This is a genomic window from Pedobacter frigoris (assembly GCF_032678645.1).
Classification (GTDB): domain Bacteria; phylum Bacteroidota; class Bacteroidia; order Sphingobacteriales; family Sphingobacteriaceae; genus Pedobacter; species Pedobacter frigoris_A.
This window is the reverse complement of record NZ_JAVTSP010000001.1, coordinates 922,745-980,415: the sequence shown is the minus strand read 5'-3', so window position 1 is coordinate 980,415 and position 57,671 is coordinate 922,745. Positions and strand designations below refer to the sequence as shown.

The following is a 57,671-nucleotide window of genomic DNA, read 5'->3' as shown; positions in this document are numbered from 1 at the left end:
TATTTACTAAAATGCCAGATTCTTTTTCTGCCGCGCGGATAAAAATCATACTGACTATCCTTATTCTTTCCTATGTAAAACTTGCTGTAGTTATTGCAGATTCTTTAATAAAGCACCATAGTTTTCAGTTGACGAGGGCTATCATAATATTGGTGACCTATACAGGATTGCTGAAATGGCTATTGTACCGTCCTTCCCATATTAGAACTATAGCACATCTTCTTATCATTACCGGACTTTTGATCATATGGGGCAATCCGATCCTGAACCATAAAAATGTGAATGTGGTATTGTTGCAGATGATATTTATGGTGAGTCTCAGTAGCTTTTACCTGCTTGATAAAAAATTTGGTGTCATTTATTCCGTATTGGCCGCACTGCCGATCTTTTTGATAGTTGTTTTAAAGACGAAATTATACGACTATAGCGGAGGATTTAGAGAGGAGATAGGTTCGCCGGGTGTCGAAATACTGATATTCTTCAATTTTGTAACGTTGTTTTACTCACATTATCTATTTTATCAGGCCATTCAGTTGAATATGGAAGAAAAAGCTGAATTAAATAGTAAGCTGAAAGATGCAGTTGAAGAAGCCAACAAGCTTGCCCTTTCCAAATCAGACTTCCTTTCAGTGATGTCTCATGAATTGAGAACGCCATTAAACACCGTTCTTGGCAGTACTTCCATGTTGTTGAACAATGATCCAAAAGAATCTCAAAAAGAGGACCTAAGGGCTTTAAAATTCTCTACAAATAATCTTCTGAACCTTATTAATGACATACTTGAATTCAATAGGACTGAGTCAGATAAAATGGAGCTTGAAATCATTCCGGTTAATCTTTCTGAAACCATGTATGATATTTTTTCAGGATTAAAGTTTGCGGCGAATGAAAAAAAATTGGAACTCATTCTAAATATAGATCCGGAATTATCTCAGCAGGTGGTATTAAGTGATCCAACACGGCTTACCCAGGTTATTTATAATCTGCTCTGGAATGCGATTAAGTTTACAGATAAAGGCAGTGTTACGCTGAGTTTGAGCCAGCTTGAAAATACGGAAAAAGAAGTGAAGGTCAGGTTTTTGATTTCCGATACCGGGATAGGTATAAATGAAGACCGTCAGGAGGCTATCTTTGAACCTTTTACCCAGGCATATTCAAATACAACCAGACACTTTGGGGGGACTGGCTTAGGGTTGGCAATTGTTAAGCGCTTATTGTTGCTTTTTAATAGCAATATTCACTTGAAAAGCTGTCCTGATAAAGGATCTGATTTTTTCTTTGATATTGTTTTTGACCGGACAGAACTTACATTAAATCCAATAACTCCTCAACTTGAATTTGACCTTCAGGGCATGAAGATATTAATCGCAGAGGACAATGAGATGAATACACTGCTCATGAAAAAATTGCTTTCGAAATGGAATACCGAATGTGAGTATGTAGGAAATGGAAGTGTAATCCTTGATTTATTCAATAAAGGTCTTTATTACGACGTGATATTAATGGACTTGAATATGCCGGTAATGGATGGTATAGAAGCTACCAAAGCTATTCGTAAAATGGAAAATCACATGGGTATTCAAATCATTGCACTCACCGCATCTGTATCAGATGAGATCAGAGTTAAGATCCATGAAGCAGGAATGAACGATTATGTTTATAAACCTTTTGAACCAGCTGTACTTTATCAAAAATTACAGCTGATCCAAAGTAATAATGTTAGAGCAGCCCGAAGTATCAATACTGCTATTTCTTAACCTCTGCTTCCGCCTCTGCTTTAGCCTTTTTCTTAAAGAAGCCCCTTAAAAGAAAGTTATGTTGCAAGGCTTCAAGATTCTCATCAAGTTTCTTACTGCTGGTTTCCATGTTCAACATGATCGATTTTACCTGTTCAGCAGTTTTCTGATCATTTAACAATACACCCACAGCATTGTCTGTTTGGGTCAGCTTCGCTGAAGCCTTATTCAGGTTTTCAGACAAGGCAGAAGCTGAACTTGCCGTCTTTTGTAGCTCATTTACCGAAGCCTGTAATTTAGCGAATACGGCCGTATCAGTAAGTAATTTATCGGCTAAGCCTCCTTTAGTATTTAAAGTTTTTGTGAAAGCATCGAGTTCGATGGCCATTTTATTAGCTGAGGCAGTCGTATTTCTTAAGTTAACGACAATAGCTTTAAAATCTGAGGCAATCTGCTGGTCAGTTAATAATGACCCGACTGTTCCTTTTCCTTCAACCAGGCTCCTCGCCAGGATCTTGAAATCAGAAGTTACGTCAACCAGGTTCTTATTATTTACCTGAAATGTTTTCATGATGTCATCAGTAGAAAGGGTACTGTTGACCCTTAAGCGGTCACCATCTTCAACAAAAGGAAACTTTGGAGTACCACCGGTAATTACAATGATCTTATTACCAATTAACCCATCTGAGCTGATGCTCGCAGCAGCATCCTTATGGATGTACTTATGGGCTTCTTCTTCAATGTTTAAAAATACCTGTACCTGTGAGGTTCCGTAAAACTGGATCTTTTTAATGGTACCGATTTTTACACCTGAGAACCAAACGTTATTTCCTGTTTTTAATCCTTGTATGTCGTTAAATACCACATCTACTGTAAAGCTTTTTACAAAAGCTTTTTTCTGGCTCCCTAACGTGAAAACTCCTAAAATAAATATCGCTAAGCCAAGAAGGATAAATCCTCCAACTACTACTTTACGACGATTGTCTGTTGCCTGCATATCTCTATTGAATAAAATTATAATCGTAAAATGGTTTTACGCGTTCATCACTTGTATTAAATACCTCATCGAAACTACCCTGACGTTCAAATTTGCCGTCGAGCAGCATTGCTACCCTGTTTCCAACTGCCTTTGCGCAGGTCAGATCATGTGTGATAATGATTGAACTCGTATGGAAACGTTCTTGTACTTCATTGATCAAACTATTGATCTCAAGGCAGGTGATCGGATCCAGTCCGGCGGTAGGTTCATCATAAAGCATGATTTCCGGTCTGAGAATTAAAGTGCGCGCAATTCCTATCCTTTTTCTTTGTCCGCCAGACAGCTCTGAAGGCATTTGGTTGATCGTCTGTAATAAGCCTACTGCATCCAGCATCTCTTCTACAGCACTGTTTATTTCACCTTTAGTCAGGTTCTTTTGGTTTCTTACCAGTGGAAAAATCAGGTTTTCCTTCACAGTCATACTATCATAAAGTGCGCTGTTCTGGAAAGAGAAACCTACTTTAAGTCTCAAAGCAAGCAGTTCCTTATAAGTAATCTCATCTACCACGTGGTTCAGTACTTTAACTTCGCCCTGATCGGGGGTTAATAAACCAACTATGATTTTAATGAGTACAGATTTACCAGTCCCTGATTTACCAAGCACTACGAGATTTTCTCTTTTGTAAAGATCAAGATCTACACCTCTTAATACATGGTAATTCCCAAAGGATTTGTATAAACCTTTGATCTCAATAACTTTTTCCTGTTCGTTCAGGGGCTTTTTTTGTTCCATAATTTTAAGTCCTGAATAAACCAAAAAACTGTACTGATACGACTTCTTCTATAAAGATCAGAAACATCCCGATAACTACCGCGGAGTTGGCAGCTTTACCTACGCCCTCAGTCCCCTTAGATGAATTATATCCCTGGTAACAGCCAACCATACCAATCGTAAAACCGAATATTATCGCTTTAACTGTCGAAGCTGTAATGTCCAGAAATGTAATTGATTCCAGCGAAGACTGAAAAAATGCTTTGGCACTTGTTCCTTCACTAAGTGATACGTTTAGCAAGGCGCCGAGCATGCCTACCATTGCAGTATAGAAAGTAAGGATCGGAATTGTAATAGTTGCCGCAAGTACTCTTGTCGTCACTAAAAACTTAAAAGGATTAGTGGCCGATACTTCCATTGCATCAATCTGCTCAGTTACTCGCATTGATCCAAGTTCAGCACCTATGCTTGATCCTACCTTTCCCGCAGCGATCAGTGAGGTCAACAGGGGAGCCAGGGTTCTTAAAAGTGCAATACCTACGAGAGAGGGCAGCCATGATGTTGCGCCAAACTCGGCCAGGGAAGGACGGGATTGTTTTGTAAATACAACACCGGTAATAAATCCTGTAAGTGATATCAGTGCGAGAGAGCGATAGCCAATATCATAACACTGTTTCATCAATTCTTTACCTTCGTAAGGAGGTAAAAAGCCTTCTTTAAAAAAGCGGCCCATAAACTGGAAAACATCATATAGTGTCATAAAAGTCTTGGCTATTTTACCCGGACCTTTTACTTCATCATTTAAAATTTTCTCACTTTCAGTCTTGCTCTCCATGTATACGCCTTAATGTCATGTTATTCGATTTTCAATGTTGTTTTCCGTTCAATGTGACTTCTGAGAACACTAACTATCAAACCTTGCGCCAAAATTTTATAATTATGGCTTATTTTCCTCCGGCCGGACAATTTTTCTGTAAAAATTGCGTATACGTTAACGCCAGATGTCTTGAGGTGCCTTCGCCTTCATTGATGCTATGCGTTCTGTTAGGGTAGGCCATCATCTGGAAAACTTTTCCGTTTTTAATAAGCTCATTGATTAGCATTTCTGCATTTTGATAATGCACGTTATCGTCACCTGTACCGTGGATATACAAGAGATTTCCCTGCAGATTTTTGGCATAAGTAATCGGAGATCCTTTGATGTAGGCATCCTTGGTTTTCAAAGGAGAACCCATATAGCGTTCCTGATAAATGTTGTCATAAGTAAGCTGGTTGCCTACTGCAGCAATTGCAATTCCTGTTTTGTAAATTTCCGGATACTGGAACATCAGGTTCAGCGTCGATGAACCACCACCGCTCCATCCCCATACAGCAATTCTGTTTTTATCTACAAAAGGCCATTCCATAATTTTCTTAGCTGCCTGGGCCTGATCACGGATATTTAAAGTTCCTATATTTTGAAAAATACTTTTGCGCCATTCCCTGCCTTTAGGAGCAGGAGCGCCCCTGTTCTCCACAGAGATGTAGATATAGCCATCTTTAGGCATATCACCGGCATAAAGCCAGTTTTGACCGGCACTGTAGGTATCTGTTACCGTTTGAGAAGCAGGTTCACCATATACATAAAATACAACAGGGTATTTTTTCGAAGGATCAAAATTATCAGGTTTCTTCATCCATCCATCCAATTGTATTCCATCTTCTGTAGTCACTTTGAAAAACTCTACCGGATTGCGCTGTGGCTTTATCCTCGACAATTGTGTGGTAATGCTGCCGTTCATAGTGAGAGGATTCAGCGTTGTCAGTTTCATCCACTCCGTAAGCGGTGGTATAGTCGCGCTTTGATAGGTATGTCGTGCAAATATACCATTAGGGGAAATCTCATAACTGTGCGTTCCCGGCAGGATAGAAGGGGTTACCATTTCAGGTTTACCACCACCGGCAAGTTTTGTTTTATATAAATATTTTTGAGTTGCATTTGTAGGGGAAGCTATAAAATATAACCAGCCATTTGGCTCGTCTACAAGTGATTGTTCTATCACATCATAATCTCCTTTGGTGATCAGGGTCTGCTTTTTGCCATCTTTACTGATGCGGTAAGCATGACGCCATCCATCTTTTTCACTTGTCCACAAAAATTCTTTACCATCGTTTATCCATTCCCAACCTTTGCCAGCGTCAATCCAGGCCTTGTCTGTGTCTGTATAAATATTGTTTACCGTTCCGCTGCCAGCATTGATCACGAATAGTTTACTTACATTTTGTTCCCTGTTTAGCTGCTGAAGAATAACGTCATTCGTATTCGGGATCCAGTCCATTCTGGGAATATAATTTTGAACCTGGTCGCCAGGCACTTTTAGCCACTCTGTTTTGGCGGTAGTAATATCTACCACACCAACTTTACATGACGAAGGATCCTGACCGACTTTGGGATATTCAACAGGAATGGTATAAGAGTAGATGGAATCCGTGTTATTGATCATCAAAAAATTCCTGATTTTAGTCGCATTGATCTGCCAGTAAGCGATTGACTTCCCGTCAGGGCTCCATCTGAATCCGTCTCTGCAATCGAATTCTTCCTCATAAACCCAGTCAAACGTACCGTTGATCAGCCTGTCGGTGCCATCTGTAGTCAGTGCTTTGCTGCTCTTATCACCCAGGTCATCAACATAAAGATTATGCTTACTTACATAAGCCACTTTATTTCCGTTAGGAGAAAACTTCGCAAACATCAGTGACGATGCAGGTTTGTCTTTTCCTATTTTTAGGATCTGGTTGGTTTTAAGGTCGGCCACATAGTAATCTCCCCTGGTTTCGTAACGCCATACTTTTTTACTGTTCGTGTAAATCAGTACTTTATTTCCGTCTTCAGAAACCTGAAAATCTTTAATGGCATTGATTCCGCTTCCAGAGGAATAAAATAATTCACGGCCTACCACGACTTTTCTTTCGTTATTAGGAAGGCTGATGGTGACCAATTCGCCATCTATTACCTGATAGTAGCTGTTTCCATCCTTAGTCCATCTGATTTCCTGTGCATACGATTGCTGGCAGAATCCAATTAATAAGATCAAAGCCAGTTTGAAGATGATGTTTCTGAAGTTCATTTTTTAAAGTTCTATAAATTGCTGATACACTTTTTGCAGGTATGACTTGGCATTATTGAGCGTCTTCTCAGTCTGTTTCGCATCCTTATCATTGCTGTTGTACAAAACGGTCTTGCCTACATTGTCAAAAGTAACACATTGTTGGTTATCGATAAAGCCCATTCCATTATCCCAGCTAAAAAAAGCGAAAGAATTGATGTAAGGGTTCAAAAGATTTTTGCTCCAGGCAAAATCTTTTGCATTGATATTTAGCTGTGAAAGGAGTGTAGCGGCCACATCAGACTGGCTACCTGTATTTTCAAATTTCTTTCCCCTGAATTCCTTTCTAATAACTTCACCATAAAAGAGCAGTGGAATATGGTAACGCCCCGGATTAAAGATCTCCTGGCTATTTCGCGGGAGCAGGTGTCCGTGATCTGCAATGAAGACAAACAAGGTGTTTTTATACCAGGCCTGTTTTTTTGCATTGTTCAGGTAGGCATGGATACAGGAATCCGTATAATACGCTGTACTTTTAAACTTAGCAACATTATCAGCTCTGCCAAATTTGTAAGCTCCCGGAAGCCCGTAGGGTTCATGGTTGGTCAGGGTGAGTAAAGTAGAAAAGAAGGGTTGGGGCTCTTTATTGAGTTCTTCAGTTTGTCTTGCGAATACTACTTCATCAAATTGTCCCCAGCTGGTACCGCCAGCATTTTTGAAATCGTTTCTGTCAATCAGTTTCTGATAATTATGGCTCAATATGAAAGCCTTATAGTTGTCAAATTCAGACTCTCCTCCATAAAAGAAGGAAGTATGGTAGCCGTTTTTAAACAGTGCCTGAGATATAGCAGGTAATTTCTGCATTTTTTCTGGCCATTTAACAATACTTCCCGCTGCTAGGGTAGGAAATCCGGCTAAGGTTCCTACAAGTCCTTTATCAGTACGACTGCCTGTAGAATACACATTGCTAAATAAGACCCCCTGTTGAATCAGATTTTCAAAGTTGGGGGTGATACCCGCGTCGCCTCCTAAAGTTTTGATGAGATCGGCCGTAAAACTTTCTATGATCACCAAAACTACATTAGGACGGTTCGTTGTAAGCAGGTTTACCGTGGTGTCTTTCGCCGGTGTATAAAGATCTTTGACTATCGCATCTGCCCGCTGTTTATCCATGTAGAGGTATGGATTTGATTTGGTCATCCTCGAGGCCAGAAGACTGGACATCAGGTTCCATTCTGTATTTACTGCCGCGTTGTTGAGTGTCTGGTCCTTAGAGAAATAGGCCATACTTTGCGTAATGGGAGAGCCTGTAAGGCCACCCCGGATCAGTAAAAAATTAATGAAAAATAACAAAAGCACAGCAATGCTGCGGAGCCATACCGGAGTTTTGGTAAATTCAAGTGTTCTTAATACAACTCTTCGCTGTATTACAAAGCCCAGAATAATCAATAATGCCATTGAAGCTATCGACAAACCAATCGGTGAAGAGGCACTCGAAGCAAGTGCTTCATTTGGCGTGGAGATCGCAAACCCTAATGCTTTTGCATTGATCTTGCTGCCCCATTCACGGTATATGTTGAAATTAGCAACAGACAGTATGCTAAAAAGAACAACCAGCGCTTTATTGTAAATGGATAGCCACTTGAGTTCTACTATTTTTCTACCGCTGAGCAGCCAGTAGACATAACTCAATAGCGGGATAACCACTATGTAGGCTATCATAGAGAGGTCCAAAGGCAAAGCGTGATAAAAAGTTGCTATAATGTCCTGCGTAAAGTTGACAGCAATCTTTTTAAAATTGATGATTAAAAACGTGAGGCGGTCAATGAAGAAAAATAACAGCCAGAATAAAAAGAACCTGACAAAAAAAAGGAGGCTTTTAAACATTTTATAATTTGCTATTGTGCGCCTTGCATTGCTTTTAATTCAGCCATTGTTTTTTCTTCGTACCCTTTAGGTACATCTAAAGTGAAAGGACCAACTTTTTCTTCTTTGAGACTTTTTAAAGTAAGTACCGTTTTTACACCATCCTGTACATTTGTGAATTTAACAGGAGTACCTTTTACGTCTTCAAATCCCGGAGGGGTAGCGCCGGCAGAGAATTTAATGTCCTTGCTCACCCAAACCTCATATGAGCCTCCATTATCGTCTTTGTAATTGTATTTTTCAGCATTATAGCCCGCAATTTTTTGCTGCTCACCCGTTGCTTTAAAGTCTGAAAACTTCCTGTTGCCAGATTGTTTTTCCAGGTCTTCTTTTGACATTTTAGCTGCGTATTGTTTTTGCATGATGGGGATGTCGACAAGGATAAGAGCTTTTTTTTCCATTCCATCTGTAAATACTTTTAGCATAGCTGCTCCCAGGTCTACTTCTACCTTTGAAATATTCCCATTGAACTGGACTTTGCTTTCCGAAGGGAGCATAGAAGCGTCTACCGCGTTTTTCTGTTCATCAGTAAGGATGTATTCAATCCCATAAATGAGCGTACCCTGGTCCATTACTTTCTGGGCTTTTGCAATGATGGCGGTGCTGATTAAGATGATGGCTACAACGCCGGTTTTTATTGATTTAAACATATTTTTATCTGATTGATTACCATTTAATTTTCTCTTTATTGACAAAGGAAGCGACCCCTTTTTTAAAATCTTCACTATCTCTTACCCTTGCGTTGATCTGTACGGCAAGTGACAGACTTTTTTCCAGTAACGGATTAGTGGTTTGCCCGATCAGTTGTTTCGTTACCATTAACGAATTCGATGAAGCTTCAGTACACAAATTTAAAGCAAAATCAGTTACTTTCAGATCAATTTCTTCCTTGTTTGTTACAAAGGTGATCAGTCCATAACCCAATGCTTCCTGCGCAGAAAAGAGACTTCCGGTGAGCAGTATTTTTTTTGCAACAGTTTCACTTGTTTTCCGTAGAAGGAAACAGGAAACAATGGCCGGTACAAAACCAAGTTTAACTTCCGTATAGCCAAAATTAGCTTCAGGAACAGAAAATATAATATCGCAAACAGTGGCCAGTCCACAGCCTCCGGCGATGGCATGTCCTTCTACCTGGGCAATCACTACTTTTGGCAGGTAGTAAATGGTTGTAAAAAGACGTTTTAAATTCTCTGAATCTGCAAGGTTCTCTTCGTAACTGTTTTGCTGCAGCTGTTGAAGATAGGCGAGGTCGGCCCCTGCACTAAAAGTACCTCCATTTGCTTTCAAAACGATTACCTTCACCTCCTCATCTTCAGATGCATTGATAAATGCTGTTGTGAGTTCAGTAACCAAATCCGGGTTTAAAGCATTGCGTTTTTCAGGGCGATTTATGCAAATGGTAGCAATGCGCTGATTTACAGAATATAGAACCAGGGAGCCTGTCATACTTTGTGATTTATACTTAGATGATTGTCAAACTTAGATAAATTATTAGAAGAAATACAACTACAAATCTATTTGTGTATCAAATATATGTTTCACCATGTTGATCTCTTTTTCATACATGGTTTTCTTCCTGGTACCAAAATACAGCGTATTCTCAATAATGACATTGCCCTCCCATACCAGTTTGAGACTTCCTGCCGCTATTTCTTCACGACAAAGAAAATCAGGAATGATGGAGAACCCGGCTCCGCTGCTTAGACACCGTACAATAGAACTGATATTGGGCACAATGTAATTGGGTTTAAAGTCAATGCGCTGTTTGAAATTCGCCTGCCAGAAATTTTTAAGGTGATCCATGTCTGCAGCTGTACTGTACCAAATCTGATGTTTTAACCATTCTTCGGCTTCTTTCATTTTGTCATCTGCCAATAGAAGCTTAAGTGCTGTAAACTCAGTTTTTGCACCGCAAACCATGACAATCCTTTCTTTAGAAAATGGCTGATATTCCAGGCTCTTCTGATCGCCTTTATGTGGGGTTACAATTAAATCCAGCAAGCCCTTATCCAGATCGTGCAGCATCTGATGGTAGTCGCCAAATTTGATGATCACATTAAACGGAAGGGAGGATATGTATTTCTCCAGCGTAAACTGGAAAGTCTCGAAACACATGCCAATGCTGATCGTAGACCGGTCAGACTTGCTGCTTTTATGGAACAGCTGTTCCGCAGTCACCAGTTTATCCAATGGCTCCAGCACAAAGTTGTAAAGCACTTTGCCTCTTTCTGTGGGAACCATCTTTTTAGGAGAACGGTCAAATAATTTGTATCCTGTATAAGCTTCCAAAGAATTTAAATGCAGACTTACACCGGGTTGTGATATATACAAGGCCTGTGCTGCACCAGTTAGCGTGCCATGCTCATAGATTGCTTTAAAAGTCCTGAGCCATTCCAGATTTAATACCATGATGTATAATTTTAATAATGCAAAGGTAAGATTTAAGTTATCATGATGATGTAAAGTATGCCTTTGGTTTACGGTAGATCTAACTCATAAGCCTTTGCGTATCGCGGCCTTCTTTTTTTGAGATCATCTGTTTTCAGGAGGCAATTGTAAAATAAAATTTCATGGCCATTTAATCTGAAATAGCGCATGGCTATATTTTTATCGCCATTGATGATAGTGATTTGCTCAATCTGATGGAGATCCAATGCTGGTTTAACGGAATACCTGAAAGTCTTTTCATCGGCATTCAGGTTTGTTAAAACTATTGCTTTTTCGGCTGAGATAAAAGCTGCCGCATAATTTTTACTCAGTTTGAATACAATAATTTTCTTTTGATGGCTTAGCTGCGCCTTGCTGTAAGCAGATTTTAACTGAAGCAACGGTAGGCAACAGATCGAGGCCATTAACAGCTGTTTATTTCTGGTTTTTAGCACAAATACCATCAGTAAAAGACTTGTACAGATTAAAATCAGTTCTGTTTTATCGAACCATATGCCCGTCATATTTGAAAAAGGAAGCCTGGAAATGTAGTCCAGTCCTTTATTCATAAAATGAATCATCCATTCAAAAACGGAAGCTAAGAAGCTCAGCCTGAAAACCAGGATGATGATGCCCAGATACATGATCAGGGCCGAAGGGATGATGATGAAAAGGTTGCTGATCAGAAAGTACAATGGAAACTGGTGAAAATAATAGACACTCAATGGAAAGGTGGTCATTTGAGCGGAAAAAGACATGGCAACTGCAGACCAGATCCTGGATAGCCATCTGTTCTTAACCGGCCACCAGGACAGGATTGCTGGTTGCAGACAAATCAATCCAAAAACCGCAAGGAAAGAGAGTTCAAAACCAACATCCCAGATCAGGTACGGATCATAAAGCAAAAGACAAAATGCAGCAAACGCGAGTATGTTATAACCATTACTTTCCTTGTTGAGCATTTTTGCCAAGACAAATGCGGAAAGCATGATTGCCGAGCGCAGAACAGAGGGCGACAGGCCTGTAAGTAAAGTATAACACCAAATGACAGTCAGGATTATGATTGTCTTCAATACCTTCATCAGCTTACTTTGCCCTAAAAAAAGCAGTGTCCAGTGAAGCACCAGATAAATCAAACCCACATGCATACCAGAAACAGATAAGGCATGTACCGTTCCTGTTTTTGAATAGACAGCTAATGTATCCTCGCTTAAATCTGCACGGTAGCCCAGTATTAATGTAGAGGCCATAGAAAATGCATCATCATTTTTTAGTATGCTCCTGTAGTATGCCACTTGTTTCGATCTGAGGCTGAGTGCAAAGGAAATCAATGGATTCCCCTTGCGCTCAGCCAATACCACAATTTCATATTGTTTTAAAAATACCTGATTATGAATATCTTTTGCGGCCAGCCATGATCTATAATCAAATTCTCCGGGATTGTAAGGCGGCTCAATTCTGGAAAACCGGAAGGGTATGATCAGTTCATTGCCGTAAGCGGGTAGCCAGGTGCTGTTACTATCCAGGCGGACCATCACCAGTAATTTGCCCTCCGCTCTTAATTTTATATCTCCATTGTTTTTATAGCATTCAGTAATTTCCGCTTTAAAGCGAAGTATACTATTCTTAACCTGAGGTTCATCGATTACGGAGATCTTTAAATAATCAGCATCTTTATTTGCATAGTAATCAGAAGATAACCTGGAGTCATTTAACAGACAAATTAATCCGCCGCAACAAAAACTAAACAGGTAAACTGCGGCACCTGCTATCCATTTGTTTTTGTACAACCGGAGTTTGCGGTAAAAAACAGCAATGGTTGCGATGCTGAGAAAAATCAAACCACATACTATGCTCATTACATTCAATAGCTGCCAGGTTCTAAAATGATAGCATAAAAGTATACCTGCAGCATAGGGCAGGAGCAAATGCACGAAGACAACTTGCGATTTTTCATATTTTAACTTTTCCATAACGGTATCAGAACTGATAGCGAGCCTGCAACTTCACATCTGTTTTTTTATTTCCCATGATCTCATCCAGGCCTGAACCAACTGTTTCTACATTCTTATAAAAAGATGTGGCATACCTGAACCATACATCCAGGGATTTCATCACCTGATACCTCAGGTTTATAAAGCTTCGGAAACCTTTTCCATGATAAATACCAAAAGCAGCGCCATAGAGCACATCATCCTCATAGGCATAAATCCTGCTGTTGTAAGATGGGGTATTGAAGTAGGCCAGTCTTAAGTTGCCGGATAATTTGGTATTTAGTGGTTTGTAATTTATATCCTGGTATACTAAAAAGCCAGTTTCAGCATCAGCAATTCCTTTTTGATAACAGACTGCCTCAGCGCGACTTTGGAAGTTGATCTGTTTATTTCCCCGCCATTTTCCTTCAAGGCGGAAATTCTGTTTTAATACCTGCTGAATGCCCTTATCCAAACTTCCTGCATCCGCATTTTGTGACTTGATCTCTCTTTTATACCTCAGCAATATTTTGGCGGTCTTATTTGGAGTATAGGCCATTTGTCCCAGCAGCTCATAACCTTCAGACGGGGCATCAATGCGGTACTTTAGCCAGGGAAATTTAAAATAATCGGTATACAGAGAAAATGACCAGTATTTATGGGGGGTATAATTCATCCCTCCATAAATTCCTCTTTCATTGTTAGCTTCAGTGCCTTCACCAATGCCACTGCTAAAAAAGCTATGGTAATTCTTTTCATAATTGCGGTATAACAGTACAGCCGAGATGCGGGGAGATAAACTGGCCATCATGCCATTGAGTAAGGCCCAGCCACTCCCGATGCTATGTGCCAGTTCACCATAGAAATACATGTTCTTAAACGTATAGCTGTAATTGAGCCCTGTATTTAGCAGTTCCTTCCCTTCAAAACTGTATTTGTTATAAAGTTGATTCCCGGTTACAAACCTCTGCTGGTAATGGGTTTTATAACCCAGGAATCCGATATTTAGATGATCATGGGCATATTGGAAAGCAGCGCCATAAACTAACTCACCCAAACTCTTTTGGTTTTTTAATTCTGTCGCAGTGCGATGCAATCCGCTGATGTTGATGTTTTCCAGGGTCATGCTGCCGTCGGGACCGTTTTTTAAACTTGCATCCAGTTTCCTTGAAGAAAGAAATGCAGTGAAATCAATATGTTTTGTGATACAGATTGTCGATGCTATTCCCCTTAAGAAGGAAGACTCATTTGAAGAGGAGTATGGCCGAAGTCCGAGATCTTTGCTGGCAACACTCGTGACATCAGGTCCCTTTCCGAATGCGAAACCGGACCACAGGGCAAGTCCCTGTCCAAATTGCATGCTGTAATCACCTAAGACCAGTTTTTTAAACGGACCCAAATTTTGGAAGGCCACATTTCCCGACAAATGATCTGCTCCGCTTTTGCCATGTATAAAATGTTCACCTGCGTCTTTTTCGACCACCAGCGACGCGGACATGAAATCCTTTACTACGTATTTATACCTCAGTAAAAGTTTGTCTGGGCTCCCCAGGTACCTGCTGCCTGGCAAATCACGAAAACCTTTCTGGGTCTGAAGTGTCCGCCCATACCGGATGATCAGGTCGTTATTTACAGACGTTCCTGACTTGCGGCGGGATAAATCAGAAGGAGCAGATATTTTTATAAAGGGCAGGATCCGGCTGATGGTCTGCAGGTCAAAGCCACTAATGCCCTGGAGTTCTAAGACATCGATTAACTTGCCGTTGGTCTTTAAATGTTCGAAGAGGCTGGCGATTTGAAGCGGAGACAAAAAGACCAGTTTCTTTAATTCCTCGGGACTGGTTTTGTTTAAGTCTAAAGGATGCTTTTGATAATGGCTCAAACGCTCTGTAAGTTCATACAGGTCGTAGTCTTCAGCCAGCTGATCTGCAAAACCTTCTATAATTTCTTGTATCAGTACATCTTCCTGTGCCTTGACAGTATAACCCCACGAAATTAGTAACAGGGTTATTAATGCTTTAATTGTATTTGGCATAAATCAGCCAAATGACCTCAAAGATTTTGATGATAACCAAATGCCGAGGTTTTAATTTAAAAATTTCTTTTTGCGATAATATAGACGGGGCTATATTCAGGTTAGGACAGGATGCTAACCAGACCATATTGATGAGATATTCAGCCCATAGTGACCCCACTTTTTTTCAACAAAAAGGTGGGGTCATGGTGGGTTTAAGGTGGGGTCACTATATAACAGGGTGTAACAAAACTGCCGGAAGCAATCCGGTAAGTAAGGTGTTAATTAAAAGTTAATTGGTTTTGAAGCGATTGGACTTAGATTTCCTCGTTTAGTTTCAGTAAGAAATCTTTCAGCTTCTCCAGGGAAGCAATGATCTTTTGATTTTCCTTCACCTCTCCGCTATTGTTTTTCAGGTGTTCTTTGGCCCCTTTTAGCGTAAAACCCTTGTCATCCACGAGGTGAAAAATGATCTTTAAGTTTTCAATATCTTCCGGGGTAAAGAGACGATTGCCCTTTTTGTTTTTCTTAGGCTGTAGTACTTCAAATTCCTTTTCGTAAAACCTGATTTGCGAAGCATTTACACCAAACATTTCGGTTACCTCGCCCATTGTATAATACATTTTGTTGATTTCCCGCTCTTTGTAAGGCATAATTGGTATTGATTATTAGTTGTTTACAGCTTTTATTTGAAGTGTTCAAACTTAGATAAAAGTACTCAAGTATCCATAAACAAAAAAGAATAATTTTATCTAATTTTGTTAACCATTAATAAAGAGAAGGATGACAGCTAAGGAAATCAGACAAGCATACTTAAAATTTTTCGAATCCAAACAACACCATATTGTTTCTTCTGCACCTATTGTAGTTAAAAACGATCCCACATTGATGTTTACCAATGCCGGAATGAACCAATTTAAAGACTTATTCCTTGGTGAAGCCCCTATAAAATATCCCAGAGTGACCGATACGCAACGTTGTTTGCGTGTTTCCGGTAAACATAATGACCTTGAAGAAGTGGGTATTGATACCTATCACCATACCATGTTTGAGATGCTGGGCAACTGGAGTTTTGGCGATTATTTTAAGAAGGAAGCGATTGCCTGGAGCTGGGAACTGCTCACTGAAGTTTATAAAATACCGAAAGATAAGCTCTATGTTTCGATCTTCGAAGGAGATGAGAAGGAAGGTTTGCCTCGCGATACTGAAGCTTATGAGCTTTGGAAACAATACGTTCCTGAAGACCGCATCATCCTTGGGAATAAAAAAGACAATTTCTGGGAGATGGGAGATATGGGGCCATGCGGACCATGCTCTGAGATCCATGTAGACTGCCGTCCTGATGAGGAACGCAGTCAGATAGCCGGAAAAAGCCTGGTGAATGCAGATCATCCGCAGGTAATTGAGATATGGAATAATGTATTCATGCAGTTTAACCGCCTTAAGGATGGTTCGTTGCAGCCTTTACCTGCACAGCATGTGGATACAGGAATGGGATTTGAGCGTTTGGTGCGCGTGCTGCAAGGCAAGTCATCAAACTACGATACAGACGTATTTCAGCCATTGATCCAGGTGATCGCCGGTCATGCAGGAATCGCTTATGGTGCCGATGAAAAGACTGATATCGCCATGCGTGTGATGGCAGATCACATTCGTGCCATTTCATTTGTAATTGCCGATGGCCAATTGCCATCTAATAATAAAGCAGGGTATGTAATCCGCCGTATTTTACGTCGCGCTGTGCGTTACGCCTATACCTTCCTGAATTTAAAAGAGCCATTCTTAAATCAACTGGTACCGGTTTTGGCAGAACAGTTTAAGGGCGTTTTTGAAGAACTGGTATTGCAGCAGGATTTCGTACAGAAAGTAGTTTTGGAAGAAGAAGTATCCTTCCTGAGAACTTTAGCTACAGGTATCCAACGCTTTGATAATTATACTAAAAAACAGGCGGAATTCCTGATGTCTGAGAATGCAATAGAGCCTGAAAAATCTTTCGAGGACCAATGGGTTTACAGTATTCTGAAAGACCAGATGGTGATCTCCGGAGACTTTGCTTTTGAACTGAACGATACTTACGGATTTCCGATAGATCTGACTGAGCTGATGGCAAGGGAGAAGCGCTGGTCTGTTGATATGGACGAGTATAATAAAGCCTTGCTGAAACAAAAGGAGCGTTCGCGTGCGGCTACGGCTATAGATACTGGCGACTGGGTTTTGGTAAATCCAGAACTTGAAGTTGAGTTTGTTGGGTATGATGATGTAGAAGCAGAAACACAGATCGTAAAATATAGAAAAGTAAGCGCAAAGGGTAAGGAACAGTACCAGATCGTGCTGAATAAAACTCCTTTTTATGCAGAGAGCGGCGGACAGGTAGGAGATACCGGCAGACTGGAAGACCATAGTCGCCTTTTCTTCGTGGAGATTACTGATACCAAGAAGGAAAATGGTGTGGTTGTGCATTACGCAGATACTATGCCTGAAGATGTCGAAGGACTTTTCTGGGCAGTCATAGACGAAGATAAACGACTGCTTTCGCAAGACAACCATACGGCTACGCATTTGTTGCACGCTGCTTTGAAAAAAGTATTGGGTTCACATGTAAACCAGAAAGGTTCATTGGTAAATCCAGATTACCTGAGGTTCGATTTTTCGCATTTTGCGAAAGTGACGGATGAAGAACTGGCCCGAATAGAGCACCTGGTGAACCAGAAAGTAAGAGAAAATATCCCTTTGAAAGAGCAAAGATATGTGCCTTATGATCAGGCGATATCCAGCGGTGTCACCGCGTTGTTTGGTGAGAAATATGGAGACCTGGTCAGGATCATCACTTTTGATGACCACTATTCGAAGGAGCTTTGCGGCGGTACACACGTACAGGCAACAGGACAGATCGGTTATTTTAAGATCATTTCTGAAAGTGCTGTAGCAGCAGGAGTAAGGCGTATAGAGGCCATTACTGCTGATAAAGCGGAGGCGTTTGTGTTGGATCAGAACAGGGAACTGAATGAACTGAGGGAATTGCTGAAAGGTAATAAGGATCTTAAAGCTGCGGTTTCTTCTTTGATAGAAGAGAACAACAGGTTGAAGAAAGATGCTGAAAAAGCGGTTCTGGAGCAGTCGGCCAATCTGAAACATGAGATTGTACACCACATGAAAACCATTAATGGTGTAAATGTGATTGCTACGCATGTGGATCTTCCTAATGCTGACGCTGTTAAGAATCTTGCATTTGCAGTAAAAGATTTGGTTGACGATTTGTTTTTAGTATTTACGACGCTGATAGACGATAAACCCGGAATTACAGTAATGCTGTCGGAAAACCTGGTAAAAGATAAGGGGCTCAATGCATCTAATATTGTCAGGGAACTGGCTAAGGATATACAGGGCGGTGGCGGCGGACAGCCTTTTTATGCTACGGCGGGCGGGAAAAATAAAGACGGACTGAAAACTGTTCTGGAAAAGGTTGAAGGATTGATCTAAAACCCAGTTATTTATTTACCGCCTAAATGTAAATTTAGCTATATCCTGAAAAAAATCGCCAGTTGAAAACAGCTGGCGATTTTTTTATTCATTATTACTTTTAAGTAGAATGTCATGAAAAATGATGCTTACTATTTAGTTATATTTGATTAGTTAATTGCATTAATGAATATGAGATCTCTCAAATTTCTCCCTCCATTTATTCGTGAAAATGGAAAGATCATAGCCAGTTTTATTTTTACACTTTTCTTTATTGGCCTTTCTGTTTGGTTTGTTAAGCACGAACAAGGAGAGCTTCATCAGGTAAAGAGCCTGCTGATTACGGCAGATTGGCTATGGATTACTGCAGGTATTGTACTTAGTTTTGTGTATGTATTTATACATGGTTTCATGTACAGGTCTTCCTTTGCTGCGATAGGTAGTGTGATTTCTGTGGGCGACGGAGCCATGCTTTATCTTAAAAGGAATTTTGTCAGTGTTTTTCTTCCTGCAGGGGGAGTATCTTCGCTGGCTTTTTTCAGCGGGGACATAGAGAAAAAAGGAGTGCCGGCCTCACAGATTAATTTTGCTTCCTCTATATATGGCTTTGTAGGAATTCTTTCCGTCGTAATCATAGCGATTCCGGTGTTTAGCTACGCAATTTTTGAAGGGAGTATAGGCTATGGTGAATGGGTTGCGCTCATTGCTGTTTTTTTATTGATCGCGAGTATTTGGTTTGTGTATCTATCGGTGATGAACAATGGTGCGGTATATAAGTTTATTGTCAGATATGTGCCTGCTATTGAGGTGTACATTGGTGAGTTTCGGAACAATTCAATCGAAAGAAATCATTTTATCAGAACTGTGCTATACAGTATACTCATAGAAATTGTTGGTATTGTCCATATCTATATAGCAATGCTCGCATTGAATATCAATCCATCCCTGATGTATGCTATGGTGAGTTATATCATCGCTGTTGTTTTTTTGATCATTTCTCCCTTTCTAAGGGGTTTGGGCGCAGTGGAGGCTTCTATGACTTTTATGCTGATCCGTCTGGGTTATTCCAGTGCTGAAGCCGTCTCTATTACATTTATCTATAGATTTATGGAGTTCTGGGTGCCAATGGCATTGGGCGCATTGAGTTTTCTTGTTAAAGTAAATAAACTGCTGATGCGTATCATGCCAGCTATGCTGCTATTTACATTAGGTATAGTGAATATCATTTCGGTACTTACTCCGGCTATTCATGAGCGTGTGGTATTTTTGAAGAATTTCCTTCCTATCTCGGCCATTACTGCTTCTAATTATTTTGTCTTTCTTGCAGGATTATTCTTACTGGTTTGTGCTGCGTTTATGCTAAAAGGGCTTCGTATGGCCTGGTATTTTGCATTGCTGCTTTGTGCATTGTCTTTGATCGGAAACTTGACAAAGGCTATTGATTATGAAGAGGCGAGCTTTGCTGTGATTGTAATGATCACCTTATTCGCTTCCAGAAAAGAATACTATATAAAACACAACTCGAGGTTGAGACATCTTGGTATCCAGACCATGCTTTTGAGTGTTTTTGCAGTTGTATTCTATGGAACGGTTGGATTCTATTTTCTGGATAAAAAGCATTTCAATATAGATTTTAGTCTTTGGCAATCGATAAGGTATACACTTCAGAACTTTGTTCTTGTGGGTAGTACTGATTTGGTGCCGAATGACTCTTTTGCCAGAGGTTTTTTATATTCCATTAATATCAGTGGATTTATTTCTATTGCTTTCTTAATCTATACGCTGATCAGACCTTACATTCTCAATGTTTCTATAGAAGAGGAAGATCTGGAGTGGGCTAAGCTAAAATTGCAGCAGTATGGAAATTCCGCCCTAGACTACTTCAAAACTTATCGCGATAAATTGATTTATCGTACAGATGAGATCGATGGTTTTTTAGCCTACCGGATTTCAGGTAATTTTGCAGTAGTACTTGAAATGCCGGTCGCTAATTCAGATGAACAGGTAGCATTGATCAAATCTTTTGATAAATATTGCTTTGAAAGCGGATTTAAAAGTATTTATTACCGGGTTCCGGAAGAAAGTATTGCGATGTTTATGACACTCGGTAAAAAGAAACTGTTTCTCGGTCAGGAAGGTGTGTTAGACCTGACTTCTTTTTCTTTGGAAGGAGGCAGTAGAAAATCTATCCGCAATGCAATTAAGAAAGTAGCAGAGAAGGGATTTCAAAGCAAAGTATACCTGGCTCCGATTAAAGATGGTCTTTTACAGAAATTGAAATCTGTTTCTGACGAATGGCTCGCTGATACTGAACGGGAAGAGATCGTGTTCTCTCAGGGGATGTTTTTGTGGGAAGAATTGAAAGGCCATACGATCATAACTGTTGAGAACGCCGAAGAAAAGATCGTTGCTTTTCTGAATGTAATTCCAGATTATAAGGCCTCTGAATCTACTTATGATCTGATCAGAAAAACAGCTGATGCCCCGAATGGTGTAATAGACTTTATTATGGTTGCTTTGTTTGATCAATTAAAATCACAGGAATTTAAAATGGTCAATATAGGTTTTGCTCCATTATCTGGTATGAGTGATGCTCAGAATTTGCCAGAAAGATCAATGAAGTTTGCATATGAAAAAATAAGGTCGTTCTCAAGATATAAGGGATTGAGGGATGCAAAGGATAAGTTTTCGCCCGTTTGGCATAATAAATACCTGATTTACAATCAGGATTACGATTTACTCAGTATTCCTACTGTATTGAACAATGTGATTAAACCTTAAATGCGTATGAAATTTATGAGATGTAATTATTTTCAGGCAAACCCCGTTATTTTAATGGTCATTGGTTTATTGTGCTCATCCTTTGTGAAAGGGGCCGGGGTAGACACGAGTTCGATAACTGACAATAAGTTTGGTAAAATTACAATCTATATGCCTAAGGGGACACCGACATCAGTCGCTTTATTTGTATCGGGTGATGGGGGCTGGAAAAATGGAGTAATCAATATGGCAAAAGACCTTGCTGCTCAGGGTGGATTAGTACTTGGAATTGATGCTAAACATTATGCGGCTTATTTGTCGAGGCGAACAGGAGACTGTCTATATCCGGCAGCTGATTTTGAAGAATTAAGCCTGTCTATTCAGAAAAAATATAAGTTTCAAAATTACTTTAAACCGGTGCTTGTAGGTTATTCTTACGGAGCTGTTCTTATTTATGGCATCCTTGCACAGGCACCGGCAAATACTTTTAAAGGTGCAATAGCGCTGGGTTTTTGTCCTGATATTGATCTGAAAAAGCCTTTATGTAAAGGGAGTGGACTTACCCAGCATGTATTGAAACCGGGTGTATCTTTCTACCTGGAACGAACGGAAAAGCTAACAGCTCCATTTATTGTCTTGAATGGTGTAAAAGATCAGACCTGTCCTTATGAAGCTACGGAAGAGTTTTTAAAAGGAATGCCAATGGCTGAACTGGTAAGACTTGATAAAGTAGGACATGGTTTTTCGATTGCTGATCACTGGCTTTCTGAATTGAATGCTGCTTATAAAAAGGTGACTGCTGCAACATCCGTGGTAGACTTTAAGCTGGTCAATAATATGCCCTTAACGGTTGTTCCCGCTACAAAGAGAAGTGATTTGCCTATTGTATTTATGATATCCGGAGATGGAGGCTGGACTAGTTTTGATCAATCTCTTGCCGAAGCACTCGCCGCCAAAGGTCTGGCTGTTGTGGGTCTGGATGCCCAGAAATATTTCTGGAATGCTAAAACACCAAATGGCACAACTGAAGATATGATGAGGGCGATATTTCAATATACTGCCCAAATGGGGAATGAGAAATTCATCCTGGCCGGCTATTCCTTTGGTGCCTCTGTAGTTCCTTTTGTCGCGAGCAGATTGCCTCTCACACTAAAAAAGCATTTACAGGGTATCATTTCTCTTTCTCCGGATGAATCAGCTGACTTTGAAATACATATTGCGGATATGCTTAATCTTGGCAGTTCCGATGATAAATACAATGTGCTAGCGGAATTTAAAAAGCTAAAAGGAATACCTGCTATTTGCTATTTTGGAGATTCGGAAGATGCTAAAATCAGGAGTAAATTTACTGAAAATGGAATCAGAGTGGGCGTACTAAAAGGAAATCATCATTTTGATGATGACTTTTCCCTTATTGCAAAAGAGGTATTGAAAGTTGCGGTTGAGCGTAAATAAGTTGCTGATTTTACTTCAAGGCCCAATAACCAATGGCCAGCCATATCAATCCTTTGATCAGGAAGAATAGAAACCCCCAAACACCGACCTTTTTCAGCCACTTTAAGATGGCGGCCTTCCTTTCTGATGTTGGTTTTGTAGTCATATTACAAAATTAATTGATTTACAGGTAAATTTATTATGAATGTTCACTGATAGTAACGTTTCTGGGAATTAAAAAGTGCTTTAAAGTCCGGGGATTGGTGTATACATCAGAATTGATTTCGAATATTTCATATATATTCTTTCCGCTTAATACTTCTGCAGCAGTACCATCATACCATTTGCGTCCATTTTTTAACATCAGGATCCGGTCAGCATATTGTCCCGCCAGGTTAATGTCGTGCAAAATACTGATCACCATAAAACCACGTTTGGTGAGCATTTTGGCAATGGCGAGCGTTTGCTGCTGGTATTGAAGGTCAAGGCTGGCCACAGGTTCATCCATGAGCAGCAAAGCGTTGGGTACATCCCAGATCTGCGCAAGTACACGGGCCATTTGAACACGCTGTTGCTCACCACCTGATAAACTCAGGTAGGAGCGGTCGGCAAAGGCAGAGATGCCGCAGAGCTCCATTACCTGAGTAATGACTTCCTGATCCTTATTGGAAGGATTGTTTTTATAATGAGGATAGCGTCCCATCATTACAATCTCGACAACATTAAAGGCCATGTTGAGGACATTCTGCTGGTTGAGTACGCTGCGTTTTATAGCCAGTTCAGCCAGCGTATATGTACTTAAATCTTTACCCGAAAGCGTTACAGTGCCTTTGGTTGGCTTTTTTTCACCACTCAACATGCGGAAGAGCGTAGATTTTCCGGCGCCATTGGCACCAAGGATAACCAATAACTCGGACGGGCGGAGGGTAAAGGACACATCTCTGATCAATAGTCTTTTTCCGATTTCAAATGTGAGTGAGTCTGCGATCAGCATCTTTATAAAACGAGTTTCTTTTTATCCTTAATTAAAATATACAAAAACAGAGGTGTGCCCAGCAGTGCCGTTATTACCCCGATGGGCAGTTCTATTGGTGCAATGATGGTTCGGCAAAGCATGTCCGCCAGGGTGAGCATCAGGGCACCAAATAAAGCTGATGCGGGTAATACATGCTTATTGTCGACGCCAATGAGCAACCTGATCGTATGCGGCACCAGTAAGCCAACGAAACCAATGATCCCAGATACGGCCACAGCAGCACCCACGGCCATTGTGGCCAGGATCACAACGTTTCTTTTGATCAGGTTTACCCTCAAGCCAAGTTGTGCTGCCTGTACCTCACCGAGTGCAAAAGCATTTAGGGATTTGCCCAGGCGCGGCAGTATCAGTATGGGAATCAGAATAAAAGGCGCTACAGCTGTCACCGTTTCCCAGGTAGCTCCACCCAGACTTCCCAGCATCCAGAAGGTAATGTTGCGCAGCTGCTGGTCATCAGCCGCAAAGGTAATGAGGCCTGTGAGTGCGCCAGCAAGTGCATTGATGGCGATACCTGCCAAGAGCATGGTCGCCACGTTAGATTTTCCGTCCGTTCTGGAAATCTGATATACAATCAGCGCTGCAATTCCTGCACCGGAAAATGCGCCGAAGGCCAGCAGGTAGTAGCCCAGGAGATTGCTAAGACTGGAAAGGATACTGATTTCGAGCGCAATGATGATCACCGCCATTAAGGAGGCTCCCGCAGAAATACCGATAAGCCCGGGTTCGGCAAGCGGATTTCTGAAGATCCCCTGTATGGCTGCGCCGGAAATGCCCAGTGCTGCGCCAACTAGTAAACCCAATAATACACGCGGGATACGGATGATGTTCATGACACCTTCATGCTGCGCAGAAACAGTGCTTTCTGCAAAGAAGCCCAGCTTTTTGATCAGGATAAGTATGACATCAGCCAGAGGAATCTGAACAGCCCCCAAGCTCATGGAAAACGAAGCAGCGAGGAAAAGGCCGATGACCAGACCACTATATAAAAGTGCCTTTTTATTTACCATTTGGTATTTAGCTGACTGATGGCCTGACCCAGGCGTACCGAAAAATTAGTTAAGAGTTCGCCGTCCATTTCCAGGATTCTTTTGTTTTTTCCTGCATTGGTGAGCATTACGCCAGGCATCTTCAGGATGCTGTTGATTCCACCCAGGCTCTTGTATCCAAAGTCGAACATCAGGATCACATCAGGATTGGCGCTGACAAGCGATTCCGTAGTATAGGGCTTGAATTTGCTAAATCCCTGAGCGGCGTTTTTTGCGCCAGATAGCCTGATGATGGCGTCCAGACTGGTTTCCTTACCTGCCACCATCATTACGCCTGCGCCCCGTGCATACAGGAACAGTACCTTAGGTGATTTAGGGTTTTTCTTGACCATTGAAAGAGCCTGGTCGACTTCCGCTGAAGTCTGCTTGCCCAGTTCTTCTCCTTTTTGAGGATTACCTAAGGCAGCGGCAACCTGGCGGATAAATGCCAGTGCGCCCTTGGGACTATATTCCTGTTTAATGATCACCAGTTTTATCCCCGCCGAACTCAGCTGATACTGGATCGCCTTGGAAATCATATTTTCAGGGGCGAGTACGAGATCGGGGGAGAAGGATATAATCCCTTCGGCCGAAATGGCTCTGTCCTTACTTACTTTGGGTACCTTATTGATATAAGCAGGATAGATGCTGGTCACATCTACTGCTACGATTTTCTGGCCAAAGCCCAGGGCATCGACAGTTTCCGTAAGCGGGCCGCTGAGTGTAATGATCCTTTTAGGTACAGCCGCAAAAGCTGAGACGGTAAGTGTCATGAGTACTATAAAACCAATGACTTTCGGGGATTTTCTATAGTTGTTGTTCTTCATATTCTTCTGCAAAGGAAGTTTTAATTAAAATCATTCCAAATAATTTAATTCACGTTAACGCTATCGGTATATTTTGTTTTGACGTGTTATTTGGTTCAGATGTCGTGTTTCAGTTTTTAGTTAATCTATTCTTTGTTAGTGTTTTATTGTGGTTTTTATGCCTGATTTTGCTGTATTGTAGTGCTTGTTTTTCTTTCAGTTTTATCCCTTTTCCGTAAATGACATCCCGAAATGGTTAAAAATAATCCTCATAACGTTGCTTTTTTTTAAGCAAATGTAAGCATATTTGTCATCTTATTTAGACTGATTAAAAATAACTAACATCTATAAATGTATTCAACATCCCCATTCAGAATTCTATTTTTCTTAACCTTTCTTTTAGTTTATGGATACCATGTTAGTGGCCAAACTAAAGGTAATTTGGAGGGACAGGTTTTGAATGAACAAGGGAAAGTGCTGTCAGGTATTACTATAGACCTGCAGCCAGATCATCAGAAGGCAATTTGTAACCAACAGGGCAATTTTAGTTTTAAGAATTTATACGCCGGGACATACGTACTGTCCATACAAGCCATCGGCTATCAAAAATATACCAGTGAAGTAGAGGTAATCGCAGGAAAGAACACCAGGGTCGACATCAAACTAAGGGCGGGAGAAGAGGAATTGAAAGAAGTAAGTGTGGTTAGCTTCCATAGTAATCCCGATAATTTTATAGATATGACCCGTACGGCAATGCCCAGCAAAGTGATCAGCAGGCAGGAAATAGAGATGATGGGCAGCAGGCGGCTGGACGAGGTGCTGAAAGAACAGACCGGGATGGCCATGGTCAATGATGTGGCCTCCGGTGGGCGGGCTATTGGTTTGCAGATGCAGGGATTCGACAGCGGTTATACCATGATCATGATTGATGGTCAGCCGATGATCGGGCGCAACAATGGCAACCTGGATCTGTCGAGAATTACCGTTGCGAATATTGAACGGATTGAGATCATCAAAGGAGCTTCATCCTGCTTGTTTGGGAGTGATGCCCTGGCCGGGGTAGTCAATATTGTGACACGTAAAAACATTACCCAGCCACAAGGTATGGCTTCATTGCGGTATGGCAGTTTCAATATGATAGATGCAACACTGGAGGGTGAAACACCATTTTCAGGTACCGGGGGGTCTGTGTACCTGTCTGGCAACTACTACCGTACCGATGGTTTTAATGCCAATCCATACCTCAGTCAGGGTAAGACTGCACCACCTTCCGATACATACGCTATTCAGGGCAGGGGAAGGTATCTGCTGAACGACATCAGTACGCTGAGTTTCAATTTGAGGTTCATGAACCGCAACTCTAGAAACAGGCTTTCCTATATGGAATTAAAGCCAACCGAAGATGTTCAGAATGAATATGACCTGAATGCGGCTGTAGCGTTCAACAATAATTTCAGGAATGGATGGAAGTTAAAATCACAGTATTACCTGACCCGTTACGAGACTAAACAGACCATTGAAGACCTGGAAAGTGGATCTGTCGCTTCCGGAAATGATTTTGAGCAATACCTGCACCGGTTAGAATGGCAGGCATCTAAACAGGTTGCCTCACAACTTGAATTTACCGGAGGGCTTGGAGGGGCTTATGAATTGCTACTAAATAATTTTTACAGGGGCAACAAACAGATGGCCAATTATTTTGTATTTGGACAGCTGAACTGGCAACCTTTGGAAAAACTGGCGGTCACAGGAGGGGGGCGTTTCGATTACCATGATAAATATGGTTCGCGTTTCAATCCAAGTCTGGGTTTGCGCTATGATCTGGCTTCCAATTTTAACTTAAGGGCTGCGATAGCCTCAGGGTTTAAAACTCCCAATTTCCAGCAGCTGTATATGATTTTTACCAATGTCCAAACCGGTTATTCTGTGTTTGGTGCAGAAGAATTCTGTAGAGAGATCCAATCGCTCCGTGATGCCGGGCAGATCATGAGTGTTTTCCCGTCAGCACAAAAGATAGGGGACCTGAGACCTGAACGTTCGGTTTCTTACAGCGCCGGCTTTGCTTATCAACCAGTAGCTAAGGTTAGTCTGGATGTCACTGTGTTTTACAATGACATGAAAGATTTTATCAATTCCGAGCAGGTGGCCATCAAGACCAATAGTCAGCAGATTTATTCCTACATGAATATTGCCAGAGCCTACACTACCGGTGCAGAAATAGGTTTGAGTTATAAAGTCAGCCAGTCATTAAATCTTTCAGCCGGTTACCAGTTGTTGTATGCCTTTGATAAAGGAGTACTTGATTCCATAAAGAACGGTACCGGTTTGTATGAAAATGTGTATGATCTTGGGCAGAATAAACAAAGACGCTCTACAACTAAAGACTATATGGGGCTCAACAACCGGTCGAGGCATATGGCCAATATCAAGATCAGTTATGCACATGACCGTTCTGGTCTCACAGGATCGTTCAGGGTAAATTACCGGAGCAGGTACGGTTTCATGGAAGCCAACCGTTCGAACAATTTCCTGGATCCCTGGGATACCTATGTGCGCAGTTTTTTTCTGCTCAATGTTTCTGTACAAAAATATTTCAATAATAAACATCTGCAATTGCAGGTGACTACAGACAATATCATGAACTACCGCGATCAGCTGATCCCGGGTCAGTCCGGGCGTGCATTTCTGGCCGGACTAAGCTGGAGGTTTTTCAAGGATGAGCCTAAGCATCCATAAATACGCAACAATTATCAATTATATATCATCAGTAAATTAACCATGAATTATTCAAAAAACTTAAAAATCAGTATGCTCTTCCTTATGTCGGTGATCGCCCTGTCTTCATGCAGGAAAGACCGGAAAGTAGTAGAGGAAGCCCCAACGAATTACTACAAACTGCGGAGGGTAGAAAATTTTGCACCTGCTGTCGCGGGAGCTAAGACTGCCTATTTCAATTTCGATACAAAGGCTGAAGTCGCTGCTGCTTCGGAAAAAACAGCAGATTGGGATTTGGCTTTTGGCGGTACAAATGTGAGTTTTATGAGCGGCAACAATGGATCAGATGCTGCGAATTATGGTTCAGGAAATACCACAACAGGTGGTGTCCTGGTTATCGAGAAGCCATTTGATGAAGTAACAGCTGTGCCGGCCGATGCAGAGTTTAAAACAGGTAAAGACATTGTGGGAATGGACAAAGAAGGTGCATTTTCTACTTCTATAGGCTGGTATTTGTATGATTTTACAGGACTGGTAAGAGGTGATGGCAGTGCCAGGAAGAAACACGTGGTGTATGCTATGCCTGAAAAGCGTACGGTAGTTATCCGTACCGCTAAAGGTGATTATGCAAAAATAAAAATGATCAGTTGCTATAAAGATGCCCTTACCGCCGATAAATGGTTCCAGGATGTCCCTTTCATGTTTTACACTTTCGAGTACGTAGTGGTACCTAAAGGCAGTACAAAATTTGTAATCAAATAAATATTTAAATCAGATCAAGATATGTTAAGTGCCAAAATTAAAGATGCAACTAAAGAAGCGCATCAACAATTAGAGAAAAAGGTGGTTTTAAAGATGAAAGCCATTCGTAGTAATGCAGATTATGCAGATGTATTGAAACATTTCTATGCTTATTTCAGCGAAGTAGAAAAGGCAATCAAACCTTTCATTACAGCTGAGGTATTGCCGGATCACGCAGAACGCAGAAACTCAGTCTACCTTAAAGCAGATATTGAAGAGTTGGGTTCCAATGTAAATGAATTGCCGGAAGCAGTAGCGCCGCAGATCAACAATACCGCAGAAGCGTTGGGTGCGCTGTATGTCATGGAAGGCTCTATTATGGGCGGACCGATCATTGTGCAGATGCTAGCCAAATATGGTGTAGAAAAAGGCATTTCCTTCTTTTCAGGCTATGGAGAGTCGACCGGACAAATGTGGGGCAAATTTGTTGGTGTAATGAATGCACATGCAGAGACAGAAGAGCAGCAGACTCAGGCCATTCGTGTAGCCGATGAGACATTCTCCCGTTTTGGTGATGTGTTTGGCGAAGTTTCAGTGCCATCGTAAATGTCAGCATCTCCCTATACTATGAAAATCATTAATAAACGCTGATGAAGATCAAATCAAAAATAGAAGGGTCGGATGACTGGTTGTTCATTGAGGAAATCTCAGAACAGTATTCGCCCAATACCCCGCTCTCAGAGAAGAACATCAACATCAAAAGCCTGCCTGCGCAAAAACTGGTCAACTACCAGTTGAGTGCGGGTGGGCTTTTCCTGGTTCATTCCACTATGCAGTTCTCCGAAAATGTAAAGGTACTTTCAGAAATAGAAGGTGAGGCCATCACTTCGCAATTCATTTTTTATGGCAGCAATCCCGCCTCGGAAAAAAATAATGATAAAAGCAAACGAAGAGCAGGCAGCAGACATAACATCAGGTATATTCCCTCTATTAAGGGTAAATATCCCATGCAGCCGGATCTGGAATATAAGTACTTCCTGCTGGTTCTTTCCAAACAGTATTATTTTCATCTGATCGACCAGCATTCCCTGCTTCACAGTGATTTTGTAAGGGAAATTTTAAAAGGCAGATATACCTCCTATTCCGCTAACGATCTGCCTGTGACTACAGAAATGAAGCGGGTGATCAATGACATCTGTGAATGCAAAAGATCAGGAGAACTGAAAAGATTACATACAGAGTCTAAGATTCTGGAATTGCTGATGCTGCAACTGGAACAAATGCAGTCGGGAATAGCTGAGGTTGATAAATACCTGATTAAACAGGATGACCTAAAAAAAATAGAGCATGCGAGAGATATTCTTGATGCAACATATACCTATCCGCCTACCATCATTGAATTGGCCAAAAAAATCATGCTCAATGAATTTAAGCTAAAACGGGGTTTTAAGGAATATTTTGGAACTACCATATACGGTTATGTAACCAGGTTGAGGATGGAAGAGGCGAGAAGGCTGATCCTGGAAGAGAAAAAAACAGTAGGGCAAGTTGCAGCTGCGGTGGGGTTTAACCACCAGAGTCACCTTACTGATGCCTTCAAAAGATACTTTGGCATCCTGCCGAGTGAAATCAAGTCAGATGAAGAGCAGAGCATTGTCATTAATAAATAAAAACCTATGAAAAAAATTACTTATCTATCGTTGTCATTGTTGGTTGCAGCAGTATTATTTACATCCTGCACCAAAGAGGAAATCAAACCCGAACTGGAAGATACCAAAAGTACGGTTATTAAAGATCTGCCCGGAGATGTGGGTAACACGGTAGCCAGTGGTAAAGAATTTGAACCCTTTTATTTTAGTCTGAAAACAAGGACTAAGGTAGACCCGGCTAAAAAGCTGACTACGGAATGGGATATTGCATTTACAAAAGAATACAATTCACTGGTTGTCGCAAATAATGGCACAAAACAAGGAACCCCGGGCTACGGAGGTAATGGAGTAGGAGCTGTAGTAATTGTAGAGAAGCCCTATAATCAGGTTACACAGGCCCCTTCAGCAGCAGAATTTGAAAACAAACAGATTCCCGGTTTTGGCTGGGATGCGGGAAATGGAGTGGGGTGGTTCTTCTACGATTTGAAAACCCATATTGCTGTGCCGATAAAGAACAGAACTTTTGTGATCAGAACAGCAGAAGGTAAATATGCCAAGCTGGAAATGGTGAGTATGTATAAAGGAGCTCCGGCGACCGTCAGCGACCTGAATTGGCCTGCGCCCTATTTTACATTCAGGTTTTTCCTGCAGGAAGATGGTTCAGGCAATCTGAACACGAAATAGAATCGCTGGTTTAAAGCAGGAGCGTATTTAAATAATAAATCCCGAAAACGTAATATTTAATCCCGAAATGGTAAGAGATTTTGTGCTCTACTATAGATGATTGTTGCCATATTTGCTATTATTTAAAATCATTCTAAATAAAAGCTATGAAAAAATACTCGTCTCTCCTCATCATTTTGTTTGCTGCCCTGTTTACAGGCTGCAGCAAAAATGATGAGCTTCCGAAAAAAGAATTACCGGCATTGCCAGCGATCACCGTTACGGCAAGCGGAGAATATACCCGTACCCTTAAAGGAGATACCGACGCTAAGATGGGTTCAGGTGACGGTAATTTTAAACCTGTATACTACAGTCTGGAAGACGGTCGTGCGGTACCTGCGGAATATGCCAATACAGATAAATGGGACATTGCGTTTACGGGCATCTATAACAGCAGTGTATGGGCTAACCACGGTGAAGTAATTTTTGAGAACGGCAATAAAGGTCCGGGATATGGAAGTCCGGCCCGGGGTGGCCTTTACCTCGTCAAAGATGCCGCAGTTGAGGCCAAATACTACGATGAGGATAAACAGCAACCGCGCCAGGTACCAATAGCCAAAACACTGATGGATGAGGCCTATGATAACCTGAAAACAGTAATGGTGAATGATAATCAGTTGTTGTCCAGAGGTTTTCTGACACTGGATTATTTTCTGGGCAGTGGCGCAGGTTATGCTTTTTATGATTTCTACGGAGCCATGTTCCCGGGGGATAAAGAAAGAGCACATATAGTATACAACCTACCCCGGCCAATCATCATTAAAACAGCAAAGGGCAATTACGCAAAGATCATCATTTATAGTTTTTATAAAGGTAGTCCGGTAAGTCCAACACTAGCTTCTGAAGCGCCCTACATCACCTTGAAATACACCATTTTAAAAGATGGATCAAAAGATTTTACCAAAATAAACAAGTAAGAGAAATGAAACTATTTAAGACATTAATGTTGGCATTTTTGTTTAGTACAGTATTACTTTCCTGTTCTAAAAGTGATCCGGAAAGTCCGGGGCAGGAACAGCCTGACACCGCAAAAATGGTTGGTACCAATTGGGTTCCCGCACGAGCAGTTAAGGTAAAAGACACTTCATATAGCTATAGCAAGGTAGTTCCATACAAGGATGCCAATGGTAAGCTGGTATATGAAAAAGCCAATTCTGAAATCAGACAGGGCAAAGGTTATATGTATTATGACGAGAAATTTAAGGTAGTTTATGTGGTGGACTGGCCCGGCATCCCCGGGAATGCGGCTGAAGGCGCGGAAGGATTTAAACCTTTTCTGTTCAACTTCGAAAAAAGGTACAATGTGACAGAGGCCCAGGCTGGTGCTGGAGCTGCTTGGGACATTAAGTTCTATGACATCTATACCGCCTACATTGTGCCAAACAGGGAAGGGGCGACAGGAGATCAGGGCAAACTGAGGGTCTATAGAACCACTTTTGACCAACTTGATGAAGCCCTGAACCAGGAAATGGTACGCACATCTCTGGAAATTGAGATGGATGATTTTACGACAGTAGACGGCTGGGGCAGGTACAGGTTGACAGACCATATCCTTCACCCTTACGATCGTACGGTTGTGTTTCGTTTGAAAAATGGAAAGTATGTGAAATTTCAGCTGATGAACCTTTACCGTACGAATCCAAAAACGGTGACCGACAAGTACGAATACGAAGCGCCGTTTTACAATTTCAAATATTACGTACAGGAAAGCCCAAACAGCAGAGTATTAAAAACAAGATAAGATATTTTGGACCCAGGGCCCGGGTCTGAGGCAGGCTTTGCAGAAGCCGGATTGCCATGAGGCAGGGTAATCAATTTTCCGAGAACTGACTACCCCAACTATATGGCCTGTGATATCAGTAGGTATCGCTTTTAATTAATAATCATTTAATCATAAAAATCATTCTTTTAAGATGAACAATTACCTATCAGGCGTAGTACGCCCAAGCACCCCTCTGCTATCAGGCAGCAAATTTAGTAAAAAAATAACCATGTTTGGTCTAATGGCGCTGGTAGCTGCCAGTTCTGTGTTGACTTCTTGTAAAAAAGAAAGCAGCGATGTCGCTGCTCCAGAGTTGAAATTAAAATCAGCCAAGGCACTTTCACCTGGCGCCGGAGGTTCACCTGTTTCTTTAACCAGCGTGACATCAGGTACAGTTGAGCTAAATTTAAGCGGTGTATATACTGTTAAAAACTATTATGTTGCACAGAGCGTATACAATCCTTCAAATCCACATGCGGCGAATGGTTTCTATTACTTTGATTTTGGTTTGAATGACAACATACCGGGAACCAGTTCTACTACCCCGCCTTCAGTTGATTGGGATATTTCCTTTTCAGGAACAGGTAACGCAGATATCAATAAAAATAGTGGCGTTTCCATTAAATTCCTGAACGAGGATTTTGCAACTGCAAGTGCAAGGTCGGCTTCCAGTGCCTGGACAGCAGGTACTGCGGTTACCACAACCTTTGGACATAACCGTACGATCTGGACATCACCATTGTCAGCTCCTGCCGATTATTATGCTGCTGCAAGTGGTCATACTATAAAAGGATATTGGAACTACTATTTCGCTAACCACCAGGTTATTGCGACTACCGATGTAACGATTTTGGTTAGAGATACAGATGGAGATACCTATGCGGTACACATCAAAAGCGTGTACAACAATGATACCCCAACAGGTACACCATACCCTAACAACTTCAGTTACCTGACTTTTGAGTACAAACTACTTTAAAATAAACTAACAGAGACTGTCCGGAGATATGACCTTTCGGACGGTCTCTATAACCTTTTACGTTATAAATTAGAGATAAAATGAATTTAAAAGCTACTACATTATTGCTCCTGCTGACCATCGGCAGTTTCACTGCCTGTAAAAAAGATAAAGCTGCTGAACCGGAACCAGACCTGGGACCTGAGTTTGTCCAGTTGTCCGATCACATTAAAAAGTACCGTAACGGGGTAGTGGAGGTGAGCAAATATCCCATCGACATGACCAGGAAAAATAGTCTCAAACTAGACTATTATAGTTTTGATGAAAATAAATTCCTAACAGCCGATAAAGCCACAAGTAAAGAATGGCATATTGTTTTCAGAGGGTTCAATTCTCCCTTCAATACCAATGCAGGAAGTGTGGCAAATTCTCCATGGACTGGCAATGGTTCAGATGTGCGGGTTAGTGGCATACTCAAAAAATTTGATGATGTGAGTACCGTTAATGCCGGAGAACTGAATTTCGCAGCCCCTTTATCAACAGGTGTTCTTGCTTACATGTATAGTGAGGTGCCTTATGCTCAGGCATCAGGATATTGGGCTAAAGAACTATATGATGAATTGGGAGAATTTACGCATTTGGATATAGATCCAAACAGAACATTTATCATTAAATTAAATGATGGCAGGTACGTAAAATTCCAGTACATCAATATGTATAAGGATGATGTTGGTAAAATCACGGCAGCATCCGAAAAAGGCTTCCTCAGCTTCCGATATTTTGTGGCCAAATCGGGAAGTACTGATATAAAAACCAAATAGGTTTTATGCGAACAAAATCATCCCTAATTTATTTTGTTCTTTACTTGCTGTTTGCGATGTGGGTCAGCAGTATTGCTGCCTGTAAGAAGTCTGCACCAGAGAAGGAAGCGCCGGAATCACCGACAACCGGTAACCGCACGCAGTTTACACTGGATTCTATTTTCTTATATGCCAAACATACCTATGTCTGGAATGCGGCATTGCCCAATTATGCGGATTTTAATCCCAGAAAATACAATGGATTGGCATCAGACTTATTAAATTTCAAAAAAGAAGTATTTGAGCTGAGCAGGTATGCCCCGAATCCCCTGACTAAGTTGCCTTATGAACATACTACGCTTCCTGGTTTGGCAAAATACTCATATATAGAGGTGGCCTCCGGAGATGTGGGAAAAATCGCTGCAACAAACGCAGTTCCGGACGAGTCGGTGCCCTCGGCATTGGTAGTCGGGACAAATGCCTGCTTAAGCCTTAAACAGTTCAGGCATTTGAAAGGCCTGAAAGCAGAGCTTGATGCTATATTTTCTGATTTTGCCGGTAAGGAAATTATGGGTTTAATCATAGACTTACGCGGCAATAGCGGCGGCTATGTTGAAACTGCTCAGTATCTCGCTGATCTTATCGCAAATACAGCTATGAACGGTAAAGTCATGTACAGTGAACATTTTAATGCTGAATTGCAACAGGGAAAGGCAGGTATCCTGAAAAATCAGCCTTATCTGGATGAAAATAATAAGCAGGTATATGTAAACGGAAGAAAAGCCACCTATGCTGATATTGATTTTTCCGTAAAAGGGAACACATTCCTGTTCGAGAAAAAAGGCAAGCTGAATACTTTAAATACTATTTACTTCTTAGTGAATGGAGGCACTGCCTCTGCGAGCGAATTATTGATCAATAGTTTGAGGCCGTATTTTAATACGATGTTAATCGGTTCCAGGACTTACGGCAAACCTGTAGGTTCGTTTGGTATCAGGATAGACCATCACACGTTGTACATCACTAATTTTCTGATCAGGAATGCTCAGGGAGCAGGAGATTATTTCGAAGGCTTACCCGCGGATATCAGCGTTTCCGATAGTGAGATCGGAAATGAGATGGAACAGATCATAAACAATACGTTGGCCCTGGCCAATGGAAAGAAGCAGGTTATTTTTGGAATCAGCCGCATACAAGCAGAAATAATGCCTTTTAAAAGAATAGCTAATCCAGTGATGATTAAACAAGAACTAAAATTAAAACCATAATTTATGTGTAAAACGAGAGTATTGAGCACAAAAGGAGCTACCGTAATCAGCAGTTGTATCGGTTGCCAGGTTTTCTATATTTGGCATAACAACCTGGTACTTAATTTTACTCAGGAGGCCTTTGTTACTTTTAAGGATGTATTGGAAAATACACCTTTCCATAAAAATAGTCTGCCATTTCCAGACAACGAGGAACGGATTATACTCCATACTCCAAACGACGACATTAGCTTTGCATTTTCCTATGAAGAATTTGAAGAATTCAAAGCAGCGATAAGCGAAGCCATTTATATGAATGACGTTTATGCCATCATGAATTCCTGAGACTTAATCTTTACTTAACTTACGGATAGGTGTAAGTTCTACTTTTCTGAATTCCACTTCAGAGCCTTCAGCCTGTAATGCGATATTTCCACTTTGAGCGGTGCAATTTGTACCGTGATTAGTAAAAACGTCGTTCACCCAAACCTTCACCTGATCGCCCACACATTCAATGACCATCTTGTTCCATTCACCAACTGGTTTCTCTACGTCTTTGGATAGTCTTTTGATCCTGCGTAATTTATCTCCATTGACACCCCATTTTTCTTTAGGGCCTCTGCGCGTTTCCATATCAGTTACAGTAATGTCTTCCTCTATGCACCAGAAATCGCCGGCCATTGTATGCTGCATCTGTACTTCAATAGATTGAGGGAACATATCATACAGTGCCCTTGATTTTGAAGCATGGACCAATACGCCGCAGTTTCCCGGTTTTGCAGCAAACCTGTACTGAACTTCTATCCTATAGTTTTTGTAGACCGCATCTGTGATCAGGTGACCACCAGGAGTACCAAGACTGACCAATAATCCATTCCTTACGATAAATGGATTTCTCGCATTGGGATTTTTATCCATTTCCGGAACATCAGCGTGCCAGCCTTTCAAGTCTTTGCCGTTAAACAGGCTTTTAGATTGTGCAAAAGAAGTCGCACTATTGAAAAATAAAGTGATGGCAATTGCTGAAGCATAAAATAGTTTCATTGTGTGGTTATGTTGGTTGATCCCACTAATATATATAAAATCCTCATTGTTTAAAGCGACAAATATTAATGACGGTATTTCTGTATGATTTAATTCATTAATTTTAGCGTCTATAAGATTGTCATTTTGAGATTAATTTCAGGGAAATATGAACGAAATAAACTGGGGTATTATAGGCTGCGGGGATGTTACAGAGGTTAAAAGCGGACCGGCTTTTAACAAGGTTAATCATTCCTCGCTGGTGGCGGTAATGAGGAGAGATGCGCTTAAAGCAGAAGATTATGCCATCAGACATGGAGTGCCAAAATGGTATGACGATGCAGATCTGCTGATCAATGATCCTGAAGTGAATGCAATTTATATTGCCACACCTCCGCTTCAGCATGAAGAATATACTATAAAGGCACTTGCTGCGGGTAAGCCAGTTTACGTGGAGAAGCCGATGGCTTTAAATGCTGCTGCGGCAGAAAGAATGAAAGTCGCATCTGAAGAATATGGTGTTAAGTTGTGTATTGCCCATTACAGACGTGCGCAACCTATGTTTTTAAAAATTAAAGATTTACTTCGTGAAAAGGCAATTGGTGATGTGCGTTTTGCACAACTTCAAATGTTACAACCTATTGCCTCAGACGTGATCGCGACATCAGAAACTTCCTGGCGTCTGAACCCTTCGATCTCAGGAGGAGGATTGTTCCACGACCTTGCCCCGCATCAGCTGGACCTGATGGTTTATTTCTTCGGTGAACCCAAATCCTTTTCAGGTCTTTCTTTAAATCAGCGGGGAACGGGTAATGCCGATGACATCGTGGTTGGTCGGGCCTTGTTCAGTAAGGGAGTAGTTTTTAACGGTACCTGGTGTTTTACCGTGTCTCCATCAAATAAAACCGATCTGTTTGAGATTGTTGGCAGCAAGGGAAAAATAACTTTTCAGGTATTTGGTAATAAAGTTACTTTGGCAACAGAAGGTAGCCTTAAGGAATTTGTCTTTGATCCGATCGCACATGTGGAGCAGCCGATGATTGAAAAAGTCACAAATTATTTTCTTGGAGGAGATGAGAACCCATGTTCGGCAAAAGACGCAATCCTATCAATGAAGATGATGGATTCTTTTACGATTTGATTTTTCGCCCAAAGTATGCTACCTTTCACCGATAAATTGTGTAGTAAAACTATACATGTTTAGGTGAGGAGAATTTGTAAAAGTATGAACAGTGATTTTGAGAATTTGCAGTTATTATGGCAGGGACTGAGAGAAGGAAAAGAACAATCACTTTTTTCACTGTATAAAACACTATATAACCCGCTTTTTAATTATGGATTTATTTCTTGCAGGGAAAAGGAAAATGTAGAGGATGCGATCAATCAAATGTTCCTGGAGCTTTGGGAAAACAGGGTGTCTTTGAAACAGGTAATCAATGTCAAGAGCTACCTTTTTACCTATTTACGCAGGAACATCAATAAAAGTAAAGCAATTGAATCCAGGCAAATATATCAGGATGTAGCGCAATACGAACAATCCATATTGGATTATATTGTGGAATTGCAGTTAGAAGAAGAAATCAAATCGGAGATTTTCAAAGCAATAAACAAGTTGACTAGCAGACAAAAGCAGTTGATCATGCTAAAGTTTTATGAAAATATGGACTATGATGAAATCTCAGAAAAGACAGGCCTGGTTACCCAAACAGTCTATAATAATATCCATCAAGCCATAAAGTTCTTGCGTAAAGAACTTAAAATTCCAATGTACATTTTAGTTTTTCTGCTGAAAAAATAATTTTTTCTTTCTGATTTTCAGTGTGTTGAGAAATATTCTTAAATATTTCAGGTAGAAATAGCCATGAATCCACACTATATATCGAAACCAACAAACTGATTTAATGAATAAATCTAAACTCAACTTAGAAGAGTTGTTGTCTGATGCAGACTTTATTAATTATTGTTTAGACGATAAATCCGCAGCGGCGAACAAATGGGAAAATTATGTTCCTGATACTCCTGAAGACGCCAGGGTATTTGAAGATGCACGCAAATACGTGGCGCTATTGACAGGTGAATTACCTGAGGAAGTTATAAATACTAAACTTGAGCTTTTCAAACAATTATTTGAAAGCGCCAAGAATCTGGAGTCTCAACAGCAGCCGATTAAATTGCACAGTTTTAGGAGAATTGTGAAAATGGGTATTGCAGCCTCGCTTATATTAATAGCCGGATACTTTTTATGGCCATTAGCTAAACCATCAGCGATCACTTATTCTTTCGAAAAAATAGACGGTAAACAATTTGACACTGATGGAAACGCGAGAAAGGTAATCAAACTCGCTGATGGTACTGAAGCAATCTTATTTCCAAGAAGTAAATTGATCGTTTCTAATGATTTTAATGAAAAGGACCGAAAAGTTGCGGTTTATGGCCAGGTGTATCTGAAGATATTCCACAATAAACAAAAACCGTTTATTGCCTATAGTAAGTTTACCACCACCACAGCAATTGGAACATCATTTTATGTTCGCGACTTTGCAAACAGCAAAATTTCATCGGTACTGTTGGTAGAAGGTAAAGTTAAAGTGCAGGAACCAAACAAGACAGATATGCAATTCCTTGAACCTGGAATGTCGGTGGAAGTAGATCAGAAAACGTTAAGCGTAAGTAAGAAATCTGTCGATAAGGAAGAGATATCAGCTCTCGCAGATCACAAGCTTCACTTTGACAATACTGATATGAACAGTATTGTCAGTAAGCTTGAGCTATTCCATGGTATTGAAATTGATTTAAGCATGTGTGAATGCAATTTTAAGCGGATTACCGGCGACTATTCAAACAGCTCATTAACCTCTATATTAAATACCATAAGCTACATTAACCATGTAAGCTGGACTTTAGTCGACCATAAAGTCATTTTTAAACCAATTGTAAAATCCAATAAAAAATAACCAAACCAATCTTTATGAAAAGAAAAAAACTACTTTATCCAAGGGGAGTTTTATGCCCTCTTCTATTTTTTTTAGCCTTAATCTGGCCTTCGTTTATGAACGTTTCTTCCGCGCAGGCCAATACTTCCAAAAATGAAAAAACGTATTCTATTGGTTTTAAAAATGAATCCATCATTCGGGTGTTCCATAAGATTGAGCGTGTTTCGGGTTTGCGGTTTTCTTACAGTCCAGATGATTTAAAACCTATTGATGCGATTACGATTCCGGAAAAAAAGAGAAATATCATTGAATTGCTGACAGAGCTCAGTTCCAAATCTGGTCTTAAGTTTAATCTTTCGAGAGGCTTGGTCGGCGTAACGGTGCAAAGGAGAATTCAAAAGCCAGCTGTTGAAGACAAGGAAGCTTTTGCAGTCGTTAGGCAAGACACACTTATTCAGGGAATGGTGGTAGACAGTTTGAAGAGAGGATTACCGGGTGTTTCTATATATGTAAAAGGGAAAACCAATATTGGTACAACGACAGACTTAAATGGTCGTTATTCCATTAAAGTACCGCAAAATGTAGTACTTATTTTTAAAATGGTAGGATTTGTTGCCATTGAGAGACCTGCTAATCAGCCTGTAATTGATGTTACGCTATCGGAGGACAATTCTACACTAAATGAAATTCAGGTTGTCGCTTTCGGGACTCAGAAAAAGGAGAGTGTGGTAGGAGCAATTACCACGATTAAACCGGGAGAATTGAAAGTGCCGTCCAGTAACTTGACCACAGCATTACAGGGGCGTATCGCCGGTGTAATTGCTTATCAAAGGAGCGGAGAACCGGGTCAGGACAATGCAGATTTCTTTATCAGGGGAGCTGCTACGTTTGGTTTTAAAAAAGACCCTTTGATATTAATCGATGGACTTGAACTTACTTCTACGGACTTGGCACGTTTACAGCCAAATGATATCGCAAGCTTTTCCGTGTTAAAGGATGCCACCTCTGCAGCAGTATACGGTGCCAGAGGTGCTAATGGTGTAATATTGGTAACTACTAAGAGCGGTACGGAAGGAAAAGCTGAGATCAATTTTCAATATGATCATTCTATGTCTGAACCTACCAGAAACCTCCAATTGGCAGACCCCATTACTTATATGCGTTTGCACAACGAGGCGATTCTCACTAGAAATCCACTAGGAATCCAACTTTATTCTCAAAATAAAATAGATGGTACAATAGAGGGGAAGGATCCTCTGGCATATCCGGCTACAGACTGGATGGGGATGCTTTTGAAAAATCAGACGTTCAACTCAAAAGCAAACTTAAGCATAAGGGGTGGTGGAAAGGTAGCTACATATTTTGTGACAGGAACATTAAATCAGGATAATGGTATTCTGAAAGTAGACAAGAGGAATAATTTCAATTCTAACATTGATTTAAAATCTACTTCGATTCGTTCCAATGTGGATGTGAACATAACGAGCACTACTAAAATGGCGGTCAGATTGTACGGTAACTTTGATGACTATACAGGTCCAATCAATGGAGGAAGTGCAGTTTATAATCAAATAATGAATACCAATCCGGTGTTATTCGCACCATACTATCCAGCGGATCAGGAAAACAAGTTTGCCAAACATATACTCTTTGGTAACGTGTTGATCGATCCCGCTAACCCTGCATCTACCAAAACAAATCCCTACGCAGATATGGTACGGGGATATAAGGATTATTCCCGTTCGCTAATGTTGGCACAATTAGAGTTGAAACAGGATTTGTCTGCGGTTACCGACGGATTGCGCGCAAGATTGATGGCCAGTACCAATAGAAGATCTTACTTTGATGTTTCAAGGGCGTATAACCCTTTTTACTATTCGTTGCCGGATGCAAATATCATCAATGGGGTATACGGTCTTCAACGCTTAAACCCTGAATTAGGAAGTGAAACACTCGGTTATTCAGAGGGTCAAAAACAGGTGTCCACAGAAGCTTATATGGAGTTTGCAATGAATTACGATAAGGTTTTCGGGAACAAACATGCTATCAGCGGTCTTTTAGTGGGGATTCTTCGCAATAGCCTGAATGCCAATGCCGGATCTCTTCAGGCATCGTTACCATTTAGAAATAATGGTTTGTCTGGTCGGTTCAGTTATGGATACGACAGCAGGTACCAGGCTGAATTCAATTTTGGTTACAATGGATCAGAGCGTTTTTACGAAGATAAACGTTTTGGGTTTTTCCCCTCTGCGGGAGTTGCCTGGAATGTATCCAATGAAAAATTCTGGAAAGGCATAAGTAAAGTTGTCTCGAGTCTAAAATTTAGGGCAACTTATGGGTTGATCGGAAATGATGCAATTGGAAGTGCTACCGACAGATTTTTTTACCTGTCTGATATTACGTTGAATGATGCGTCGAAAGGAGCAGTATTCGGTCAAAATTTCGATCGTTCCCGTCCAGGCTATACAGTGAACCGGTTCGACAACAAGGACATTACCTGGGAAAAATCGGCTAGGATTAATTTTGGTATGGATGCGAGAGTGAAGGATTTTAATATCGTTGTTGATTATTCAAGAGATCACCGCACAAATATTTTAATGGACAGATCGTTCATCCCAACAACCATGGGTTTATCTGCCGCGGTTAGGGCCAATGTGGGTGCAATGCGTTCAGAAGCGTTTGAAGCTTCAGTAGATTACAACAAGAATTTTAACAACTCAGCATGGTTTAGTTTGAGGGCGAATTTTACCTATGCCACCAACAGATTTGAAATATATGAAGAACCTGATTATCCGGAAGCATATAGAAGTCTTGTTGGAAGCCCAACTTCGCAGCAACGCGGTTATATTGCAGAACGCTTATTTGTAGACGAACAGGATATTAATAATTCACCACTTCAGACGTTCGGACCATACATGCCAGGCGATATCAAATATCGTGATGTCAACGGTGATGGACGTATTTCCGCTGCTGACCAGGTTGCACTGGGTTTCCCTACCAGTCCTGAAATTGTTTACGGATTTGGATTTTCTTCCGGTTATAAGAGTTTTGATTTTTCTGCGTTCTTCAGCGGTATAGGCAGAACGTCCTTTTGGATAGATAATGCTGCGACAAACCCATTTGTGAATGACCAACGAGCATTATTAAAGATATATGCTGATAACCATTGGTCTGAAGAAAACCGTAATCTTTACGCATTATGGCCACGACTAAGTAGCACTGTTATTGCCAATAATAGCCAACGCAGTACTTGGTTCATGAGAAATGGGGCACTGATGCGTCTTAAACAGGTTGAGCTTGGATATACCTTAAACAGTAAAATTGCCAACAAAGTATTCATGAAGAGAATGCGTATATATTTAACGGGTAGCAACCTGTTGACATTCAGTAAATTCAGACTATGGGAACCAGAATTAGGTGGAGCAGCATTTAATTACCCTCTACAGCGTGTTTATAATTTTGGTATTAATGCATCCTTTTAAACTTATCTGAGTAGAAAATTAACAGAGATTCTGATGAAAAAGACAATCATATTAACAAGTTTGGCGGTACTGAGTATATTCAGTTCCTGCAAGAAATACCTGGATGTGGTACCAGATAACATAGCCACGATAGAAAATGCTTTCTCTTCGAGGATTCAGGCGGAAAAATCGCTATTTACATGCTATTCTTATTTGCCTGCCGATGGCGATCCTCAAGCGAATCCAGCAATGATGGCTGGTGATGAGGCATGGCTTTATCCAAATATACGCAACAGTGCGATCATAAACCCTAATGGCTGGTACGTTGCACTAGGAGAACAAACCATTAGTGAACCGCTTATAAATTATTGGGACGGTTTAGCGTCGGGTAAGCCGTTATTTAGGGCGATACGGGATTGCAACACATTCATTGAACGGATAGATGGTGTAGAGGATATGAACTCCTACGAAAAAGACAAATGGAAAGGAGAAGCCATGTTCTTAAATGCTTATTATCATTTTTATCTGCTTAGAATGTATGGTCCTGTTCCAATCATAGATAAAAATATTCCTATTTCCGCAAATCCTGAAGAAGTAAGGGTAAGCAGGAGGTCTGTAGATGATTGTGTTGCTTACATTGTAAGCACACTTGACGCTGCTGCACTGCTGATGCCAGAAAAAGTTGATCTTCCATTGGAGGAATTGGGCAGGGCAACAAAAACCATTGCTATGGCCATTAAGGCAAAAACATTGCTGATGGCAGCAAGCCCTTTATTTAATGGTAACCCCGACTTTGCGAGTTTAAAAGGTAAGGATGGTGAGCAGCTTTTTAACCAAACTTATGATCCTAAAAAATGGGAGCTTGCATTGAATGCATCTAAAGAGGCGATTCAACTGGCAGAAAATATAGGGGTGAAGCTATTTGAGTTTCTACCCACGAATGTAACTGGGCCGCTTTCCGATGAAACTAAAAGAATATTAACTATTGGAGGTGCTGTTACCGAGCGTTGGAATAGTGAATTAATTTGGGGATTAACTAATAGTGATACCAGGACAATACAGTCCGGATCAATGGCGAGAATCAGGAATAACTGGGGTGTTTTTTCTTGTCTGGCTCCCACTCAAAGGATAGTGGAATTATTTTATACTAAGAATGGCGTGCCAATTACGCAAGACAAAACATGGAATTTGGCCAATAAAAATAATTTGCGTACTGGAGTTGCGGGTGAGAAGTATTACATTAAGCCGGGTTATCAAACTGCTGAAATCAATTTTGACAGGGAACCACGTTTTTACGCTGATTTGGGTTTTGACGGAGGTATATGGTACGGATTGGGTAAGTATGCCGACGGAGGGGATATTTGGCATATACAGGGCAAACTGGGTCAACCTGCAGGTAGAACGAATATTGGTAATTTTTCAAGTACCGGCTATTGGTCAAAAAAACTGGTAAATTTCCTGGCGACGCAAACTGAGGCCAGCAGTGAGTTTACTGTTCAGCGTTTTGCCTGGCCGGCCGTGCGGTTAGCAGATCTCTATTTGATGTATGCGGAATCAGCCAATGAGGTAAACGGCCCATCGGCCGACACCTATAAATATTTGGATGAAATAAGAAAAAGAGCCGGTCTTAATGGAGTGGTAGATTCTTGGGCTAATTTTTCAACTGATCCTTCAAAACCAACAACTAGAGAGGGACTTAGAAGTATCATTAAGCAGGAGCGGATGATAGAACTCGTTTTTGAGGGAAGCAGGTACTGGGATTTGAGAAGATGGAAAGATGCACCAAATGTTTATAACGGACCAATTAAAGGATGGGATACCGACCAGCGTGAGGCCGTGAATTATTATCGTGATAAAATACTCGCTACCCAGACTTTTCAGCTTAAAAATTACTTTTGGCCAATTAGAGAAAATAACATTCTTGTTAATAGGAATCTTGTTCAAAACTTAGGATGGTAAACACTAAATTATTAAAAATGAAAAACTTACAAATTTTAATGGTTGGTTTGATAATGCTCTTTAGCGCGGCTGGCTGTAAAGAGGATTTAGGCATTACTAAACCACAAACAAATGATGGAAAAGCTCCTGGAGCTGTAAGTAATGTCCAGATACAAAACAGGCCAGGAACAGCTAAGCTAACTTATAAAATCCCAGGAGATAACGATGTACTTTACATTAAAGCAGTTTATGAGATTAGACCTGGAGTGATGAGAGAAGTCAGATCTTCTAAAACTAATGATTCTTTGATTGTAGACGGTTTTGGAGAAGCAAAAGAATACAACGTGCAGTTGTATGCGGTCGATAATGGAGAAAATAGTTCTGTACCGGTAAGCATAAAGGTAAGTCCCCTGACTCCTCCGCTTAAATCCATACTTGATAATTTAAACATTATAGATGACTTTGGTGGAGTAGGTATCCTATACGATAATCCGTTAAATGCAGAAATATCTATCACAGTAATGAAAAAGACGGCAGCCGAAAAGGATATCCTGGTGAATACTTTCTATACCAAAGCAAAGAATGGAGCCTTTAATGTCAGAGGTTATCCAGTTACGCCTGTGGTTTTCGGATTTTTTATAAAAGATAAGTTTGGCAATATCACAGAAACAGTTTATAAAACAATCACTCCGATTGAGGAAGTTAGGTTGGACAGAGCGTTGTTTAAAGAGTTTCCGCTCCCTAATGATATCAAAAACGGCCCAGCTGGCTGGACTGTGGTTAAAATGTGGGACAATTTATTTAATGATGGTAACGGATTTCATTCTGCCGATGCAACAACACAGGTGATGCCATTATCGGTGAGTTTTGACTTGGGTGTTAAAGCCAAATTAAGCAGATTCAAGTATTTCCCAAGAACAGTTAACGATGCTATTATGTATAATCATTATAATTTAAAGAGATTCGAATTGTGGGGTAGTAGTACTGCTAGATTGGATGGAAATTGGGATGATTGGGTATTGCTTGGTTCTTATGAGTCAGTAAAGCCTTCAAAGTTGCCTGTAGGGCAGCTTACTAATGAAGATAGGGCCTATGCAAAAGCTGGGGAAGAATTTAATGTGCCATCATCTGCACCTGCAGTAAAATATATTAGGATTAAGGCGCTTGAAAGCTGGTCCGGATTATCTGCATTTCAGGTAATGGAGATGCAACTTTGGGGAAAAGTAATTCAGTAATCATTTTAGAAAGTATGAAGAAATTAAATATAAAATATAGTCTGTTTGGAGCATTAACCTGTATTTTGCTTGCATCCTGCTCGAAAATGAATGATCCTATTGCGGAGTATGTCAAAAACGGAGAGATTATTTATTCGACAAGATTGGATTCATTAAAAGCATTTCCTGGCAATCAAAAGGTTAAGTTAACCTGGCTATTGCCGTCCAACCACTCTGCTGTTAAATCAATCGCGTATTGGAATGGCAAGGCTGAATCGAGAGAAATTACATTAACAAAAGGTAGTTCAGACAAGTATGAATTTGTATTGGATAATTTGCCAGAAGCGTCCTACTTATTTGAGATTTTTACCTATGATAAAAATGGTCATGCTTCCGTGAAGAGTGAAGTTAGTACGGTAACCTATGGTGAGCGCTATCGACAGGGATTATTGAACAGGGTTTACACTAAGGTCAGTAAAGTGAGTGGTAATTTTGTGATCAACTTTGCCCTGGCTGATATCGCGCAGGTGGGAATGGAAATAGAGTACACCAATATATCTGGAGTTAAAATTGTGACGCCAACAGCGGGTTCTGTGAATGAAGTAATCATTACAGGAATAGATTTTTCTAAGCCGATTCGCTATAGAACTATCTATAGACCAGGTAATATAGCTATAGATACATTTGCTTCTGATTGGACTACTGACATTGATATCAGTAAGTTATAATACGATTTTAAATAGTTGGTTTAGTTAGTGCCCTGCGATCAGTTGATCGCAGGGCTTTTTTTGTTCAAATAATTCGATAAATTTATGGCATGATCACATACCGCTCCGCTGATGATACAGATGAAAGGCTGATGGAATTAATCAGCAAGGATGACCGGATGGCATTCAATGAACTCTATAACAGGCACTGGAAATTCCTTTTTACTTCGGCATTTCATATATTAAAAGACAGAGACGACAGTCTGGATATTTGCCAGGCCGTATTCATATGGCTTTGGGAACATAGAAAGGAAGTAAATATCAGAACGAACGTACAGGCCTATTTATGGACTTCGGTTAAGTATAAAATTGCCAATTTTATCAGAAATGGCAAAGTTAGAGACAGTTTTTTTGATGAGTTGAAACAACTGGACGCATCATCCTTTCAGCAAAATGAATTAGAAGTAAAAGAACTGAGAATGCTCATTGAACAACTGATCGGAGAATTGCCTGAGAAATGTCAGACAGTTTTTAAGTTATCCCGTAATGAGCAACTGAGCCATAAAGAAATTGCAGAAAGACTTTCTATTTCTGAAAAAACAGTAGATGATCACATCACCAGGGCGCTTAAGAAACTAAGAGGGCCACTAAGTAGATTGTCAATGTTATTTATGTTAGGTTAATTTTTTTGTTCTGATAATCAATATTTTATATGTTTTATTGTTGGTGGGGCAGGTGTTTGTCTGTGTTTATGTGCCTTCTTCATATAATACCTTTAGCCAAACCAAACCATGAACAAACAAGCATTTTTAGAAATCATAGAACGAGTAACTGACGGTACCGCTTCAGATGAACAATTGAGGACGTATAATCAATATATTGATGAATTGAAGGGAGATGGTACATGGGATAAAGTCCGGATGGGAGATGAAGCTGAAACAAGGCTGGCATTGCTGGCCCTGATCGATCAGAAGATAGACCAGCCTGTAACAAGACAAACTTATAAGCTATGGTACAGAGCTGTTGCCGCTGTTGTTTTATTGAGCGTCTCCGTATTGGTGTATTTATTTCTGAATGAAAGTAAGACCAGTGCCATTCCTCAGGATATTACTGCCGAGAACGACATATCGCCGGGTAGAAACAGAGCTGTCCTGACGCTGGCTAATGGTAAAGAGCTTGACCTGGAAACTGCGGATATCGGAGAGCTCGCCAGTGATGCAGGATTGAAGATTTTTAAAGTTGGAGATGGCATTATTGAGTATAAACAGGTTAGTCCGGCAGTTGGTGTTTTAGGGGGCATACACACCTTAACTACTCCAAAAGGAGGAACCTATCAGATTATCTTGTCAGATGGGACTAAAGTTTCGCTTAATCCGCTTACCACACTGAAATACCCATCTAAGTTTGATTCCAATAACAAAAGAAGCGTGGAGTTGAATGGAGAAGCTTATTTTGCTGTTACTAAGTCCAAAGCAAGTTACCCAAAAGATCAGCATGTTATATTTTCTGTGTTAACTGATAAACAGGAGGTTGAGGTTTTGGGTACGCACTTTAATATAATGAGCTATTCCAATGAAGCATCAACACGCACAACATTGATTGAAGGTATAGTGAAGGTCTCAAAATTAGCCAGTACAGGAAAGGTAAAAAGTGTGATTCTAAAACCCGGGGAGGAATCGGTACTGACCGATAAAACTTTCGAAGTTATCGCAGGGGACGTTGAAGTCATAGCAGCCTGGCAAAATGGGAGGTTCTTGTTTGACAATGAACACATCACTTCTATCATGCGGAAAATCGCAAGATGGTATGATGTAGACGCCATCTACCCTGAAAAAATGCCACGTGACCTTAATTTTAGCGGATCTATCTCTAAAAACAAAAATCTTTCGCAAATACTGAGGATTATGGAACTTACCCGGTCAGTTCACTTTAAAATAACCGGCAGAACATTGTACGTGATGAGTGATGAATAAGACTTTGTCAGTGCTTGGTTAAGATTGTTGTAAAACTTGATAATTTCTTGAATTAAAATCCTATTATTTGATATTATGTGTCCTAAATTGTAATTTAGATTCTTAATACCTCTCAGGTTTGATGCTTTATTTTTAAAGGAAGACGGGAAACTTCCTTAAGCGGGGATATTCAATGATAGAAAATCATGACTTCAGTGATGTTGCTCTTCTTTCTTTATTTAAAGGAGGTGATCAATCTGCGTTCAAAATGATTTATGAACGTTACTGGCAGTTGTTGTACGTATCCGCCTGCAAAATATTAAAAGATGAAGATGAAGCCAAAGATATTGTACAGGAAGTTTTTATTTCATTCTTACATAAAAGGGCCGATCTGGAGATAAACATCAGCATTTCTTCTTATTTATATTCGGCGGTAAGGTATAAGGTTTTCGATTTCATCAGCCGTAAAAAAGTCAGGCAAGACCATCTTGATTCTTTATCTGCTTATATGTATTCAGGTAACCTGAGTACAGACCGCGCTTTAATTGAAAAAGAGATCAATGCTGAAATAGAAAAAGAAATTCAGAATCTTCCTCAAAAGATGAAAGAGGTATTTGAAATGAGCAGAAAAGAGGAGCTTTCACATAAAGAAATCGCCGATACACTTAATATTTCTGATAAGACCGTTAAGAAGCAGATTAGTAATGCTTTAAAGTTGCTAAGGCCCCGGTTTACCAATTATTACAGCATCCTTCTTATGGTGTTTTTTAAGCTGTTTTAATATTTTTTAAAAATATTTCATTTTCATCTACTACTAAAGTTCATTTTGGCCGACATGTATCAAAGCAAAACAAGCTTTAGATATAAAATAAGATGAAACACGATTTTTCCAAAGATCTTTTTGATAAATATGTTGAGGGCAAATGCACTGAAGAAGAAAAGGCTATTGTAGAAGGTTGGTATCTTAATGAATTAAAGAACAGTGATTTTGTTCCTGAAAAAGAGCAGATGGCGCTTGTTCAGGAAGAAATCTGGAATGGTATAAATCCTGTCAAAAGAAGCTATCCTTTTATAAGGTGGACAGCGTATGCTGCTGCGGTAATTATAGCTTTATTATTTGTTTATAAATTTCAATCCGGGAAAGAGGTTAAAATCAATCCCGAAACCAAGCTCGTTTCAGATCCTGTTGAGAAGGACAGTGTAGTGGTTGCATCTGCAACGGAGAACAGCATGATGAAATTGTCTGACGGAAGTGTGATCATTCTTGAAAAGGGCAGTAAGCTGACCATACTTTCGGCGTTTAACAAAAAACACAGCAGGGAAGTGGAACTGGAAGGAAAGGCTTTCTTCGATATTGCTCATAATCCCGCGAAACCTTTCATTATTTATACCGGTAGTGTTAGGACTACTGTATTGGGTACATCTTTCGACATTACGGCGCCAGCCGGATCAAAAACTGTAAAGGTGAATGTAATCAGGGGACTGGTAGAAGTAAAAAACTTAAAATCTCATTGGATGACCTATGTGAAGAAAAATATGCAGGTAGTATCTGAAGATGCAGAGATGGTCAGCAGAAAAGTTATAGACGCAAAGAAAGAGCTTTCATGGAATAATAAAGAAGGTATTGTCTTTAATGACATCTCATTTAAAGACGCAAAGAACATGCTTGAAGACCGTTTTCAGGTAAAGATCAACCTGCCTGATGAGGATCTACAAAATGTGAAATTTACCACTTCACTAAGGGCGAATGAAAGTCTTGACCACTTTCTATCCATAATTTGTAATTATAACAACGCTAAACACAATTTTAATATAGATAGTACAGAAGTATCAATTAAACCTTTAAACCGTAACTAATATGAAGAGATTCTACTCCACCCGGAAAAATTCGACTTAAAAAGTAAGGCTGTCATTTAGTATTGCGAGTACTAAAAAAACAGCCTTACCGGAGGCGTCATTAAGAATGACGGCCTTTTTCATGTAATTCCAAGCTTAAGTTTAGTAATCACAATAAAAACTAAAAATATGAATTTTTCTGCAGAAGCAGCAAGAAACGGGAATTCTATTTTCCGGAAATTACCCAAACCACTAATACAGATTATGCGCATAACTTCCCTTATTTGCATAGTAGCAGCTATCTCATTGCAGGCTATTGCGTCCAGCGTAAAAGGTCAGGCGATGAATGAAGTGAAACTAAATATTTCATTGAAAAATGAACGCATTGAAAGTGCAATTAAAAAAATAGAAAGCAGTACCAGCTTTCGTTTTCTCTACAGAACCTCAGATCTAAAAAATATCAGGTCTATGACTCTGGACGAAGCCTCTATTACGGTAGAGCAGCTGATGAAACGTTTGCTTTCCAATTCAGATTTGTCCTTTAAACAGGTAGAGGATATGATCGTGATCAGCAGAAACCCTATTGCGGAAAGCCGTAAACTGGTTGTTGTTGCAGACACAGTGATCAGGGGAACTGTCTATGACGGGAAATCTAAGGACAGACTTTCCAACGTGACCATTAAAGTTAAAAACAGGACTACCAGTGTTTTTACGAATTCGAATGGTGATTTCAGGATCAATGCCTCTATTGGTTCCGTTATTTTGGTGAGCTATATCGGCTATGAAACACAGGAGATTACCATTACCAAGCCGGTATTGGAAATCAGACTCTCTGAGTCGGCCCAATCGTTAAAGGGAGTGGTGGTAACAGGGATTTTCTCCCAGTCGAAATCTACTTATACAGGTGCCGCACGATCTTTTAATAAAGAGGAATTATCGAAGGTTTCTAATAACAATGTACTATCCGCATTGGCTTCGTTAGATCCCTCATTTCAGATTCCGGAAAACCTGAATCTTGGCTCGAATCCAAACATATTGCCGGATGTGGTACTTCGCGGCGGGAATACACTTGTAGATACCCGGCAACAAGCAACTGCTGATCCCTTTAACTATCAGGCTTCTCCAAACGCACCTTTATTTATATTAGATGGCTTTGAGACTTCTTTGCAGAGGATTAATGACCTGGATATGAACAGGATCGCCAGCGTCACCATACTTAAAGATGCGGGAGCTACAGCAATTTACGGATCCAGAGGAGCAAATGGTGTTATCGTTATCGAGCAGCTGCGTCCGGTAGAGGGCAAATTGAGGGTTACTTATAACGCAAGTTTGTCAGTAGAAAATCCTGACATCACCGGTTACGATCTGTTAAATGCACGTGAAAAATTCGAATTAGAAGATAGATCGGGTGTATTTAAAAATCCTTTTAATGATACGCAGAACGGCTTGGATCTGGTTAGGGAAAACAGACTCAATGCTGTAGCTCGTGGTGTCAATACAGATTGGCTGGCTAAACCTTTACGTACGGGCATAGGACAAAAGCACAATATCTACGTAGAAGGCGGTGCGGAAGCAGTGACCTATGGGTTGAATCTAACGTACGATCAGAAAACTGGCGCAATGAAAGGTTCCGACAGGAAAACTACAACTGGAAACACCTTTCTTTCTTACAGACTGAACGATAAATTCCAATTTAGGAATGACCTTACACTTACTTTTAATAAAGCTCAGAATTCACCTTACGGATCATTCAGGCAATATGCCCAGTTAAATCCATACTGGACACCTTACGATGAAAATGGAAACCTGAAGATTTATCTGGAGGAAGTGATCAACCCTGAAACGGGACTGCGTGTGAACGGTAACTATACCGATTTTTATGACAATTTAAACGGTTATGTTGGTCGTCCTGTAAATCCGCTATATAATGCATCATTAAATATCGTTGATCAGACGACTTACAGGAGTGTCAGCAACAATTTTGAAACCAGGTGGCAAGCCTTAGATTGGCTGAGATTGACAGGCAGGGTTTCTTACACTTCCCAAAATAATGAATCAGATATATTCCTGCCTGCTCAGCACAGTTCTTTTGCTGCAATACCTACCTTTGAAAAAGGAGCCTACACAAAAGGATACGGTAAAACGCAACGCATAGAAGGGTTTTTGACAGGGGAGGCTAACCGGAGTTTTGGAAAACACACTGTTTCCGGATCAGCTACGTTAAACGTACTTGAAAATTCATTCGACACGCAAAGTGTAAGGGTAGTAGGCTTTCCCAATCCGGACCTAAACCAGTTAATTTTAGGTAACCAGTACCCAGCAAATTCGAGACCTACCGGTACAGAAAGTCTTTCGCGTACCATCGGTACATTGGCCCGTGTAGCTTATAATTATGATAACAGGTATCTGTTTGACGCCACTTACAGGCTTGATGGTTCGTCTTTATTTGGATCAGACAAGCGCTTTGCTCCATTCTGGTCATTAGGAGCAGGCTGGAATGCGCACAACGAATCCTATTTGAAGGAAAATAGCATGATCAATGAGCTGCGGTTCCGTTATTCTATTGGTACTACCGGATCACAGAGCTTTGAAAGCTATAAAGGGGTTACTACCAGTCAGTATTTTACCGACAGGGATTACCGCGGCGTTATCGCTTCCTACTTAATGGGATACGGTAATGAAGCACTGGCATGGCAGGAAACACTAAAACATAACTTTGGTATGGATGCTACGTTATTTGACCGCTTGTCACTAAACGCCAACTATTTTTATGAACGTACAAAAGGCAGTATTGCTTTCATATCCAGTGCGCCGTCAACAGGATTTCCTGGATATTATGACAATATGGGCGATGTGGTGAATAAAGGATACGAGATTTATGCGAGGTACAATATCATTGCGAAGCCTGCAAACAGAAATAATTGGTCTGTATTTGCGAATCTCTTCCATGTGACCAATACCATTGAAAAAATCTCGCCTACCATCAGGGCTTTAAATCAAAGGGCCAATACCACTTTATCTTCAGTACCGCTGCCAAGATATGCCGAGGGACAATCTAAAAATGTAATATGGGGAGTTCCTTCTCTGGGAATTGATCCGGCATCTGGTAATGAATTGTTCAGAAAGAGAAACGGAACGATTACTGATATTTATGATCCGGCAGATCAGATTATCATTGGTGACAGAACATCAACGATCAATGGTACATTCGGAACTAATCTGGAGCTTAAAGGCGTTGGATTTAATATTTTTTTACGTTTTGATCTCGGTGGAGATGATTACAACCAGACACTTGTGGATCGGGTAGAGAAAGTAAATGTAAACCAGTACAACGTAGATAGGAGGGTTTCTGAGCAACGCTGGCAGAAGCCGGGCGACCAGTCGTTATATAAAGCGATAGTAAACTTCGCTGGAACGAATAACCCGCCGACTACCTATGTTACCTCGAGATTTGTGCAGAAAAACAACTTCATTGCAGGTGAGAACGCCTCCCTTTATTATCGTTTTACTGATAAGCTTAATAAACGGTTAGGTATACAAAACACCAAAGTGACTTTGTTTACCAGCGATTTATTTAGAATCTCCAGCATCAAAAGAGAGCGTGGCTTGGATTACCCGTTTGCCCGCAATTTTATGCTTCAACTACAGACAACATTTTAATTCATAAATAGATTATAGATATGAAACACATTAAACAACTTTTGCCGGCATATATTTTTGGGATGCTATTGTTGTTTACCTCCTGCAACAAATGGTTGGATGTAAGTCCTAAAACCACAGTAAAAGAGGATTCCCAGTTCAGCAAAAGACAAGGATTTATTGATGGATTGTTTGGGATCTATCAGAATGCAGCCAAACCTGCCATGTATGGAAGAAATCTAACCTTCGGTCTGTTAGATATTTTATGCCAGCGCTATCAAAACCGTTCTATTGCCACGTCACTATACGCCAAACTTGCAGCCTTCAATTATACAGATGCGGAAGTTCAGGCAGTGATAGATGATCTTTTTGCAACTACGTACAGTACGATAGCCCAGGCAAATTATGTGCTGAGGAACGTGGACAATGGCGTGCTTGATGCGACATCAGCTAGTATCGTCAAAGGAGAAGCTATTGGTATGCGTGGATTTTTACATTTTGAATTGATGCGCTTATTTTCAGATAGTTATAGCGATGGTGCAAATGCTGCATCACCATCCATTACCTATATGAAAGATTTTTCGGTAGCTCCAAATGCCCGTGTGAATCTGGGTACAGCGCTCAGTCTTTGTGAAGCAGATTTAAAAGCAGCAGAACAATTGTTGTCAGTTAACCAGGCAATAGACCAGATCGCCGGTAATCAGGGAAGTACCAATCCGGATTTGTTTTTGCAATACCGTCAGAATCATTTGAATTACTGGGCTGTAAAAGCAGCATTGGCCAGGCTTTATCAATTTAAGGGCGACAAGGTGAATGCGCTTAAATATGCTACGGAAGTAATAGGCAGCGGTAAATTCAATTTCGTAAACCAAAGTGCTTTAGTAGTAGACCCTACACAGGTAACGTCAGATCTTACCTTTAGCTCGGAACACATCTTCTCCATTTATGTATCTAACTTAAAGGTAGTGGCGGATGATGTTTTTAAGAATACTGCAACGGGAGGAGAGACTACTGATTTATGGTCTACCAAAGCTGCTCTAAATATTGTTTATGATACTGGAGTAAGCGGCCAGACCAATGATATCAGGTCCCTCGCTGCTTCCAAGAATCTTTGGCTCACTGTGAACGACAACGTGATATATAATAAAAAATATTGGAGTGATAGCCAGGCAAATGTAAAGCAAAGATTAATCCCGGTGATCAAATTGGCGGAAATGTATTATATAGCCGCTGAATCATCGCCGGATCTAACAGAGGCGACTAAGTTTTTCAATGCAGTGAGAACTGGCAGATTGAATGCTGAGATCGCGGTGCCCGCCAGTGCAGCGGCGCTTGAAACGCAAATTATGCTGGAATACCGGAAGGAGTTTTATGGCGAAGGTCAGCTATGGCATTACTTCAAAAGGAAAAATACTGCCGCGATCTGGAATGGTGGAACCTCTGCAACAGCGATGATCCAGATGAATAAAGCCAGGTATATTTTCCCTTTGCCAAACACAGAGTTAGAGTTCGGATCAGCCAATTAATTTAAGACAACCATTATGAAAATAAGTATAAAAAAAGGGTTCTTAGTGTTTGCAGTGGGATTGCTCTTAGCTTCCTGCACAAAAGACGATCAAAAGCTTTTTGAAGAACCAACAGCGATATACAACTACAACTTTCCTGATAGCATAGAATACACATTTGCAACGAGCCCAACCACTGTAGAATCTGATACGATTTTGATCAATTACAGAATAATTGGCAATGCATCGCCTAAAGACAGGATAATAAACCTTCAGGTGCGGGATGGTGCAACTGCAAAGGCCGGGTACCATTATAAGCTTGGACCTGCGATAGTAAAAGCCAATGAATTTTCTGCTTCGGTTCCTGTGTATTTATACAGAAAGTCAGGTTTAAAAGACAGCACAGTTCAGGTCATATTCGATATAAAAGATAACGAGGAATTGAAGGCGGGTTATCCAGCTAAGCTGAGGTATAAGCTGACGATTACAGATATTCTGAAAAAACCGACAAACTGGGATTCAGCCTGGAAAACTTATTTTGGTGAATACTCGGAAGTAAAATTCAGGTTTCTTCTGGACGTGACCGGCAGAACTGACTGGAATTCATTTCCATTCCCCGGAGATTCCCGTTTCCTGGCAGGTCGTGCCAGAAATGCGCTATTAGAATACAATCAGACCCATGGTCCTTTAATCGATGAAAATGGAGACGAAGTATTTTTTCCAAGCTAGATATTTTTTGATAATTAATATTGAAAGAAGATGAACTTTACAAATAATAAAATCAATGGCCTCTTATTGTTAGTGATTTTGCTCGCTACAGGATGCTATAAAGATAAAAGCAATGATTCGCTGATCCCAATCAACGAAATCAAAATAGATGATCCTAAATCAAAATCTGTCATTACTGTTTTTCCGGGTGAGACATTAAACCTTAAACCAGAACTGACCTTGAGTATGAAGGAAAAAATGGATAAGCTTGACTTTTCCTGGACCTTGTACAACAGTAATGGAAACATCAGTCTTGCTTCGCCTCGTACCGTGATCACCAATGAATACGAACTGAAGTATCCAATTACTCCCGACATATTTACCCTGGGCGAGCCTTATGTGCTTAGGTTAAAAGTAACAGATAGGGAGTCGGGTGTCGGTTCATACATTACTTACAGAATCGTCATCGGAAATAAGTACGGAAATGGCTGGATATTGCTCGAAGATAAAAACGGCGCAGGCGACCTGTCCTTTATTTTTCCTGACAATACTGTAGAGAACAACGTATACACCAGTCGCAACACTGCGCCGTTGGTTAAACCGACGAAATTGCAAATTACTACCTTCTCTATTTCAGAAGACATCTCACCTTCAGGTAAAAGATTGTACATTCTGGCAGATGGTGGAAGTCAGGAATACAATTACCTGACTATGGTTAAGAAATTTG

46 protein-coding genes (2 of these 46 running past the window's edge) are annotated in these 57,671 nt (G+C 40.6%); 30 read left to right on the top strand and 16 right to left on the bottom strand.

The window, feature by feature from the left end; all coding sequences use genetic code 11:
• Window positions 1-1,757, top strand: partial view of an ATP-binding protein gene (locus R2Q78_RS04330; protein ID WP_316789208.1) — the 3' portion only. It extends 10 nt beyond the left edge of the window; the window shows 1,757 of its 1,767 coding nt (coding positions 11-1,767); its start codon lies off the left edge, out of view; the stop codon is at window positions 1,755-1,757.
• On the opposite strand, the gene R2Q78_RS04325 is transcribed toward R2Q78_RS04330, so the two are convergent.
• The 11 genes from R2Q78_RS04325 to R2Q78_RS04275 form a co-directional block, all read right to left on the bottom strand.
• Window positions 1,747-2,733 carry an MlaD family protein gene (locus R2Q78_RS04325; protein ID WP_316789205.1) on the bottom strand — a complete coding sequence of 329 codons (987 nt, stop codon included), beginning with the start codon at window positions 2,731-2,733 and terminating at the stop codon, window positions 1,747-1,749. The genes R2Q78_RS04330 and R2Q78_RS04325 overlap by 11 nt on opposite strands.
• Window positions 2,734-2,737: 4 nt before the next feature.
• Entirely contained in the window at window positions 2,738-3,508 is a 771-nt protein-coding gene (locus R2Q78_RS04320) for an ABC transporter ATP-binding protein (protein ID WP_316789203.1), read from the bottom strand.
• A gap of 4 nt (window positions 3,509-3,512) precedes the next feature.
• Window positions 3,513-4,322 (bottom strand): ABC transporter permease, encoded by an 810-nt coding sequence (locus R2Q78_RS04315; protein WP_316789201.1) that lies wholly within the window; start codon window positions 4,320-4,322, stop codon window positions 3,513-3,515.
• 109 nt (window positions 4,323-4,431) lie between these two features.
• Entirely contained in the window at window positions 4,432-6,594 is a 2,163-nt protein-coding gene (locus tag R2Q78_RS04310) for a S9 family peptidase (protein ID WP_316789199.1), read from the bottom strand.
• A 3-nt stretch (window positions 6,595-6,597) separates the two neighbouring features.
• The gene (locus R2Q78_RS04305) at window positions 6,598-8,460 is read right to left on the bottom strand and encodes an LTA synthase family protein (protein WP_316789197.1); all 1,863 of its coding nucleotides are present in this window, start codon (window positions 8,458-8,460) and stop codon (window positions 6,598-6,600) included.
• Between the two features lie 11 nt (window positions 8,461-8,471).
• Entirely contained in the window at window positions 8,472-9,149 is a 678-nt protein-coding gene (locus R2Q78_RS04300) for a DUF4412 domain-containing protein (protein ID WP_316789195.1), read from the bottom strand.
• Window positions 9,150-9,165: 16 nt separating this feature from the next.
• A complete protein-coding gene (locus tag R2Q78_RS04295) occupies window positions 9,166-9,945 on the bottom strand; it encodes an enoyl-CoA hydratase/isomerase family protein (RefSeq protein WP_316789194.1) in 780 nt (259 codons plus the stop codon).
• A gap of 60 nt (window positions 9,946-10,005) precedes the next feature.
• Window positions 10,006-10,908 (bottom strand): LysR family transcriptional regulator, encoded by a 903-nt coding sequence (locus R2Q78_RS04290; RefSeq protein ID WP_316789192.1) that lies wholly within the window; start codon window positions 10,906-10,908, stop codon window positions 10,006-10,008.
• A 68-nt stretch (window positions 10,909-10,976) separates the two neighbouring features.
• Window positions 10,977-12,899 (bottom strand): ComEC/Rec2 family competence protein, encoded by a 1,923-nt coding sequence (locus R2Q78_RS04285; RefSeq protein WP_316789190.1) that lies wholly within the window; start codon window positions 12,897-12,899, stop codon window positions 10,977-10,979.
• 7 nt (window positions 12,900-12,906) lie between these two features.
• A complete protein-coding gene (locus R2Q78_RS04280; protein WP_316789188.1) occupies window positions 12,907-14,934 on the bottom strand; it encodes a helix-hairpin-helix domain-containing protein in 2,028 nt (675 codons plus the stop codon).
• Window positions 14,935-15,230: 296 nt separating this feature from the next.
• The gene (locus R2Q78_RS04275) at window positions 15,231-15,566 is read right to left on the bottom strand and encodes a MerR family transcriptional regulator (RefSeq protein WP_316789186.1); all 336 of its coding nucleotides are present in this window, start codon (window positions 15,564-15,566) and stop codon (window positions 15,231-15,233) included.
• A gap of 130 nt (window positions 15,567-15,696) precedes the next feature.
• On the opposite strand from R2Q78_RS04275, the gene alaS reads away from it, so the two are divergent.
• The 3 genes from alaS to R2Q78_RS04260 all read left to right on the top strand — a co-directional run bounded on the left by alaS (window position 15,697) and on the right by R2Q78_RS04260 (window position 22,587).
• Entirely contained in the window at window positions 15,697-18,393 is a 2,697-nt protein-coding gene (gene alaS / locus R2Q78_RS04270) for an alanine--tRNA ligase (protein ID WP_316789184.1), read from the top strand.
• Between the two features lie 171 nt (window positions 18,394-18,564).
• Window positions 18,565-21,153 carry a phosphatidylglycerol lysyltransferase domain-containing protein gene (locus R2Q78_RS04265; RefSeq protein ID WP_316789182.1) on the top strand — a complete coding sequence of 863 codons (2,589 nt, stop codon included), beginning with the start codon at window positions 18,565-18,567 and terminating at the stop codon, window positions 21,151-21,153.
• Window positions 21,154-21,159: 6 nt separating this feature from the next.
• Window positions 21,160-22,587, top strand: a complete 1,428-nt coding sequence (locus tag R2Q78_RS04260) for an AcvB/VirJ family lysyl-phosphatidylglycerol hydrolase (RefSeq protein WP_316789180.1) — start codon at window positions 21,160-21,162, stop codon at window positions 22,585-22,587.
• Window positions 22,588-22,597: 10 nt separating this feature from the next.
• On the opposite strand, the gene R2Q78_RS04255 is transcribed toward R2Q78_RS04260, so the two are convergent.
• From R2Q78_RS04255 to R2Q78_RS04240, 4 genes are read right to left on the bottom strand one after another with little or no spacing between them, the layout of a single operon-like run.
• A complete protein-coding gene (locus R2Q78_RS04255; protein ID WP_316789178.1) occupies window positions 22,598-22,732 on the bottom strand; it encodes an alanyl-tRNA synthetase in 135 nt (44 codons plus the stop codon).
• Between the two features lie 33 nt (window positions 22,733-22,765).
• Window positions 22,766-23,560: a heme ABC transporter ATP-binding protein gene (locus R2Q78_RS04250; RefSeq protein ID WP_316789175.1), complete on the bottom strand. Its 795-nt coding sequence runs from the start codon at window positions 23,558-23,560 to the stop codon at window positions 22,766-22,768.
• Window positions 23,561-23,562: 2 nt separating this feature from the next.
• Window positions 23,563-24,609: an iron ABC transporter permease gene (locus tag R2Q78_RS04245; protein WP_316789174.1), complete on the bottom strand. Its 1,047-nt coding sequence runs from the start codon at window positions 24,607-24,609 to the stop codon at window positions 23,563-23,565.
• A complete protein-coding gene (locus R2Q78_RS04240) occupies window positions 24,603-25,454 on the bottom strand; it encodes a hemin ABC transporter substrate-binding protein (RefSeq protein WP_316789172.1) in 852 nt (283 codons plus the stop codon). Before R2Q78_RS04240 ends, R2Q78_RS04245 begins: the two co-directional genes overlap by 7 nt.
• A gap of 330 nt (window positions 25,455-25,784) precedes the next feature.
• Here R2Q78_RS04240 and R2Q78_RS04235 point away from each other — a divergent pair, with 330 nt between their 5' ends.
• The 11 genes from R2Q78_RS04235 (at window position 25,785) to R2Q78_RS04185 (ending at window position 36,373) form a co-directional block, all read left to right on the top strand.
• The gene (locus R2Q78_RS04235) at window positions 25,785-28,169 is read left to right on the top strand and encodes a TonB-dependent receptor (RefSeq protein WP_316789171.1); all 2,385 of its coding nucleotides are present in this window, start codon (window positions 25,785-25,787) and stop codon (window positions 28,167-28,169) included.
• A gap of 42 nt (window positions 28,170-28,211) precedes the next feature.
• Window positions 28,212-28,910: an HmuY family protein gene (locus R2Q78_RS04230; RefSeq protein WP_316789169.1), complete on the top strand. Its 699-nt coding sequence runs from the start codon at window positions 28,212-28,214 to the stop codon at window positions 28,908-28,910.
• A gap of 21 nt (window positions 28,911-28,931) precedes the next feature.
• Window positions 28,932-29,495, top strand: coding sequence for a biliverdin-producing heme oxygenase (locus R2Q78_RS04225; protein WP_316789167.1), 564 nt, complete (start codon window positions 28,932-28,934; stop codon window positions 29,493-29,495).
• A gap of 44 nt (window positions 29,496-29,539) precedes the next feature.
• Complete coding sequence (locus tag R2Q78_RS04220; protein WP_316789166.1) at window positions 29,540-30,559, top strand: AraC family transcriptional regulator; 1,020 nt, start codon at window positions 29,540-29,542, stop codon at window positions 30,557-30,559.
• 6 nt (window positions 30,560-30,565) lie between these two features.
• Window positions 30,566-31,222, top strand: a complete 657-nt coding sequence (locus R2Q78_RS04215; protein WP_316789164.1) for an HmuY family protein — start codon at window positions 30,566-30,568, stop codon at window positions 31,220-31,222.
• Window positions 31,223-31,368: 146 nt separating this feature from the next.
• Complete coding sequence (locus R2Q78_RS04210; RefSeq protein ID WP_316789162.1) at window positions 31,369-32,178, top strand: HmuY family protein; 810 nt, start codon at window positions 31,369-31,371, stop codon at window positions 32,176-32,178.
• 5 nt (window positions 32,179-32,183) lie between these two features.
• The gene (locus R2Q78_RS04205) at window positions 32,184-33,002 is read left to right on the top strand and encodes a hypothetical protein (protein ID WP_316789160.1); all 819 of its coding nucleotides are present in this window, start codon (window positions 32,184-32,186) and stop codon (window positions 33,000-33,002) included.
• A gap of 172 nt (window positions 33,003-33,174) precedes the next feature.
• Window positions 33,175-34,002, top strand: a complete 828-nt coding sequence (locus R2Q78_RS04200) for an HmuY family protein (RefSeq protein ID WP_316789158.1) — start codon at window positions 33,175-33,177, stop codon at window positions 34,000-34,002.
• Between the two features lie 80 nt (window positions 34,003-34,082).
• Window positions 34,083-34,802: an HmuY family protein gene (locus R2Q78_RS04195; RefSeq protein ID WP_316789156.1), complete on the top strand. Its 720-nt coding sequence runs from the start codon at window positions 34,083-34,085 to the stop codon at window positions 34,800-34,802.
• Window positions 34,803-34,807: 5 nt separating this feature from the next.
• Complete coding sequence (locus tag R2Q78_RS04190; protein ID WP_316789155.1) at window positions 34,808-36,049, top strand: S41 family peptidase; 1,242 nt, start codon at window positions 34,808-34,810, stop codon at window positions 36,047-36,049.
• A gap of 3 nt (window positions 36,050-36,052) precedes the next feature.
• A complete protein-coding gene (locus tag R2Q78_RS04185) occupies window positions 36,053-36,373 on the top strand; it encodes a DUF6686 family protein (protein ID WP_316789153.1) in 321 nt (106 codons plus the stop codon).
• Window positions 36,374-36,376: 3 nt separating this feature from the next.
• On the opposite strand, the gene R2Q78_RS04180 is transcribed toward R2Q78_RS04185, so the two are convergent.
• Window positions 36,377-37,072: a DUF1080 domain-containing protein gene (locus tag R2Q78_RS04180; protein ID WP_316789151.1), complete on the bottom strand. Its 696-nt coding sequence runs from the start codon at window positions 37,070-37,072 to the stop codon at window positions 36,377-36,379.
• A gap of 148 nt (window positions 37,073-37,220) precedes the next feature.
• On the opposite strand from R2Q78_RS04180, the gene R2Q78_RS04175 reads away from it, so the two are divergent.
• The 15 genes from R2Q78_RS04175 to R2Q78_RS04105 form a co-directional block, all read left to right on the top strand.
• Window positions 37,221-38,192 (top strand): Gfo/Idh/MocA family oxidoreductase, encoded by a 972-nt coding sequence (locus R2Q78_RS04175; protein ID WP_316789150.1) that lies wholly within the window; start codon window positions 37,221-37,223, stop codon window positions 38,190-38,192.
• An 84-nt stretch (window positions 38,193-38,276) separates the two neighbouring features.
• On the top strand, window positions 38,277-38,849 hold the full coding sequence (locus R2Q78_RS04170; RefSeq protein WP_316789148.1) for a sigma-70 family RNA polymerase sigma factor: 573 nt from the start codon (window positions 38,277-38,279) through the stop codon (window positions 38,847-38,849).
• A gap of 103 nt (window positions 38,850-38,952) precedes the next feature.
• Window positions 38,953-40,005, top strand: coding sequence for a FecR family protein (locus tag R2Q78_RS04165; protein WP_316789147.1), 1,053 nt, complete (start codon window positions 38,953-38,955; stop codon window positions 40,003-40,005).
• A gap of 95 nt (window positions 40,006-40,100) precedes the next feature.
• Window positions 40,101-43,466, top strand: a complete 3,366-nt coding sequence (locus R2Q78_RS04160; protein WP_316789145.1) for a TonB-dependent receptor — start codon at window positions 40,101-40,103, stop codon at window positions 43,464-43,466.
• Between the two features lie 33 nt (window positions 43,467-43,499).
• On the top strand, window positions 43,500-45,404 hold the full coding sequence (locus R2Q78_RS04155; protein WP_316789144.1) for a RagB/SusD family nutrient uptake outer membrane protein: 1,905 nt from the start codon (window positions 43,500-43,502) through the stop codon (window positions 45,402-45,404).
• A 17-nt stretch (window positions 45,405-45,421) separates the two neighbouring features.
• Window positions 45,422-46,618 (top strand): DUF5000 domain-containing lipoprotein, encoded by a 1,197-nt coding sequence (locus tag R2Q78_RS04150; RefSeq protein ID WP_316789143.1) that lies wholly within the window; start codon window positions 45,422-45,424, stop codon window positions 46,616-46,618.
• Window positions 46,619-46,632: 14 nt separating this feature from the next.
• Entirely contained in the window at window positions 46,633-47,325 is a 693-nt protein-coding gene (locus tag R2Q78_RS04145; protein ID WP_316789141.1) for a DUF4998 domain-containing protein, read from the top strand.
• An 89-nt stretch (window positions 47,326-47,414) separates the two neighbouring features.
• Window positions 47,415-47,987, top strand: coding sequence for an RNA polymerase sigma-70 factor (locus R2Q78_RS04140; protein ID WP_316789139.1), 573 nt, complete (start codon window positions 47,415-47,417; stop codon window positions 47,985-47,987).
• 108 nt (window positions 47,988-48,095) lie between these two features.
• Window positions 48,096-49,277: a FecR family protein gene (locus R2Q78_RS04135; protein WP_316789137.1), complete on the top strand. Its 1,182-nt coding sequence runs from the start codon at window positions 48,096-48,098 to the stop codon at window positions 49,275-49,277.
• 172 nt (window positions 49,278-49,449) lie between these two features.
• Window positions 49,450-50,037: an RNA polymerase sigma-70 factor gene (locus tag R2Q78_RS04130; protein WP_316789135.1), complete on the top strand. Its 588-nt coding sequence runs from the start codon at window positions 49,450-49,452 to the stop codon at window positions 50,035-50,037.
• 92 nt (window positions 50,038-50,129) lie between these two features.
• On the top strand, window positions 50,130-51,113 hold the full coding sequence (locus tag R2Q78_RS04125; RefSeq protein WP_316789133.1) for a FecR family protein: 984 nt from the start codon (window positions 50,130-50,132) through the stop codon (window positions 51,111-51,113).
• A gap of 168 nt (window positions 51,114-51,281) precedes the next feature.
• A complete protein-coding gene (locus R2Q78_RS04120; RefSeq protein ID WP_316789132.1) occupies window positions 51,282-54,752 on the top strand; it encodes a SusC/RagA family TonB-linked outer membrane protein in 3,471 nt (1,156 codons plus the stop codon).
• 20 nt (window positions 54,753-54,772) lie between these two features.
• On the top strand, window positions 54,773-56,257 hold the full coding sequence (locus tag R2Q78_RS04115; RefSeq protein ID WP_316789131.1) for a RagB/SusD family nutrient uptake outer membrane protein: 1,485 nt from the start codon (window positions 54,773-54,775) through the stop codon (window positions 56,255-56,257).
• Between the two features lie 15 nt (window positions 56,258-56,272).
• The gene (locus tag R2Q78_RS04110; protein ID WP_316789129.1) at window positions 56,273-56,965 is read left to right on the top strand and encodes a DUF4843 domain-containing protein; all 693 of its coding nucleotides are present in this window, start codon (window positions 56,273-56,275) and stop codon (window positions 56,963-56,965) included.
• A 30-nt stretch (window positions 56,966-56,995) separates the two neighbouring features.
• A protein-coding gene (locus R2Q78_RS04105; RefSeq protein WP_316789127.1) for a PKD-like family lipoprotein crosses the window boundary here: on the top strand, window positions 56,996-57,671 show its 5' end (the start). It continues 872 nt past the right edge of the window; the window shows 676 of its 1,548 coding nt (coding positions 1-676); the start codon lies at window positions 56,996-56,998; its stop codon lies beyond the right edge, outside the window.

What these genes read in the sequence shown, in the direction of transcription:
- R2Q78_RS04325 (WP_316789205.1), bottom strand. Translation starts at nt 2,733, where the DNA reads ATGCAGGCAACAGACAATCGTCGTAAAGTAGTAGTTGGAGGATTTATC.
- R2Q78_RS04320 (WP_316789203.1), bottom strand. Translation starts at nt 3,508, where the DNA reads ATGGAACAAAAAAAGCCCCTGAACGAACAGGAAAAAGTTATTGAGATC.
- R2Q78_RS04315 (WP_316789201.1), bottom strand. Translation starts at nt 4,322, where the DNA reads ATGGAGAGCAAGACTGAAAGTGAGAAAATTTTAAATGATGAAGTAAAA.
- R2Q78_RS04310 (WP_316789199.1), bottom strand. Translation starts at nt 6,594, where the DNA reads ATGAACTTCAGAAACATCATCTTCAAACTGGCTTTGATCTTATTAATT.
- R2Q78_RS04305 (WP_316789197.1), bottom strand. Translation starts at nt 8,460, where the DNA reads ATGTTTAAAAGCCTCCTTTTTTTTGTCAGGTTCTTTTTATTCTGGCTG.
- R2Q78_RS04300 (WP_316789195.1), bottom strand. Translation starts at nt 9,149, where the DNA reads ATGTTTAAATCAATAAAAACCGGCGTTGTAGCCATCATCTTAATCAGC.
- R2Q78_RS04295 (WP_316789194.1), bottom strand. Translation starts at nt 9,945, where the DNA reads ATGACAGGCTCCCTGGTTCTATATTCTGTAAATCAGCGCATTGCTACC.
- R2Q78_RS04290 (WP_316789192.1), bottom strand. Translation starts at nt 10,908, where the DNA reads ATGGTATTAAATCTGGAATGGCTCAGGACTTTTAAAGCAATCTATGAG.
- R2Q78_RS04285 (WP_316789190.1), bottom strand. Translation starts at nt 12,899, where the DNA reads ATGGAAAAGTTAAAATATGAAAAATCGCAAGTTGTCTTCGTGCATTTG.
- R2Q78_RS04280 (WP_316789188.1), bottom strand. Translation starts at nt 14,934, where the DNA reads ATGCCAAATACAATTAAAGCATTAATAACCCTGTTACTAATTTCGTGG.
- R2Q78_RS04275 (WP_316789186.1), bottom strand. Translation starts at nt 15,566, where the DNA reads ATGCCTTACAAAGAGCGGGAAATCAACAAAATGTATTATACAATGGGC.
- alaS (WP_316789184.1), top strand. Translation starts at nt 15,697, where the DNA reads ATGACAGCTAAGGAAATCAGACAAGCATACTTAAAATTTTTCGAATCC.
- R2Q78_RS04265 (WP_316789182.1), top strand. Translation starts at nt 18,565, where the DNA reads ATGAGATCTCTCAAATTTCTCCCTCCATTTATTCGTGAAAATGGAAAG.
- R2Q78_RS04260 (WP_316789180.1), top strand. Translation starts at nt 21,160, where the DNA reads ATGAAATTTATGAGATGTAATTATTTTCAGGCAAACCCCGTTATTTTA.
- R2Q78_RS04255 (WP_316789178.1), bottom strand. Translation starts at nt 22,732, where the DNA reads ATGACTACAAAACCAACATCAGAAAGGAAGGCCGCCATCTTAAAGTGG.
- R2Q78_RS04250 (WP_316789175.1), bottom strand. Translation starts at nt 23,560, where the DNA reads ATGCTGATCGCAGACTCACTCACATTTGAAATCGGAAAAAGACTATTG.
- R2Q78_RS04245 (WP_316789174.1), bottom strand. Translation starts at nt 24,609, where the DNA reads ATGGTAAATAAAAAGGCACTTTTATATAGTGGTCTGGTCATCGGCCTT.
- R2Q78_RS04240 (WP_316789172.1), bottom strand. Translation starts at nt 25,454, where the DNA reads ATGAAGAACAACAACTATAGAAAATCCCCGAAAGTCATTGGTTTTATA.
- R2Q78_RS04235 (WP_316789171.1), top strand. Translation starts at nt 25,785, where the DNA reads ATGTATTCAACATCCCCATTCAGAATTCTATTTTTCTTAACCTTTCTT.
- R2Q78_RS04230 (WP_316789169.1), top strand. Translation starts at nt 28,212, where the DNA reads ATGAATTATTCAAAAAACTTAAAAATCAGTATGCTCTTCCTTATGTCG.
- R2Q78_RS04225 (WP_316789167.1), top strand. Translation starts at nt 28,932, where the DNA reads ATGTTAAGTGCCAAAATTAAAGATGCAACTAAAGAAGCGCATCAACAA.
- R2Q78_RS04220 (WP_316789166.1), top strand. Translation starts at nt 29,540, where the DNA reads ATGAAGATCAAATCAAAAATAGAAGGGTCGGATGACTGGTTGTTCATT.
- R2Q78_RS04215 (WP_316789164.1), top strand. Translation starts at nt 30,566, where the DNA reads ATGAAAAAAATTACTTATCTATCGTTGTCATTGTTGGTTGCAGCAGTA.
- R2Q78_RS04210 (WP_316789162.1), top strand. Translation starts at nt 31,369, where the DNA reads ATGAAAAAATACTCGTCTCTCCTCATCATTTTGTTTGCTGCCCTGTTT.
- R2Q78_RS04205 (WP_316789160.1), top strand. Translation starts at nt 32,184, where the DNA reads ATGAAACTATTTAAGACATTAATGTTGGCATTTTTGTTTAGTACAGTA.
- R2Q78_RS04200 (WP_316789158.1), top strand. Translation starts at nt 33,175, where the DNA reads ATGAACAATTACCTATCAGGCGTAGTACGCCCAAGCACCCCTCTGCTA.
- R2Q78_RS04195 (WP_316789156.1), top strand. Translation starts at nt 34,083, where the DNA reads ATGAATTTAAAAGCTACTACATTATTGCTCCTGCTGACCATCGGCAGT.
- R2Q78_RS04190 (WP_316789155.1), top strand. Translation starts at nt 34,808, where the DNA reads ATGCGAACAAAATCATCCCTAATTTATTTTGTTCTTTACTTGCTGTTT.
- R2Q78_RS04185 (WP_316789153.1), top strand. Translation starts at nt 36,053, where the DNA reads ATGTGTAAAACGAGAGTATTGAGCACAAAAGGAGCTACCGTAATCAGC.
- R2Q78_RS04180 (WP_316789151.1), bottom strand. Translation starts at nt 37,072, where the DNA reads ATGAAACTATTTTATGCTTCAGCAATTGCCATCACTTTATTTTTCAAT.
- R2Q78_RS04175 (WP_316789150.1), top strand. Translation starts at nt 37,221, where the DNA reads ATGAACGAAATAAACTGGGGTATTATAGGCTGCGGGGATGTTACAGAG.
- R2Q78_RS04170 (WP_316789148.1), top strand. Translation starts at nt 38,277, where the DNA reads ATGAACAGTGATTTTGAGAATTTGCAGTTATTATGGCAGGGACTGAGA.
- R2Q78_RS04165 (WP_316789147.1), top strand. Translation starts at nt 38,953, where the DNA reads ATGAATAAATCTAAACTCAACTTAGAAGAGTTGTTGTCTGATGCAGAC.
- R2Q78_RS04160 (WP_316789145.1), top strand. Translation starts at nt 40,101, where the DNA reads ATGAACGTTTCTTCCGCGCAGGCCAATACTTCCAAAAATGAAAAAACG.
- R2Q78_RS04155 (WP_316789144.1), top strand. Translation starts at nt 43,500, where the DNA reads ATGAAAAAGACAATCATATTAACAAGTTTGGCGGTACTGAGTATATTC.
- R2Q78_RS04150 (WP_316789143.1), top strand. Translation starts at nt 45,422, where the DNA reads ATGAAAAACTTACAAATTTTAATGGTTGGTTTGATAATGCTCTTTAGC.
- R2Q78_RS04145 (WP_316789141.1), top strand. Translation starts at nt 46,633, where the DNA reads ATGAAGAAATTAAATATAAAATATAGTCTGTTTGGAGCATTAACCTGT.
- R2Q78_RS04140 (WP_316789139.1), top strand. Translation starts at nt 47,415, where the DNA reads ATGATCACATACCGCTCCGCTGATGATACAGATGAAAGGCTGATGGAA.
- R2Q78_RS04135 (WP_316789137.1), top strand. Translation starts at nt 48,096, where the DNA reads ATGAACAAACAAGCATTTTTAGAAATCATAGAACGAGTAACTGACGGT.
- R2Q78_RS04130 (WP_316789135.1), top strand. Translation starts at nt 49,450, where the DNA reads ATGATAGAAAATCATGACTTCAGTGATGTTGCTCTTCTTTCTTTATTT.
- R2Q78_RS04125 (WP_316789133.1), top strand. Translation starts at nt 50,130, where the DNA reads ATGAAACACGATTTTTCCAAAGATCTTTTTGATAAATATGTTGAGGGC.
- R2Q78_RS04120 (WP_316789132.1), top strand. Translation starts at nt 51,282, where the DNA reads ATGAATTTTTCTGCAGAAGCAGCAAGAAACGGGAATTCTATTTTCCGG.
- R2Q78_RS04115 (WP_316789131.1), top strand. Translation starts at nt 54,773, where the DNA reads ATGAAACACATTAAACAACTTTTGCCGGCATATATTTTTGGGATGCTA.
- R2Q78_RS04110 (WP_316789129.1), top strand. Translation starts at nt 56,273, where the DNA reads ATGAAAATAAGTATAAAAAAAGGGTTCTTAGTGTTTGCAGTGGGATTG.